Origin of the sequence: Hansschlegelia quercus (genome assembly GCF_004310425.1) — a bacterium.
GTDB lineage: Bacteria > Pseudomonadota > Alphaproteobacteria > Rhizobiales > Methylopilaceae > Methylopila > Methylopila quercus.
On sequence record NZ_SIUB01000006.1, the window covers coordinates 1 to 57,162 of the forward strand.

The following is a 57,162-nucleotide window of genomic DNA, read 5'->3' on the forward strand; positions in this document are numbered from 1 at the left end:
CCGCATGTCCGCGCCGCGATCTTGGGGGAGGCGCCGGAGGCCCGCGTCGTCGAGGGCGACATCTTCGGCGCCGTTGGCGCAGGGCTCACCATAGAAGCGGCACGGCGTTACGGCTAAGGCATTCGCGGCGACCTGCGCCGCACGGATTCTGTTCATCCAATGGGCCATGCCCCAGCTTCGGGCAGCCGCCTCAACCATAGCGCCTGCGTGCATTTTGAGCCTGCCACCAATCGACCGTTGCGTTTCAAGGTCGGCTGCTGGTCCATGCACTGAAGTCCGCTCTTGGCGCTAAGCGGCGGAACTGCTGGCAGCAGTTGGCGCTAAGCGGCAGTGAGTGCACGTCGAGAGCTGCCCTCCTTCCGACTGGTCCGTCTACTGTGGGTACTGTGGGGCTGCGTATGCTGCCTGTATCTTTTTAGCCGCGCAAGGACGCCCCGACGGTCCATGAGGTCCGTGCACGGCGGCACGAAGGCCAGATTGAATGTCTACGATCATTCCATTCCTCACGCGCATGCAGGCGGACATCGCAGCCGATTGGGTCGAGGCGCTGGCTGCGGCGATGCCGTCGTGTCGGTTTGTCCCGTTTCGCGATCTCTCGAGCGAAGATCGTCGACAGGCGCGCGTGGCCGTCGTCGCGGATCCCGAGCCTTCTGAACTGCTCGAACTCCCTTCGCTCCGCTGGGTGCAGAGCCTCTGGGCTGGGGTCGAGCGATTGATGAAAGAGGCTCCCAGCGACTTGCACGTCGTGCGTATGATCGATCCTATGCTGGCGCAAAGCATGGCGAACGCCGTCCTTGCGTGGACGCTGTACCTCTATCGCGACATGCCGCGCTACCGCGCGCAACAGGCCGCAAGGGTCTGGCGACAACACGCGCTGCCCGAGCAGAGCGACACGCCGGTCGGCATCCTCGGCCTTGGAGCGCTCGGCTCCGTAGCGGCTCAGTCGCTCGCCGCGCAAGGCTTCCCGGTTCTTGGCTGGTCTCGCAGGCTCGCGACGATCGAGGGCGTGACGTGCCTCAGCGGAAGCGACGGGTTGGAGCACCTCCTTCGAACCGCTCGCATTATCGTCGTCTTGCTGCCGCTGACCGATGATACGCGCGGCATGCTCGGCCGCGACGAACTGGCGCTTGCCCAGCGCGGGGCGGCGTTGATCAACTTCGGTCGCGGCTCTGTCGTGGACAGCGAGGCGTTGTTGGCGGCGCTCGATGCAGGACAGCTTTCACACGCGGTGCTGGACGTGTTCGACGAGGAGCCGTTGCCGGATGCAAGCCCGCTATGGGGCCACGAGCGCGTTACGATACTCCCTCACATCTCTGCGCCGACCAACATGCGGACCGCGTCGAAGGTCGTCGCGGCCAATGTCGGTGGTTTTTTGACCTCAGGAACCCTTCCTGCTGGCGTCGATCGCACACAAGGCTATTGAACCAAGCGCGTGTCATGGCGGGCGCGGCTGATACTCGACCTTGCCGAGACGGCTGCCGCCACGGCGCGCCTCCCTGCTGTTTCGCCGGACGGGCAGCCCTATTTCTGAAGAGGCCGCGCTGCCGTTGAGGATCTGGAGATCGGCGACGGTCGCTGAGCTCAGAACTCCTTGATCGTGTCACGCAGGTGCTCCTGCGTGTAGACCGTGCGCGTCAAGCCGCGCCGCTGCAGGGCGGGCACCAAGCCGTCGGTGACTTCGACGATGTAGCGGCGGCTCATCCTGAGCGATGGCGACGTGATCAGGAAGCCGTCGCCTCCGACCTCCTCCATGACTGCGCCCATCTTCTCTGCGACCTGGTCGGGCGTTCCGATCAGCTCGACCGAGGAGACCAGTCCGCCTGAAGCCTCGATCACCAACTGGCGCAAGGTCTTGCCGCTGCCCCACTGCGCGAACTTGTCGAGTGAGCCCTGCTCGCCGTTGGTGGTGAGGTGCGGCAGCGGCTCGTCGAGAGAGAACGTCGAGAAATCGATGTCGGTGACGCCGGCGATGAAAGCGAGGCTCTGCTCGATGAAGCGATCGGAGTTGATCATCCGCTCGTGCTTGTCGCGCGCCTCCTGCTCGGTCTCGCCGAGCGTGGGCGTGATGCAGAACACGATCTTGACGTCGTCCGGATCGCGGCCCGCTTTCTCGGCGCGGCCGCGGAGCTCCTCGCGGTACTTCTTCATGCCCTCGACGCCGTTGCCGACGGCGACCACGACGTCGGCGTTCTTCGCTGCGAAATCGCGGCCGCGCGGCGATCCGCCCGCCTGGAAAAAGGCGGGGCGCCCCTGCGGCGAGCGCACCGTGTTCATCGGCCCGCGCGAGCTGAAGTATTTCCCCTTGAAGTCGATCTGGTGGACCTTGCTGGCGTCGGCGTAGATCCCCTTCTCGCGGTCCATGACGACGGCGTCGGGCTCCCAGGTCTCGAACAGCTGGCGCACGAGCTCGACGTATTCGTCGGCCATCTCGTAGCGAACCTCGCGCGGCGGCAGCACGTCCATGCCGAAGTTCTGCGCCGATTGGTTCTCGCCGGTGGTCACGATGTTCCAGCCGAAGCGGCCGCGCGAGATGTGGTCCAGCGTCGAGCACAGCCGCGCAAGGTGGAACGGCGCGTAGGACATGGTCGACATCGTGATGACGACGCCGAGATGGCGCGTCGCGGCGGTCATGAGGGCCGCGAGCGGCGCCGGGTCGTGCTTCGGCGCCATCAGCGCGTGCTTGAGATAGACGTCGCGCGAATGGCCGTAGGCTTCGGACACCATCAGCGTGTCCTCGACCATCATGAAGTCGAAGCAGGCGCGCTCGAGCGCCTTCGCCATCTCGACGTAGAACTCGCCGTCCCACGGCGAGCCGCCATTGGCGAAGGGCTCGTTCCACTCGTCGGGCGAGAAGCCGAGAAACCAGCCGAGATGGAATTTCTTGGTCATGACGACAGCCTCGTGCGGCGGGACAAACGAACCGGATCCGGCTAGCCGCGATAGCGCGTGACGTTGAGCCCGAGCGCGGTGATCGCGACCGAGACGGCGATGATGATCGAGCCGACGACGTTGATGCTGGGATTGAGGGTCGTGCGCATCATCCCCCAGATCAGGGTCGAGAGCGTGTTGCTGCCGGTCACAAAGAACGCGATCACGAAGTCGTCGAGCGACAGCGCCATGGCGATCAGCATGCAGCCGACAAGCGACGGGCCAATTGCCGGCAGCGTGACGGTGGCGAAGGCGCGTAGCGGCGACGCGCCGAGATCGCGCGCGGCTTCGACCGCCGACCCGTCCATGGTGGCAAGTCGCGCATAGAGCACGGAGGCCACGATCGGCAGCGTGAACAGCAGATGGCCAAGAATAGTCGCCGCGACGCCGAGCTTCAGCCCGATCATGTTGAAGAAGGTCAGCAGCGACAGGCCGAGCACCAGCGGCGGCAGCATCAGCGGCAGGCACAGCACGAGCAGGACCGCCACCGCCGCGCGTCGTTCAAGTCTGTCGAGGCCAAGCGCCGTGACGAGACCGACCAGCGTCGCCGCCGCCCCACAGCCGACAGTGATCTCGGCCGTGGTCCACGCGGCCGCCTGGAACTGCGGGTTGCCGGCGACGCGCGCGTACCAGTCGAAGCCGAAGGCAGGGATCGGGAAAGCGGCGCTGTTTGACGTCGTGAAGGAGAACAGGACGCACAGCGCGAGCGGCACCGCGAGGAAGACGAGCATCGCAAAGGCGTAAGCCCGCGGCAGAAGCCGGTCCCCGGTCATCGCGGCTGTAGTCCCTTGCGAAGACCGGCGCCGATCAGCGTCAGCAGGACAAGCGAGGTCCCGATCAGCGTGAACGACATCGCGGCGCCGGAGGGCGTGTTCATGCGCAGCCCGAACTGCGACTGGATGAAGTTGCCGAACATCGCGTTGCCGGGACTGCCCACCATGGCGGGCGTGACGTAGTCGCCAGCCGCCAGCAGGAAACACACGGAGAAGCTCGCCATAAGCGCGGGGCGCACCTGTGGGAGGACGATGTCCAGCATGACCCGGGAGCGGCTCGCGCCCATGTCGCGGGCGGCCGCGAGCTCGGTCTCGTCGACGTCGCGCAGCGCCCCGTAGAGCGGCAAGATCGCGAGCGGCAGGAGATAGTGCGTCAGGGTCACGACCACGGCGCCGAGATTGAAGAGCAGGAAGGACAGCGGCCGATCGATGAGCCCGAGGTTGATCAGCGCGGAGTTGATGATGCCGTCGGAGCCCAGAATGGTGCGCCAGGCGTAGATCTTGACGAGATAGCCGCCGAACAGCGTCGTCAGCGCAATCGCCAACATGAGATCGCCCAGCCTGCCGAGCGCAAACCGCACGGCGTAGGCGAAGAAGAAGGCAAGCGTCGTCGTGAGGCTGGCGACCAGTACGCCCACGCCGAGCGTGTAAAGCAGGACTTCGCCGTAGTTCGTGACGACGTCGAGATAATTGCCGGGCCGGAAGTCCGGCGTGACCTTGAAGGTGGACGCCTTCCAGAAGCTTTGGACGAAGAAGAACGCCAGCGAGCCGACGAACAGACCGAGAAAGATCGCCGCGGCCGGGAGCAGCATCAGAGCGGTCACGATTTGGCTCGAACCGATCTTCCGCGCCGTCATCAGGACGCGTCCAGAACAAGCTGGTCATCCGCTTTCCAGCCGAGCCGGATGCGCGCGCCCGGCCGGTGGGCCGCGGCGACGTGGCGACTTTCGACATGAACGAGCAGCGCGTCGCCGTTCGCGAGCGTGCAGTGCAGATGGGTGAATGGACCGAGGAAGATCAGGTCAGTCACCTCGGCCTCGAGGCTCACCCTCGCCGGTTCGATGGGCTCGAGCTCGAGCTGCTCCGGTCGCAGGACCACGCTGACCGCGCCGTCGCGGCCCGCATGCGCCAGGCTCGCCCCGCCGGCGAGCTCGATGCGACCATCACGCCGAGAGCCGCGAAGCGTGTTCGCCTCGCCGATGAAGCCGGACACGAAGACGTTGGCGGGCCGCATGTAGATGTCGCGCGGCGAGCCCTCCTGGACCACGGCGCCATGCTCCATCACCGCGACTCTGTTCGCGAGCGTCATCACCTCGCTCTGGTCATGGGAGACCAGGATGAAGGTGCCGCCGATCGCCTGGTGAAGCGCGCGCAACTCGCGGTGCATCGTCTTGCGGAGCTTGAGGTCGAGGGCCGCCAGCGGCTCGTCGAGCAGCAGGACCTTCGGCTTCAGGATCAGCGCGCGGGCGAGCGCCACGCGTTGGCGCTGGCCGCCGGAGAGCTCCGGCGCAGCACGCTCTGCGAGATGGTCGAGATGAACGAGCGCCATCATCTCGTCGACGGCGGCGTCCATGCGCGCCTTGGGCTCGCGACGTAGCTTGAGTCCGTAGGCGATGTTCTGGCGCACGGTCATGTGCTGGAACAGGCCGTAGTTCTGGAACACCATTCCCGTCGGGCGACGCTCAGGTCCCAGCCGCGTGACGTCCGCGCCGCCGATCTGGACGGTTCCGCCCGAGGGCTGGACGAAGCCGCCGATCATGCGCAGCAACGTCGTCTTGCCGCAGCCCGATGGCCCGAGGATGGCGAAGAAATCCCGAGGCTGAATGGACAGGCTCGTCGGCGCGACCGCGACATGGTCGCCATAGCGCTTCGTTAGTCCGTCCAGTTTTAGCAGCGGGACTTCGGCGGGCATCCGCAGATCCGGATCAGGCTTTCAGGAAGCGCTCATAGGCGTCGATCACCTCGTCGTAGGTCACATGCTTGCCGTCGCTCTCCATCGCGAACAGGCGCGGGTAAATGCGGGCATGCTGAAAGTAGGCGTCAAGGTTGTCGAAGTCGTAGAGCGCCTTCACCTCGTCGCTCAGCCCCTTCACCGCGTCGGCGTTGACGACTCCAAGCAGATTGCTGTTGCCGAAGGCGGTCTGGGCTTCGATGGCGATGGCCTGATCGACGAACTTGTAGTCGAGGCCGAGGTTCGGCGCGTTCTTGGCGATGTTGAAGGTGTCGACGAACGCCCAGGTGCCCTCGACTGGCTTGGCGATCCTCACCTCGACGTTCTTGGCCTTGCACCAGGAGACCATCGGCTCCCAGCCCATGATGATGTCGGCCTCGCCGCGGGTCAGCAGCTCGGCGCCGTCGCCGAGGCTCGCCGGCATCGCGCGCACGTGATCCTTCTTGAGCGCGATCAGCATCTTGATCGTCTCGTCGAGCTCGACCTTCGTCATCTGCGTCGGGTCTTTAATTCCCGTCGCGACCGGCGCCCAGACCAGGATGTTGGTCAGCATGTCGCTGAACAGCGCGACCTTGCCCTTGTACTGCGGCTTCATGAAGTCCTTCCAAGAGGTCGGCGCCTCCGGGACAGTCTTCGGATTGTAGAGCATCGCGCAGGAGCTGAAGGTGAAGGGCACACCATAGGACGTGCCGTCCGCCTCGCTCGACGCCATCTTCTTGAACTGCGGAAGCAGCTTGTCGAAGTTGCCCAGCCGCTTGGTGTCGAGCGCGGTCAGCAGCCCGGCCTCGCCCATGAGCGGGGCGTACATGTGGTTGTACGTCGTGAGGTCGACCGTTCCGAGTCCGCCGGAGCGGAGCTTAGTCGTCATGTCCTCGGATGTGTTGATGTAGGTCGTATCGAGGGCGGCGTTGTTGTCGGCGAGGAACGAGCCGACATGAAAGCCGGAATCGTAGCCCTCCCAGCCCACGAACGACACGCGCGTCGGATCGGCGGCGAACGCCTTCGAGCACGGTGCGCCGGCAAAGGCCGCGGCCGCGCCTGCCGCCGCGACGCCCTTCAGCACGCCGCGGCGAGAGAGCGGGAAGCTCCGGGACCATGGGGACTGCATGCTGCGCCTCCTTCGTTCAGACGGGCCAAAACGCGCGGTGGACGGCCCCTGTAGGCGGGGGACGGCATGGAGCGCTGCGTCGACGAGATCAGCTTCCCCCTCGATGCGTCAAGATTTTTGGTCGCCTGATCATAATCGTCAAGGAAAATCTGAGACGGAAAAGCATGTGGGCCCAGTCCTTGCTACCTTATGACAACAATTTGAGCAGTATTCTCGACCTCCTGGCCATCAAAGCGTCAAACGACGCTTCAAAGCGCGCTGACAGTTTTCGGTCGGCTGACCAACGATGCCTTAGGCTACGATCAAGCCGAGCGACCGGGCGAGCGCCTGCATGGAGTCGATCAGACCGCGCACCGCCATGCGCGACCGAGCCACGTCGGGATCGGCGAGTTCCTGCAGGATCACGCCGTCGATGCCGGCCATGACCAACTGGGAGAGGCGCTCGACATTTTCAGCCGCGCTCCGTCCGCTCGGCGCGTGGACGCCGAAGATGTCGACATGGGCGCGCACGTAGTCGCGGTACTGCCGTCGCGCCATCCATGGCGCGCCTTCGGTCCTCAAGGCATAGAGCGTGAGTTCGTACTGTACGATCTGGATCGCCATGTTGTCCTCGGCGAAGGCCCAGTCCGTAAGCAGCGCGCGCTCGATGCATTCGTCGAGGTCCCGTGATCCCGCGACGCCGCGTCGCAGGGTCTGCGCGAGCCGCGCGCCAAGCGCGTCAAGCACCGCGAGCAGCAGGGCGTCTTTGGTCTCGAAGTGATAGTGCAGCGTTCCCAAGCGGACGTCCGCCTTGTCCGCGATCTTGCGGGTCGTCGCGCCGATCACTCCATCCTCGCACAGTGCGAGCAGCGCGCCTTCGATCAGACGTTCGCGGGTTTCGCGCGCCTTCCGACCGGCGCGGCGGCCGGTGACGCCCCCGGCGGCCGGCGCCGGAGCGCGCGCCTCCGGTTCGCTGACGAGACTGTCTCTCTTGCCGGCCAAGCCTCGGCCCCCTGTCGACCGCGAACGGCCCCTCCGCTTCTATAGATCGATCGCGCCGCCGGCGCGACCGGAACGGCGCGCTCTGGGACACATATCTGGTCGCTTGACCAAAAGTTTGAAATCCGCTCTCCTCTGCGAGGCCCGAGAGACTGGCCGTTCACCTTCAAGGTCCCTCCAGGAGTCTTGCGATGCGCAGAATTGGCGTCGACACCGGCGGCACGTTTACGGATTGCGTGCTCGTCGATGACGAGGCCGGACTGCTGATGGTGGAGAAGGTGCCGTCGCAACCTGCGAGCCCCGACGCCGCGATCCTCACCGGCATGATGCGGCTGATCGAGCGTGCGGGGCTGAAGCCCGCCGACGTCGACGCCGTAATGCACGGCACGACGATCGCGACCAATGTGGTGATCCAGGAGACCTATGCGCCGGCCGGCGTACTCGCGACGTCCGGCTGCCGCGACGTCATCGAGATCGGCACGCAGCAACGACCGCAGCCCTACAACCTGCTGCACCCGCCGAAACCCGTGCTCGCGCCGCGCAACCGGCGCGTCGAGGTGCGGGGCCGCATCGCCGCCGACGGCGCCGAAGTCGAGCCGCTCGACGAGGACGCCGCGCGCGTAGCGATCCGGGAGCTTATCGCGCAAGGCGCCGCCTCCATCGCCGTCACCGGGCTGTTCTCCTTCGTGAACCCCGCGCATGAGCGTCGTTTGGCCGAACTGGTGCGCGAAGAGACCAACGACGCCTATTGCATCGCGTCATCCGACGTCTCCCGCGAACCGCGCGAGTATCCCCGCTTCGCCGCGACGGTCGTCAACGCCGCGCTCGCGCCCTTGCTCGACCCCTATGTCCGCCGCCTTCAGCAGCGGCTCGCCGATAGCGGTTTCAGCGCGGAGCTCTACATCATCCAGAGCAGCGGCGGCCTCGCGACGGCGCTTCGTTCAATGGGCGAGCGCGCGCACAACCTCGTGCTCTCCGGTCCCGCCGCCGGAATCGTAGGCGGCGTCGTGACCGCGGCGGCGTCGGGCTTGCGCAACCTCGTGACGCTCGACGTCGGCGGCACCAGCGCCGACATCGGCCTGGTGGCTGACGGCGAGCCGCGCCTCCGCTTCGACATGGCGCTTCCCAACGGCCTGCCGCTCCATGTGGCGAACCTCGAGATCGAGACCATTGGCGCCGGCGGCGGGAGCATCGCCTGGGTCGACGCCGGCGGCGCGCTGCGCGTCGGTCCGCAAAGCGCGGGCGCGCGGCCGGGGCCGGTCTGCTTCGGCCTCGGCGGCGCGGAACCGACGGTGACCGACGCCCAGGTCGTGCTGCGGAGGCTCAATCCCGCGGGGTTGCTCGGCGGCGGCCTGAAGCTCGACCGCGACAAGGCGTGCGAAGCGGTGGGCGTCCTGGCGCAACGGCTCGGTCTTGGATTGGAGCAGGCGGCGCTCGGCATCGTCGCCGTAATGGAGGCCAACATGGCGGGCGCGATCCTGCGCTCCGCCGCCCGGCACGGCGACAATCTGCGGGAGTTCACGCTCGTCGGCGCGGGCGGCGCAGGCGGCCTGAGCGCTGTAGCCCTCGCCGCGACGCTGCAGATCCCGCGTGTTCTGATCCCACCGCATCCAGGTCTTTTCAGCGCCGCGGGCCTGCTTTCGGCGGAACTGCGCCACGACCTCTCGTCGCCCCTCATGATCGATCCCGACGATCCGGACGTCGCGGCGATCACCAGCGTCCAGAGCGAGCTCGAAGACCGTGCGCTGCGTGACCTCGCGACCGACCGCATCCCGGCCGAGCGCCGCCGCTGCGACCACGCGTTGGACCTGCGCTATTTCGGCCAGGAATACGCCGTCACGGTTCCAACCGCGCCGGGCGAGCGGTTCGCCGAGGTGGTCCGGCGCTTCCACGAAATCCACGAGAAGACCTACGGCCACAGCGCGCCGGGAACGCGCGCCGAAATCACCGCCGCGAGGATCGTCGGCCGCAGCGTCGCAGACGGGCGTGCGCTGCCGCGCGCGACGCAGACGGACTCGGGTTCCGAAGGGCGTCGATCGGTGTGGTTCGAGGAGACGGGCGGCTATGCGGACACGCCCGTCGTTAAGCGCTTCAGCCTGCGCCCCGGCGACAGCGTCGCCGGCCCTGCGATCATCGAGCAGATCGACACCACCACGGTGGTGCCGCCCGGCTGGGCGGCTGTCGTCGACGAACGCGACTGCATGATCATCGAGGAGGTCCGGCCATGATCGATCCCGTCACGGTGGCGGTCATCGGCAGCGCGCTGAAAGCCTTGATCGGCGAGAGCGGAGACTCGCTCAGGCGCAGCTCGCACTCGCCGATCATCCGGGAGATGCTCGACTACTCCTGCGCTCTGTTCAACGCCAAGGGCGAAGCGGTCGCCGAGGACGCCAATATCCCGGCGCTGCTCGGCTCGATGACCTACGCCATGCCGCATCTATTGCGCGAAAACCCGCCGGAGACGATCGAGCCCGGCGACGTCTTCATCGGCAACGATCCCTATCGCGGCTGCACCCACACGCTCGACATCCACATCTTCGCTCCCGTCTTCGCCGAGGGCCGGGTGGTCGCGTGGGTCGGCAACCTCGCGCATCACAACGACATCGGCGGCACCAATCCGGGCACCGAAGGCTTTGCCAACCGTTCCATCTACGAGGAGGGCCTGCGCTTTCCCTGGGTGAAGCTCATCGAGGCCGGCCGCGAGAGCCTAGCGCTGCTCCGCTATTTCGAGAACAACACGCGCGACCCGATCGCGAGCCTCGGCGACCTCAGGGCGCAGATTGCGGCCGCCAAGCTCGGCGTGCGGCGGATGGATGACGTCATCGCTAAATACGGCGTCGCGACTCTTGAGGCCGCGATGGCCGAGCGCCTCGACCAGGGCGAACGCCGCCTTCGGAAGGTGTTCAGCGATACGCCTGACGGCGGCGGGTCGGCGGAAGGCTTCCTCGACAATGACGGCACGGGCGACGCGCCGGTGAGGATCGCGGTGTCGGTCGAGGTGAAAGGCGACGAACTGATCGTCGATTTCGCCGGCACGGACCCTCAGATGGCAGGCGGCATGAACTGCTCCCGAACCGCGACGCTCGCGGCGGTGATCTTCGCCGTCAAAGCGGCCTTCGATCCGGCGTCGGACCAGACCGCGGGAAGCCTGCGGCCCATCAAAATCGTGCTGCCGGAGCGCACGGCGGTGAACCCGGCCTTTCCGGCCGCGGTCAGCCTGCGCCACCTCGCGGCGCAGCGCATCACCGACACGATCATCCGCGCAGTGACGCAGTTCAAGCCGGACCTCGCAGTAGCCGGATCCTTCGTCGGCTTCTCGAGCCTCGCTGCAGAATGCCGTCATCCTCGCACCGGACTGCCGGTGGTGATGGCGGACGACCTCGGCGGCGGCATGGGCGGCAACGCGCTTCACGATGGGCTGAACGCCGTCGATCCCTATCTCGGCAATGTCGGCCTGCTCCCGATGGAGATCTGCGAGCGGCAATACCCGATCCGCATCGCGACGACCGAACTTGTCCCCGATTCCGGCGGCGCCGGCGAACGGCAGGGGGGGCTCGGCATCCGCCGGGTCTACGAGTTCCTCGACCGCTGCGACGTCGTCTTCTACACCGAGCAGACGAAGGGCGAGTTCGCGCCCTGGGGGGCGGCGGGCGGCGCGGCCGGGACGCCGGCGCGGCTGGTGCTGGAGCGCGCGAATGGCGAGCATGTGCCGATCACTAAGAACCGGCTGCTCGTCGACGCCGGCGACCGGCTGGTGACGATCACCGCCGGCGGTGGCGGCTGGGGCGCGCCCTTGGCGCGGTCCTTAGAGCGGGTCGCGCAGGACGTGCTCGAAGGCAAGATCAGCCCCGCCAGGGCGCGCGAGGCTTATGGGTTCGAAGGCGCCTCCTGATCATGAACAACGCGTCCGACCTTGGCGCTCTGCTGGAGGCGCGCCCGGAGATTGGCGAGATCGACGCCGTGTTCGTCGACCTCAACGGTCAGCTGCGCGGCAAGCGTCTCCCGCGCGCTGGCGCCGCTGAGGCGCTCGCCGCGGGGATTATGGTCCCGCAGGCTGTGATGGCGCTGACAACAGCCGGCGAGTGCCTCGACGCAGGCGGCCGCGGCCTGTCCGATGGCGATCCCGATGGCATGGGCCTCCCCGTCGCGGGCTCGGCGACGCTGCTGCCGTGGTCGCCGCGGACAGCGCAGGTGCTGCTGCGTATGCACACCTTCGACGGCGCGCCGTTCGGCTGCGACCCCCGCAATGTGCTCGACCGCGTCGTCAAGGGTCTGTCAGGCGCAGGCTTGCGCCCTGTGATGGCCTTTGAGCTCGAGTTCTACGTCATCGACCGCGAGCGGGGCCCCGACGGCGCGCCCCGCCTTCCGCTGCAGCTCTCCGCGATGCCGGCGGCCGCGCGCTCGCATGGCACGGCGGTCCTCGACGCGCTTGGGCCCTTGTTCGATACGGCGCGCGCCTACGCCGAGACCATGGGCGTGCGGTTGGGAGCGATTGGCGCCGAATCCGGCGTCGGCCAGTTCGAGATCAACCTGCATCACGGCGCCGACGCGGGCCACACGGCCGACGAGGTCATTCTGCTGCGGCAGATCCTGAAGGCCGCGGCGCAGGCGAACGGCCTCGACGTCACCTTCATGGCCAAGCCGTTCGCCGACCAGCCCGGTAACGGACTGCATCTCCACGTCAGCTTGCTCGATATGGACGGCCGCAACGTTTTCGCAGAGGACGCGACGCGGCTTGGTCACGCGATCGGCGGGATCGCGGCGCTTGCGCCGGCGGCTATGGCGATCCAGGCGCCGAACCTGAACTCATACCGCCGCTTCGTGCCCGGGACCTTTGTGCCGGTGAACCGCAGCTGGGGACGCGACAACCGTTCAGTCGCCTTTCGCGTGCCGATGAGCGCGCCGGCCGCGCGCCGAGTCGAGCATCGCATGGCCGGCGGCGACGCCAATCCGTTTCTGGTGGCGGCGACCGTGCTCGCCAGCATCGCGCACGGGATGGAGCGCCGCATCGATCCTGGGGCGGCCGCGACCGGAAACGCCAATCTGCTCGAGGATCCGGAGCTCCCGATGGATCTTCCGGCGGCTCTTGCCCGGTTTGTCACAAGCGCCGAGATGCGCCGCGCCCTCGGCGACGAGTACGTCGACCTTTACGCCGACGTTCGACGCAAGGAGCTGCGCGCGCTGCTCGGCTTTCACCTCCCGAAAGAATTCGAGTGGTATCTCTGACGCCGCCGGCCGCACCGGAGACCGCCTATCAGGCGACCTGCGACGCGCCGTCCCCGCAGCCCGCCCTGATGTCCAATGTGAAGGCTGACGTCTGCGTCATCGGCGCCGGCTTCACCGGGCTGTCCGCAGCGATGCACCTCGCCCGGGCCGGCCGCAGCGTGGTCGTGCTCGAGCGCGGACGGATCGCCGACGGCGCCTCCGGCCGCAATGGCGGCCAAGCGAGCGTCGGCATGCGGCTGAAGCAGGATGCTCTCGAGAAGATGGTCGGCGCGGAGGACGCCCGCCGCCTGTGGGACGTCGCGCTCGACGCGTGGCATCACCTACATGGTCTGATCGCCGAAGGCCTCGACTGCGAGTTTGCGCCCGGCGTGTTCCGCCTGGAGCACCGGCTGGATGCGGTCCCCGCCGCGCATCGCCACGCCGCGATGCTGCGCGCGCGCTACGGCTTCGACGCCCTGGAGCCGCTTGGTCCTGACGACGTCCGCCGGCTGATCGCGACCGACGCCTATCAAGGCGGCGTCTACGACCGCGTCTCGGGGCACCTGCACCCGCTCAAGCTTGCATTTGGTCTCGCAAGACTAGCGCGCGACGCCGGCGCGCAGCTCTTCGAGAATTCAGCCGCCACATCCGTCGATGAGACGGGCGGCGTTAGCATGGTCCGCACCCCCGCGGCGTCAGTTGAAGCGAAACGTGTGATCTACGCCGGCAATGGCATGATGACGGGCCTGGACGGCGGCATAGACGGCCACGTCATGCCCATCCGCAACTACGTTCTCGCCACCGAGCAACTCGCGCCGGAAGTCGCAGAAGGGCTTATTGCGCGCGGCGCTGCCGTCAGCGACACGCGGTTCGTGGTCTACTATTTCCGTGTCTCGCGCGATCGGCGACTGATCTTCGGAGGCGGCGAGACCTACAGTTACCGCGACCCGCGAGACGTGAAGACCTTTGTTCGCAGCCACATGCTCCGTGTGTTTCCTCAGGTCGCCAAGGCGCGCATTGACTACGCTTGGGGCGGCACTCTCGGCATCACGCGATCGCGAATGCCGTTCGTCCGGCGCGTTGGCGACCGCGGACTGGCCGCCGCCGGCTTCTCTGGCCGCGGCGTCGTGCTGGCGCCCTATTTTGGCAAGGTGCTCGCGGACGCCGTACGGGACCGCATGGAGACTTTCGATCTTCTTGCACGTCTGCCGATGAGCCGTTTTCCCGGCGGCGTGCCCCTGCGCGCTCCGATGCTCCTCGCCGGCATGAGCGCCTATAAGATCCGTGACCGGCTTGGTATCTGACCGAGCTGAATGTCCGGAATCGAGCGCAGCCCCCAAGGTCCGCTTCTGGCGCCAAACGGCTGTAGGTCAGGGGTCTCAGGCTGACCCATTGCTGACGCTAGTAATACCCGGTTGCAGGCGCATGTCCTCGAGGAAGGCCGCTGGCGACTTGCTGTCGCGAGTCCTCTCTTGCGGTCGTACACGATGCGCATCGACGTCGGCCTCGGTTCGCCAACTCGCCGGACAACAGGATCTTCATCTCGATCTCAGGATGCAGACCCGGGAGACGCCGGCCGACTCAACGCCGCCTTCGCGGCCGCGCGCAAAGGCTTCCGGCGGTCGCAAGCGGCGCTGAAAACAGGCGCACTGCCGGTTGCTGAAGTCGCAACCGGCAGTGATTGGGTCAACCGTGAGGTTTTAGAACGACTTTCGTGCAGCCGTCCTGCTTGTCGCGGAACGTCTTGTAGAGTTCCGGTCCGTCTTCGAGCGATGTCGAGCGGTGACTGATGATGAAGGAGGGATCGATCTCGCCGTTCTCGATGCGCTCAAGCAGCGGCTTCATATACCGCAGCATGTGGGTCTGGCCGGTCTTCAGCGTCAGCCCCTTGTTCATGAATACCCCGAGTGCGACCGGCCCCGCCTGACCGGCGTAGACACCCGGCATCGAGACAATTCCGCCCGGACGGCATGCCAGAATTGCCTGGTTCAGTGCGAAGGGCCGCTCCATGCTGACCGTCGCCGCCATCACTGCGGATGACACTTTCTGCGCCATGGTGTCGGCGCCGTGCGCCTCCATGCCGACCGCCTCGATGACTGCGTCCGGGCCTTTGCCGCCGGTCATCTCCATAAGCTGCTCTTGAACGCTGTCGTCGCCAAAATCGATTGTTTCAGCCCCTGCCTGCCGCGCGAGCGCCAGCCGCTCCGGAACCGTGTCGATCGAGATGACCCGCTCCGCGCCGAGCATTAGACAGCATTTCACGGCGAGCACGCCGACCGGGCCCGCGCCCCAGATCGCGACCGTCTCGCCGCCCTTGAGCCCGCAATTTTCGGCCGCTTGATAAGCGGTCGGGAAAATGTCGGACAGAAACAGCACCTGCTCGTCGCTTAGGCCCTCGGGGACGACCAGGGGTCCCACGTCGGCGAATGGAACCCTGAGATATTCGGCCTGACCGCCAGCATATCCGCCCGTAATGTGGGAAAATCCGAACAGGCCCGCCAAAGGATAGCCGAACTGCTCCGCCTGCATCTTCCCGTTTGGGTTTGTGCGCTCGCAGCAACTCCAATTGCCCCACTTGCACTGCCTGCATTCGCCGCAGGACATTGTGAAGGGCACGACGATCCGGTCACCGACCTTGAGGCGAGTGGCGGCGCGGCCGACCTCCATGACCTCACCCATGGTCTCATGACCAAGGATGTCGCCACTCTCCATCGTCGGCATGAAACCGCCCATGAGATGAAGGTCCGAACCGCAGATCGCGCAGGCCGTAACCTTGATCACGACATCGCGGTCATCCTCGATCTTAGGATCTGGGACGCTGTCGCAACGGATGTCGCCCTTGCCGTGCCAGGTAAGCGCTTTCATTCGGGTATCTCCATGGCTGCCCGAGCCGGAAAGGGTAGTTGAGCCGAACGGAAGGGCGTCAGGGCAATCTCCCAGTCAGCTGTTTTGTTCCCACTCTCATGCTCGAACGGGATCGCTTTAGAACAGGAGCCATGTCCAACCGGCGGGGCCGTCTGGCCCGCCGGCCGGATCGCCTACGCCTGTTACCGACCAGCGCCTGTGGTGGGCTGGTGGTGATCGCTTGTCTGCGGCGTGGGGGCGCCAGCGACGCCTTCGACTGGCGGCTTACCGCTCTTCATTTCCATGGAGCCGGAAGAGCCCTGCGTCATCTCTTCCTGCATTCCCGGCGTTCCCTTCTTTTCGGCGCCAGAGGCGGGACCCGATCCTGCCTCGGATCCTGTTGTCGCGTTATTCTCCGTCCCGGTCGCTTGGGCCATCGCGAAGCTGGTCGTGGCCGCAATAAGTGCAGCGGTAAGACCCGCAACCAAATTGTTTCTGCAGATCATCATCCGTCTCTCCCTGTGGTTTTCAGCGAGACAGCACTGAAAAAATGTGCGCGAACGCAAAGCTGTCTCGATCCATCAGTCCAGAAGACGCTCAAAAGCAGATATTGTTGCAATCGCCAGCGCTAAAATATTTCTCGATCGGAGGTGATCCAATCGCGATTGAACACCTAATGCTGTCGCTGCATTGGCCGGCTGAATCAAGACTAAGAACTTCGTCGGCAGATGAACGACTGCCCGAACTTAGACATCAAGCGCAAATGTTGGTCTGCCGGCTGCGAGCACGCGAATGCGTTTGCAGCACGTGCGCCCCGTCCTACAGCCGCCGCGTCATCTTCTACGCGCTCGCGAGGAGGCGAAGCTGCCTTTGGCGTCCGCCTCGAAATGCGGGGATGGGGCGCGGATCGGCCGGTCCTCTATCGTGCAACCAACGAGGTGGAGGCTAAGCGTTGGTACGCCGAGAGAGACGCCGCCCCCGTCCCCGGGAGCTGTCTGGAACTCAGGGACGGGGACGACGCGGGCGGTTTGGGAGGACTCGCCCAGCCGATTACGCGATGGCGGCGGGGTGGTTCCTAGCGATCGCCTGACAATGATGGAGCGTCCGCCCTAGCCCGACCAATCCGTTCGAGTCAGCTGGATGTGCAACCTCCACAGCCTCACTTAACGCCAGGCAGCGATCCGCGCGCTGACCCGCGCCCTTGTCGACCGCACCGGCAACCTCCCCCATGACGAACAGCCGCCGCGGCGCGGATGCTCTCCGTCGCGAGATTGCTGACGGCGCTCTCCTCGGCCTCTCCCATGAAGCGTTTTACGATGCGCTCGCCGGCGTGCCGCGCCCTTGGGCGGTCTGGTACGAAGGTTCAGGCGGCCTCGGCCCGGCCAGATCTGGCGAACACAAGGAAGACCAGCGCAAGCGCCGTGATCGCTGCGATCATCGCCCAGGCCTCATTGATCGCCTGGGCGAGCGCCGCCTTCTCCACCATCGGTCGCATCATCGAAATGCTTCTTGGCGTGTGCTCTGCCCCCAGCTGCATCTCGAAGAGAGGACGGGGAATCCCGACAAAGCGGGCGGCGTCGAAATCTCCGGCTTGCAGGCGCTGTCTGAGATCTTCGCCGATCGCGGGCGCCCGGCCATAGATCACGGTGTCGATCAGCGCGAGGCCGATCGCTCCGCCGAGATTGCGCATGAGGTTGAACAGCCCGCTCGCATCGGGAACGCGGGCCGGGTCGAGATGGCCGAGCGCGAGGCGCGTCGGCGGCAGCAGGCAGAACATGATCGCGACCCCCCGCACGATCTGGGGCGCGAACATCTCGGCGAAGTCGGTCTTTGGCGTCTGGACGGCGCTCAAGGCCAGACCGACCGCGAAAAGCGCAAATCCGGCCGATGTCAGCAGACGCGCGTTGGCGCGCTGCTCGAGCGCGACCGCAATCGGCGCGACCAGAAGCTGGGCGACGCCGGTGACCAGCATGACCGAGCCGATCGCCAGCGCGTCGTGGCCGCGCACGAAGGCGAGGAACACCGGCATGAGGTAGACCGAGCCAAACAACCCGACGCCGAGCACGAAGCTGAGGCAACAGCCGAGCGCAAACCGCCGATCGGCCAGGCAGGCGAGGTCGACCAGCGGAACGGCTTGGGCGAGCGTGCGGCGCGCGAAGGCGATGCCGCTCGCAAGGGTCAAGACGAACAGGCCGAGCGTCAGTCCGCTGGTCCAGCCGCGTTGCGGCGATTCCTTCAGGCCGATCTCAAGCGCGCAGAGCATGGTCGCGAGCAGCACGAGGGAGATGACGTCGAGCGTCTTGGCGTGACGCCATTGGGCCGCCTCGCGCGGCAGACGAATGAGGCCGACGATAATGGCGACCGCGCCGGGCGCGAGATTGATGAGAAACAACCAACGCCACGATTGGGTCTCCGTGATCCACCCGCCAACAATTGGACCGACGGTGGGCGCGAGGACCGCAAGAACGCCGGCGAGCGTGGTCGCCGCGCCCTGCCGTTCTTTCGGGAAGAGCACGAAAACCGCCGAAAACACCGCGGGAATCAGCGTGCCTCCCGAAAGACCCTGCAGAACGCGCCACGCGATGAGATCGCCGAAGCCGGAGCTGAAGGCGCAACCGGCGGAGGCGAGCGTGAAGATCGCGAGCGACCAGGCGAACAGGCGACGGACGCCGAGCATGCGGGTCAGCACGCCCGTCAGTGGGATGGCGATCACTTCCGCAATGAGATAAGCGGTCTGCACCCAGCTCATCTGATCCGGCGCGATTTCAAGCGCGCGCTGGATCGTCGGAAGAGACGTGGCGACGATCTGGACGTCGAGCACCGCCATGAACATGCCGGCGCACATGGCGCCGAAGCCGGTCCAGGTTGCGGTCATCGGCGGGGGGCGCCCCGTCTCAGCCGCTTGGGACATGAGCCCAGCGATCGAGCGCTCGACGCTCGGCCCGAATCCGGATGGTCAGCACGACGGCGTTGGCGATCGAGAAAACGAGCGCATACCAGGTCAGGCCGAAAGCGAGCGGCAGGACCGCGATCTCCCCGACGACAACGCAATAATTGGGATGTGAAAGCAGACGGTATGGACCGCGGGCGACGAGAGGCGCGTTCGGAAGCACAATGATGCGGGTCGTCCAGCGCCGGCCGAGCGTCGCGAGAACCCAGATCCGCAGCGCCTGAAGCGCGAAGAACACGATGAGCCAGAGGGTCTGCAGTTCGGCGTTCCAGCCTAACCCCCAGAGCCCCGCCAGCCATGCGGCGTGGAGCAGGACGATCGCCGGGTAGTGCCTCGGCGCGAATTCGATAGCGCCCTGCGCCATGAGCGCCGCCGTGTTCCGGCGCGCCAGCCATAGTTCGGCGAGCCGCTCGGCGGTGACGAACGCGAGAAGGACCGCGCCGGCCGTCACACAAACCTCGTCAGCGAGACGCAGCTCGCTGTGAAGCCGGGGCCCATGGCCGTCAGGAGGGTGCGCGGCGGCAGGCCTTTCGCGATCAGGCGCTCCAGAACGAACAGGGCGGTGGGTGAGGACATGTTGCCGTAGTCCGCGAGGATTTCGCGCTCGACGTCGAGCGCATTGTGCGCCAGGGACAACGCCTTCTCCAGCGCTTCGATAACTTTTGCTCCGCCAGGATGGCACGCGAACCGATCGACGTCGCCGCGCGCCAGTCCGCCGCGCTCGATGATGAGGTCGATGGCGGCGGCGATCTTGGCTTCTGCGAAGAGCGGGATCGAGCGGTCGAAGATCACCCCGAGGCCCTCGGCGTCGACGTCCCAGCCCATGATCGCGAGCGTGTTCGGCCAGGTGTGCTGGCCGCTTGCCTCGATCGCGGCGATCCCGGTTTCGCCGGTCCGCACGAGGCACGCCGCGGCGCCGTCGCCGAACAAGGCGGTCGCGACGATGTTGGCGTTGGTCAGCTTGTCGAGACGGAAAGACAGCGTGCAGAGCTCGACCGCGACGAGCAGCACGAGGCTGCCAGGGCGCCCGGCGGCGACGCGCGACGCGATCGACAGACCCGAGACGCCGCCCGCGCAGCCCAAGCCGAACACCGGAACGCGCTCGATGTCGGCGCGAAAGCCGATCCTGTCGATCACGCGCGCTTCGAGGCTCGGCGTTGCGACGCCGGTGGACGACACGGTCACGACCGCGTCGACGTCTCCGGCGGTCAGGCCCGCATTGCTGAGGGCCTTCTGCGCAGCGGCGACGAACAGGTCGCCGCCAACGTCGAGATAGGCTTCGGTTCGCTTCGCCCATCCAAGCGGGTCGAGAAACCATTCCGCAGGGCGCGCCGCAAAGCGCTCGCGGATGCCGGCGTTCTCGAACACCGTCGCGATTCGCTCGAAGTCTTTGAACCGGCCGGCGAAGCTGCGCCGCGCAAGGTCCGCCGCCTCATCCTGCGTGATTCGAAACGGAGGAACGGCGGTTGCGACCGCGAGCAGGCTGACTGGGGCGCTATGAGGCATGCTGCGGCCTAAATGGCATCGGTCGAAGGCCTCCGCGACGACCTGTCAGGGGTAGGCCGCTCGCCGCGAGACGTCACCGGAATACGCAGAAAGCGCGCGGGCGGACGCCTCCGATGGCGGATAGGATGTCAATGAGGCGGATGCAGAGTCTGCGTTCGGACGTCACCGCGTTGCGATCCGGTAGCGCAAGCTCAGGAACACGTAGGCACCAACCCACTAGCTGCCTCGATGAGGCCGCCGCTCTTGGCGTAGCGGCTGACGTGGAGTCCGCAGGGCCCTAGCGGTGCGCGCAGACAGCGCGGATTCAATGCCGCGTCGCTAAAGAGATAGGGAGTAGGTTGGGCCGGAGGGGCTACATCTGGGAGGTAGCTATCCGCCAGCCCCAACTTGTTCCGCTTGCCAAGCGCCTTTGAAGCCAGAGCACATATTGGCGATCCGGCAGAAACGGAAGATCAACGGTCAGATCCGTGACTGGCGATGTTCAACTGCGCTTTGGACGCCGGGCCGCACCGCAAGGACTGTTACGCCCGCACGGTCGCCGTCGTTTTCCTGCGGGTTAGAGGCCGACCTTTATCTTTCCGCGACCGAGGAGGGCTGGAGATTTGATCTCTCGATAGTCGAAGCGGCCTCCCCGACCAGATATTTGTTCAGCGTAGATCTCGATCATCTGCGGCTTGCCCAGAAGGTACCCCTGAATCTCCGCGCAACCCTCAGCTCTGAGAAAATCGAGCTCCTCCTCGGTCTCCACGCCTTCGGCTATTACCGGCATGCCGAGCGCCGCCCCCAATGTCAGGATGCTTCTTACGATAGCCGCGGATTGTCCGTTGCCCGCAACTCCGCTGACAAAGCTCCTGTCGATCTTGATCTTGTCGAACGGAAACGACTGCAACGACGCAAGCGAAGCGTAGCCTGTTCCGAAGTCGTCCATCGCGATTTTGACGCCTAGGGACTTTAGACGCCTCAGGATTGTCAGTGCGGTCTGGGCATCTCGAATAAGCACGCCTTCCGTGATCTCCAGTTCAAGCCGGCCCGGCGCGAGCCCGGTGTCGAAGAGGATCGAATGAACGAGGCTCGCCAAGTCTCCGAACCTGAATTGAACCGGCGAAAGATTGACGGCGATCTGCAGCGGAGAAGGCCACGACGCCGCCTCGCGACAAGCCTCGCGCAAGGTCCATTCGCCGATCTCCACGATCGAACCGTCCTGCTCGGCAAGCGGGATGAAGGTGGCCGGCGACACCAGCCCGCGCTTGGGATGGCGCCATCTGGCTAGCGCCTCGAAACCGCAGATCGTCCCGTCGATCCGCGCTTGGGGCTGGTAATGCAGTAGCAGTTCCTGGTGCGCCACAGCTGTTCGCAGGTCGTGCTGCAGCGCGTACCGCTCTCTTGTCTGCCGGTCCATCTCGGGATCGAACACCTGCAGCATCCGTCTACCGTCGGCTTTTGCGCGGTAGAGCGCGGCGTCGGAGTTCGCCATCAGCGAGGCCACATCGCTCCCGTCCCTTGGGTAAAGCGCGGCCCCAACGCTGACGCTGATCGAGATCTGCTGTCCGCGTACGGAAATGTCGCCGGATACCGCCTTAAAGACGCGGTCCGCCAACTCCTTCGCCTTCAGTTCCGAGTCGCCGCCCTCCGACAGGATTATGAACTCGTCGCCGCCGACACGCGCGATGAACGAGCCGTCCGTCGCGAGTTTCAGGCGGTCCGCGATCGCGCAGAGCAGTTCGTCTCCGGCAGCGTGGCCGAAGACGTCGTTTGCTTCCTTGAAGTGGTCGAGATCGACGCTCAGAACGGCGAACGACCCGCCATCCGCCGCGGCTCGTTCGATCGCGCTCTCGAACCGAAGCGACAGAGCCGTTCGGTTCGGAAGATCGGTCAGCGCGTCGTGATGAGCGAGATGGGCGATCTCATGGTGGCGGGCCATGAGTTCTGTTCGCGCCGCTCGAAGGCTCTCTCGCGCCCTGTCGAGGCCGTAGGCCGCGTCCTGAACCTTGTCCTGGAGAATGTTGAAGCTGTGCCCCATTTCGCCCAGTTCGTCCCTGGACGTGATCCTCACCGGAGCGATGTCGACCGAAGCGTGGGCCGCGTCGAGGTCGCCGCGGCCGAGCGCAGCCATCGCGTGCGAGAAATCTGTCAGCGTTCCGGAAGCCAGGCGCCGCGCCGCTTCGCTCACCTGCTCCGCGGAATGGGTGATCATCCCCGGCAGGACGAGCCCGACGCTGATCGTCAGGAGGGCGACGACAACGAAGATGTCCTCGAGCACGGTCGCCAGCGTGCTCTGTGCGTGAGGCACGCTTTCCACCGCAAGCAGATAGCCCGCGCCGTCCAGTACGAGGACAAAAAGCATGGCGCCGGTCAGCTTGAGATGAAGGGTTTGCGGGATGAGCGGCAGCCCCTGGAGCCGCCGATCCTCCATCATTCGCCATGCGTAAAGGGCGGCCCCCGAATAGGCGAGCGCCAGTCCGCATAGCACCGTAGGCAGCCCGAACTGCTGAAAGCCAAGCACGGCCGTCAGCAGCCAAAACCCCGCTGAGGCCACGCCGAGCATGATCGTTCCGCGCGGCGCGCGATAGGGCCGCTCCGCCTCAGGCTGGTCACGGCGCAGCAGCCAGGCTGCGACGTTTGGCATGCAGATGCTGATCAGGTACGTGAAGTTCGCGGCGGCGATGAACCAGAGCGGATAGCCGCTCAAGATGAAGAGCGTAGCGGAGCCGCCAGTCAGCAGCGTGGCGGCCCAGGGACAGTCCGTCGAGGTCCGCTTGGCGAGAAAGCGCGGCAGAAGTCCGTCTTCGCTGAGTTGCGACAGCGTTCGCGCTGCGCCGGCCAACGGCTGGAGCGTGCCGTGAAACATGTTCATCATCATGAACCAGATCGCGGCGGACTTACCGAGGCCGCCGAGCAACGGCGCGAATGTTGGCCCAAGCACGAGCGCGAGCTGCATTCCCAAGGGACCGGGGCCGACGACGCCGAGCCATACGACGGGAAGAACGAAGAAATACATTCCCGCCATCGCGCCGCTGGCGAACATCGCTCGCGGGAGATTGCGATCGGGGTCGATCGTCTCGCCTACATGACACGCAGCGGCCTCGAAGGCTGGCGCCGCAAAGCCGATCAGATACAGTCCCGCCATGATCGACGTGACATCGCCGAACAGGCCCTCGAAGGGGCTGTTCAGTGAGAAATCGGTGGCTTGACGCCAGTCGACGGAGCCGCTGAAGACGGAGCCGATCGAGGATATCAGCGCGAGGCCGGCTGACGCCGTCGCGACCGGCACGGCGAGGCGCACGACCCACTTTATTCCGCAGAGATTGACGACTGTGAAGAAGGCGACCAGCGCGCACGCCACCAGTTCGACCGGCAGGCCGGGCAAGTACCATTGTTGGATCGCCGCGGCTGACAGAACCGCGGTCAGACCGCACGTCGGAACCCAGCCCCACCAGTAGCATGACCCTGTCAGCGCGGAGAGCACGGGGCTATAAGGCTTGAAGGCTTCCGCACATGCCGCTGAGATGCCGCCCACCCGGTTGGGCCACATCAGCACCAACTCGGTCCAAGCCGGCGCTGCGGCCCAGCTTACGATGAGGCCGACAATCAGCAGCGGGACCGCGGCGCTACCTTGACCAGGAATACTCCCCTGGCCTGCAAAAAGCGCCGCCATAAGAAAGAGACTTTGATTGCTGCCGCCCATGGCGAGGGCGGTCGTTCCGATCCATCCAAGCGTTCTCGGATGCGGCGTTGGCTGAACTCGGTCCGATGCAGGCAAGCTCATCATCCGCACGGCTCAAACCGATGGAGTAATCACCGATGGTGACGCCCACGATTTCGTGAGCGTCCTATAATTGAGCTTTCCCGATTAACACTTTGCTCGATCTGCCCGCCGCCCTTTACCGACCAAGAGCTAATCCAGCGCGCCGCCCTGCGCCTAGCCCTTCTTTCCAGGGCGGCCGCGCGCTTCTTCGTGGCATCGAAGATGCCGCGACTGGAAGCCGGCATGCCCCAACGGGCCATGATGGCTCCCCACCCCGCAACTGCTTTCGTCAGCCCAGAGACGGCGCCCACGCGGATGCGAAACGTGTGGTTAGGCATAGCTGCACTTAGCGACGTGGAATGGAGCTGCCAGACGCCCCTAGGCCGTTACCTCTTTAGCCTACGCGTCGGATGTTCCCAGGTGGCGAGATCAAAGCCTTGAAGCACCAGATTAAGGACTTGTTGCATTCGTCACGGCTGTGGGTGGCGCTCGCTGTTCTCGCGCCGATCGGCATGCTGATGGCCTCCGGCGCCATGCTCATCGAGCTTCGGCAGGACGCATGGAGCGAAGCCCAACAAACCGCCAGCAACCTGCTGCAAGTCATTGCGCGTGATGTCGACCGGAACATCGAGGTTATCGACCTGTCGCTGCAGGGCGCCGTCGAGAACCTTCACGCTCCAAAGAGCGCAGAGGCCACGCCGGAACTTCGTCAGCGCATTCTGTTCGATAGAGCTGCGACTGCACGAGACATCGGCGTCATGCTGATCCTCGACGAGAACGGCGACGCCGTTTTCGACGCGAACGGCGTTCCGCCGCGGACCGTGAACAATTCGGATCGAGACTACTTCCAGTGGCACAAAAAATGGCCGGATCTCGGGCTGCACATCAGCCGGCCCGTCATCTCGCGCCTGACGGGGGTGCCGATCACGGTGCTCAGCCGTCGAATCAATAAGCCCGACGGATCGTTCGGCGGGATTGTCCTTGCAAGCCTGCGGCTTTCCTACTTCGTCCGGCTCTGCGAAAATCTCGGTCTGGGATCCAACGGTGGCATCAACCTCTATCTGCGGGACGGCACGCGCCTCGTGCGGTACCCCTATTCCGACGCCGACGTTGGCGTGAACATCGCCGGAACGCCGAACTTCGATCGCTTCGTTGCGGAAGGCAGCGGTTCGTTCGTCGGCAAGTCGACCCGAGACGGCGTCGAGCGCCTTTATACTTTCACACAGATCGGCGAGCTTCCCCTCGTGCTGAACGTGGGTCTCGCGACGGCCGACATCGAAGGAAAATGGCGCAGCAAGGCAGCGGTGATCGCTGCCGTGATGGTCGTCCTCTGTGGCCTTGCGGGCGGGCTGGCGCTTCTCTTCGGCCGAGAGCTACGCCGCCGCACCGCGATACAAGCTGAACTCGCCCGTCTTTCGAGCACCGACGCTCTGACTGGCTTGTTCAACCGCCGCCACTTCGATTACGAGCTTGAGCGCGCCTTAGGCGACGCCCGCCGAAACAGAAAGTCGCTGTCTCTGCTCATCGTCGACGCCGACCACTTCAAGAGCGTCAACGACCGCCACGGCCATATCGTAGGGGACGAAGTGCTCAAGGGCTTGGCGCGTGGTCTTTCGGCCAGCGTGCATCGGCCAGGCGATCTGGTCTGCCGGCTTGGCGGCGAGGAGTTCGCGATCATCCTGCAGAGTACGGATCGCGACGGCGCCCTGATTGTCTCACAGAAAGTGCACTCCGAGATCCGCCAGGTCGCGGTCGAGAAAGCCGGCATCTCTGCGGGCTCGGTCACTGTCAGCATCGGCCTCGCCGTAGCCGGCCAGAGTGAGACGATGTCGGTCGAAACGCTTTATCAACGAGCGGACGGCGCGCTTTACGAAGCCAAAGCCAATGGCCGCAACCAAACGCGGTGCGCGGTTGAACCGGCAGAAAATGATCAGCAGCCACATCTGCTCCGCTTGGTAAAGCGAAGTTAGCTCTGCGCTCGAACACTATCCCGCATCTCGTTACGCACCACGACTGTCAGCGCTTATCCGGCAACGGCCGCTGCAATGCCTTCGGCAGCTTAAGCGTCACTCTACGTCTTGGCTTTGTGTGAGCTTCGCATACCAACCTGCATAAGGCGTGTTTTGCGCCATCTTGCGATTCATGTCCGGCGCGCCGTCCGTCCACCAGACTGGTCCACGCTCGCCAAGGGCAACCTTTGCTGCGTCGACGCGAGCCCGGGCCGCCTGCAACGCGGCCTCGTCGCCTCTAGCACCTCGCACGGTTCTGCGCGCCGACATTAGGTCCGAGATAAGGAGCTCGCGCTCGGTTGCCGGCAGAGAGGGTTTGCTAAGCCGCCAGAGCCGACCGTTGACGACGAAATACCTGCCGTCCGGCGTTCGGGGATGCTTAGGGTCGCACTCCATTGCTCGCCTTTCAGTCCACAAGGTCGCTGATAATCCGCTGAACGACCGCGACGCAGGCGGAGGCGGGCAGAAGACCGATCGCAGCGGCCGTCCAAACGCCGCCAAGGGGCGCGACCTTCAGGAGCTCCAGCTTCAGGTTGACGGTCGGGGTGGTAGTGCGCGCGCTTTAATTTGACACGGCCGACGAGCTCCGCGAGCTCGGCTCGAGCCCGCAGGCAGATAGCCCTGATCGCCTCCCTGCATTCAAGACGGTTCGTAGCGGTGCGGACCCGCGGGCGGCTCACGGCGCGATTTTGAGGCGGCTGCAGACCCCGCACGTAGCCGAGACGGCACAGCTGACGGATTGAGCTGCTCCTCGTCACCCTCCGCGCTCTCCACGCCGTTCTCGAGCAGAAGCGCGTCAATCTCCGGAATTTTGATGCCGGTGACGACAGGGCCTCGCCCAGATATCAACTCGGAAACTCGATCTTGAGGGCCTCCGCGTCCCACGAGCCGGTTTCCCCAAACGGTTAAGCGCGATCGCCAGCGAACGCAGCTCGTGGGCCGAAAGGTGCGTGACGCGGCAAGAGTCGGCGGGTCTGCGAAAATGCGGCCTCACGGCCGCCGGAACGATCTCGCCAGTTCCGGAATTGCATCCGCGACAGCGGAGCGCGCGGTCAGGACGCAATGAGGCGAGGAGGATGGGGGCGTGAACGCTCCGAGCGACGAGCCACAGCCTTCCGCCCAGTTCGGCCTTCCGCTTACGACCGCGCCTATGGAGGCGCGCGCAGCCGACATCCTCCCGGAAGAGGACGGCTGGCAGTTTGAACCGAAATGGGACGGCTTCCGCTGCCTCGCCTTCCGCGAAGGCGAGCACGTCGAACTCCGCGCCAAATCAGGCAAGCCGCTCGGACGATACTTCCCCGAAGTTGTCGAACGACTGCGGACGCTACAGGCGGAGCGTTTCGTAATCGACGGCGAGCTCGTGATCGAGATCGACGGGAAACTGTCCTTCGAGGCGCTGCAGATGCGGCTTCATCCCGCTGAGACGCGCATCCGCAAGCTCGCAGCGGAAACTCCGGCCCGGCTGATCCTGTTCGACATGCTGATGTCGACCGAGGACGGCGACGTGATGAGCCGCCCTCTTTTGGAGCGGCGGGATGCGATCATCCGCTTCGGAAAAGCAGCCGCCGCGTCCCGCCGGCTGACGGTGTCGCCTTGCACGCGTGACCGCGCCCAGGCGGAACGATGGCTGAGCGACGCCGGCCACGGCGCCACTGACGGCGTGGTCGCGAAGCGCCTCGAGCAGCCATATCAGGCGGGCGAGCGGGCAATGATCAAAGTCAAACGCCTGCGCACGGCGGACTGCGTCATCGGCGGCTTCCGCTATGAGAGCAAGAGCCGCGAGGTCGGATCGCTTCTGCTCGGCCTCTACGATGACGACGGCAAGCTGCACCATGTCGGCTACACGTCGACGATCATTCACGAGGAGCGATCAGCCCTGACCCGTCGGTTTGAGGAGCTGCGCGGCGGTCCGGGCTTCACAGGAAAGGCGCCCGGCGGGCCGAGCCGGTGGAGCACGGAGCGGAGCGGCGAATGGGAGCCGTTAAGGCCCGAGCTGGTGGTCGAGGTGCGCTACGATCACGTCACCGGCGACCGGTTCCGGCACGGGACGAAGCTGATGCGCTGGCGTCCGGACAAAGCGCCGAGCCAGTGTGGCTTCGACCAGATCACGGCGCCGCTTGTTCCTTTCGGTTTGTAATCACAGTGCTCAGCGTTTGAACCGAAAGCGGGACATGATGAAACGCTGGCTCGGTGGCCTCGGCGGAGTGGAGGTCATCTCAAAGGATCGCGATACGCTCAGAGACGCGATCGAGCGGCGCATCGGCGCGGTCGCCGGCGTGCAGTCGATGGAGATCTTTCCAGGTTTCTCGCTGTTCTACCAGAAAGCGCGCTTCCTTTCGGGCCCAAGCGAAGAAGGCGGCGTGCGCACCGTCCCGCTGCAGGATGTCGATAAGCAGATCGCCCTCGCGCTCAGCGGCGACGGGAGACTTCCGTTCCGGGCGGTGGCCGAGACCGTAGGCGTATCGGAGACGCAGGTGCGCGCCCGCGTCACCGCCATGCTTGAATCACGGCAGATGAGCATCCTGGCGATCATGAACCCGCTCGCCTTTCGGGAGCGAAGCGTGGCCTGGCTCGGGCTGAAGATCGCCGCGGGCTCGCGAAGCTATGAGGTCGCCGATCGGCTCGCCAATGAGGAGCACGTCTCCTACGTCTTCATGTGCGGCGGTCGCTTCGACATCTTCGCCGAGCTGATCTGCGACAGCGACGAGCATCTGCAAGACGTCGTCGAAACCCGTATTCGCTCGATCGAGCACCTGATGTCTTTTGAACTCTTCCTTTACATCGACCTGCATTACAAACTGCTCGGGAGCTGACACAGCCTCATCATGATGATCTGAAAAACAGGTTGTCGGATTATCGAATGGGAAGTGTCCGTTCCAAGTACGCCGAATGCGCTCAAGATGTCGTCTGGCCACAAAAAGGCGACCGCTCAGAGGCCGGTAGAGCGGCTCAGCGTCAAGTTCACCAGCCCGTCGCCTTGAGAGAGCAATCGATCAGCAAAAGTGCGTCAGAGCCGCAGTCTCGCGCGAACAACCCGGTTGCGCCCGGCGGCGGCGTTCGACGCCGCCGGGCGCCGGATGTCACGCACTCGCGCTGAACAGACTCGAGACCGCGTCGTTGAGATACGAAGTCACCGAGCTTGACGAATAGCTGTTCTGAGCCGCGAGATACTCAGAGAGCTGGCCAGCGAGCGTCGTTGACGTACCGGTGTCATCGTCGTCATCGTCATCGTCGCTCGACGCAGTCATGCCCGGACCGCCTGCTCCGCCCGGCGGAGGCGGGGGCGGAGCGCCGGCGGCTGCTTGCGACGACCGGAACGCCTCGTCCTCGGTCTGGCTCAATTCGCCGTCGCCATCGGTATCGATCGAGGAGAACAACTCCTCGGCCTTCTCGGTTGAGGCCGACTTCGGTCCGGCGGCGGTGAACTCGTCAAGCGAAACTGAGCCGGATCCATCGGAGTCCGCCTGGGTGAAGAAGCTCTGTTCGTCCTGGCCACCGGGAGGGGGCGGCGGCGGACCGCCAGCTTCCTGCTCGCCGAGCAACGCCGTGGCGCTCTCCTGCGAGAATTTTGCGAGACCGGTCGCGATCTCGCTTTCTGTTAGCGAGCCGTCACTGTCGGCGTCGAGGGAGGAGAAAGCGCTCGAAAGCGCTTCATCACTCTGGTCGATGCTGCCGCTCGGCAAACTTTGCCCAACAGATTTGAACTCCTCGAGCGAGGCTGCCCCGCTCGAGTCCTTGTCAAGCGACTTCATGAGCAGGCTCGAAATAACAGAGCTGCTACCTGAACTTAGTCCACTTATGCTCATGCTGACATCCCCGCGGCGCGATCTCAAAAGATCAGCGACAAAGCCTCGGCCGGAATTGGCCGACGCGTAAAGTTCGCAAGTAACGTGCCTTGGCGGCGTCAGTGAAGAGTAACAGACGGGCGTTTTTGACAAAACATTACTGTCAGAAACATTCGTTCACAAAGCTCCAGCCTTGAGAAGCGTCATTGTCGGTAAGACCAAGCATCATTTGATCGGGCCTGGCGAGGCCAGTGGCAGCGAGACAGTCTGCATCAGACCGCCAGAGCCGCGATTAGCGATCGATAACGTCCCTCCGTTCCGAACGACGATCTCGCGGGCGATGGCGAGGCCAAGACCTGCGCCAGGAACAGTCGCTTTCCGGCCCGGATCGATACGAAAGAACGGTTCAAACGCTCGTTCCAAGAGTTTCGGAGGTATGCCGGGCCCTTCATCTGCAATGGTCAGAACAGCGTGTCCCCAAGCCTCCTCGACCGATAAAGCAGCCCCTAAGCCGTGCGTTGCGGCGTTGACCGTGAGGTTCCGCAGCGCGCGCTTCATCGCCAAAGGACGGACATTAGCTCTCGCCGGTTGAAGACGATCCAGCGTAACGGGGAGTCCGATCTCCTTGAGCTCCGTCGCCACGTCCTGCGCGAGATGATCAAGCCGGACGATGGCTAACGCATCAGAATCAACTTCTTCGCGAACCAGCCGAATCGCGCTGTCAGCGATGCGGTCGAGCTCCTCGAGATCGGTCAGCCAGCTCGAGCGATCGTCCTCGGGCAGGAACTCGGCGCGAAGGCGCATGCGGGTGAGCGGCGTTCTCAGATCATGACCTGCCGCCGCGACGAGCCGCATCCGGCTCTCCATGGCGCTTCTGAGCCGACCCGAAAGCAGGTTGATCGCGCGAGCTGTCGCCCGGACCTCGCTTGGGCCTTTCTCAGGCAGATCTACGAAGTCGCCGTCAGGGCCGACGGCCTCGATCGCCCGTTCGAGTAGAACAAGCGGCCGCGTAGCGCGCATGACGGCGAAGATCGCGAGGCCGGCGACGCAGAGCGTCACCAGTCCCATCCAGAATGCAAAGATCGGCCACTCCCAAGGGGGCGGGCCCATGCCAGGATCCACGGACAACCATCGCCCGTCCGCCAGCTGGAGGGCGGCGACAGGCGGGCCGCGGTCTCGGTGAACAAGGCGCGCGGCGCCGTGAACATCCAGCCGCTGGAGCGCCCTTTCAAGGCTCCGAGAGCCCTCCGGCCACTGTTCTCCCGCGGGCTGCTCGGACGACAGTCGAATCGGGCCTGTTCCAATAAATTTTTCACGCTCCTCTGCCGGCACGCGGTCGAGCGCCCGAGAGACCAACGCGAGCGAGGCGGCTGCGCGCTGTTCGCCCGGACCTCCCGGACCCGGAGGTCCGACGAGGCGCAGCGCGAGAGCGGCGGCGACGGTCGCAAGCACGAGAATGGCCAGAACCAGGAGCGCCGCTATCCTCGGACCGAGCCTGTTCATAGCTCGTCCGTCTCGACGCGAACCGTTAGTTGATAGCCGCCGTTGCGCAGCGTCTTGAGGATCTGGAAAGCGCCGGCGTCGCCGAGCTTACGCCGCACTCTGCTGACCAGGACGTCGATCGAACGGTCGTAGGGCCCAAGAGCGCGACCTTGCGTGATCTCGAGCAGTTGCTCCCGCGAAAGCACACGGCCGGGCCGCTCAAGGAAGGCCACCAACAGGTCGAATTCAGCAGCCGTAAATGGCACGTCCACGCCCTCTTGCCCAACGATCTGACGTGTCTCGCAGTCGCAGTGAAAACCCGCGAAGCGGTACGTCCTGGCGCTCTGTGGTTCGATCGCGGAGGTCTTGCTGGCGCGCCGAAGCACGGCGCGGATCCGCGCGACCAGCTCACGCGGGTTGAACGGCTTGCCCACATAATCATCGGCTCCGATCTCAAGCCCGATGATGCGGTCGACGTCTTCCTTGAGCGCGGTCAGCAGGATGACGGGGATCGTCGAAGACACCCGGATGTCGCGGCACAGGTCCACGCCCGAACCGTCCGGCAACATGACGTCGAGCACGATGAGATCGGGCCGCTGACCGGCTCGCGATCTCGCCAACCGATCCTTCAGCTCGCGACCGCTCGCCGCTGTCGACACGCGATAGCCTTGCGACCGCAGGTAGCGACTGAGCAGTTTGCGGATTTCCTCGTCGTCATCGACCACAAGGATGTGGGGCTCGCTCAAGTCGGCTCCGTGTCTCGCTTGGTGGAAGCTGTAATCCGACTAGCTGATGTCAGTCTTTCGCGCGACCTATGTTGTAACGAACTGTTTCCGCCGCTTGCGCCCGGCGAAGTTCAAGCCACGTATATCGGCGACCAGCCGCGAAGCCTTGGCTTTCTGGCGCGTGTGAAATTGGCGGACGTTCAATGCGAGAGCGTCGCTGCGCCTATATGGCCGGATCGAACGCTCTTCCGCTTCCTGACGGAGCTCTTCGTTGAAAATTCCCGAGTTGACCCGCCGCCAGACCTTCGGCGCGCTTGCGGGAGGCGCCGCGTTGTCGACGGTCTCCACGCCCGCTTTAGCAACGTCGGCTTTAGAAACGGGCGCAGCGCGGCCCGCCTGCGTTCTTCCCGTACAGGCGGAGGAAGGACCCTTCTATTTCGATCCGAAGCTTCTGCGTTCCGACATCACCGAGGGGCGGCCAGGCGTCCCGTTGACGCTTGAACTCACCTTCATCGACGCGGCGACGTGCCAGGGGCTCGGTGGCGTACGTGTCGACATTTGGCACGCCGACGCTGCCGGGCGTTACTCCGGTTTTGAGCCGTCGAACGCTCCTGGCGCGGTCGCGCCTGCTGTGCGCGAGACCTTTTTGCGAGGCACGCAGATCGCCGACGATCGGGGGGCGGCGACGTTTCGGACGATCTATCCTGGCTGGTACCGGGGACGCACCGCGCACATACATCTCAAGGCTTTTATCGACGGGCGAAACACGCTGACAACCCAAGTGTACTTCCCCGATGCGCTGAGCGAGTACATCTACGAGAAGGTCGGCTCCTATTCCGCCCGCGACGCGAAACGCGACACGACGAACGGAACCGATGGCGTTCTCGGCCACACCGAGAATAGCCGAGCGACCTTTCTCAACATCCGCGAAGGCGTGGACGCTTACATAGCGGAGCTGACGATCGCTGTGGATCGCAACGGCTCCCCGCCGGAGCGACGCGGACCGCCTCCGCCGCCTCCGGGAGATTTGCGAGGCCCGGACGATCGTCGCGGTCCCCCGCCCGGCGAAGGCATGGCGCCACGACCAAGGCCCGTCGGTCCATTAGTGCCGGGCGCAAAGGCCTGACGCCTCTGGTGCCGCCATCGAGGTCGATCCGATATTTCTTGGCGTAGACGAACCGCGGCCTCCTAAGAGGCGCGGCTCGACGATATGCGCAGCGCCAGCGCCGATCGCGCGACGGAAGAAGGCCTCGATGGAACGCTCCGTTCGCTTCCCTGGTCTCCTTTACCGTTATAGTTTGACGGATAGAACGCAGCGGCATCACGCCTTGTGAGTTCAAGCGGTTTCGATGACTGAACGGATTATCGCTCTCCAGGGCGCGGCGAGTTTCGTCGTGCAGACGCGGCTCGCCTCGTTCGCGCGGGCGCGCGCAGCGGAAGGGCTGCGGGTCGTCGGCGTCCTTGAGGAATTCGGCGGATCGATCGCAACTGGCTGCGCAGGACGCGCGCTGCGCGACCTGAAGACAGAGCGTCGTCATATGATCGGCCAGGATCTTGGGAAGGGCTCCCTCGCCTGTCATCTCGACGCCTCGGCTGTCGCCGAGGCGTGCCAAGACGTTCTGAACGCTATCGAAGCTGGCCCTGATGTCGTGGTGCTGGCGAAATTCGGAAAGCTTGAGAGCGCTCGGAGCGGCCTGATCGACGCCTTCGCTGCCGCGGCCGCCCGAAATCTGCCGGTCGTAACGTCCGTAGCTCCTGTCTTTGCGGAAACATGGCAGCGCTACTCAGCGCCCCTGGCGCGCTTCGTCCAGCCTACCGACGCAGCTCTTGAGACTTGGTGGCGGGCCTTAACAGAAGAACGCGGACCCGCCCGGCGCTTCTATTCCGTCGGATAACTACCAGACGCAACTTTCGACTGCGCTTAGCGCCTGCGCTCAACGCTGCGGCGACGGCGGACAGTCGCGCTGCTGAGCTCGTGCGGAGCGAGGCTGGCGACCTTCTGAGAGGTCGGTAGGGGCCTTCGGCGTGGCGATCTGCGCCGTCATTTGTTAGGCTGACGCTCCGCCAACCCGGCGGGGCGGACGCTCCATGGCCTCTCTCAGCATCAGGATCGATCTCGACCCGGAAGGCCGCATCGGTCCAGGCAAGATCGAACTTCTCGAAGCCATTCGTCGCGAGGGTTCGATCTCGGCCGCCGGCCGCGCGATGGATATGTCCTATCGTCGCGCATGGGACCTCGTCGATGAGACGGCCAGGATCTGCGGCCAGTCGGTCGTGGCATCACAGGCGGGCGGAAAGCATGGCGGCGGAGCTCGGCTGACCGAGTACGGCGAAGAGCTGATCGCTCGCTATCGGGCTATCGAAAAAGCCGCACAGAAGGCTGCGCGCACGGAGTTGCAGGCCCTCGAATCCGGAAGGCGTCGACCCGCCTCCGCGACCGACGTCAAGGTCCGAGCCAAAGGCGCGGCTTGAACGGATTCTTCCGCGGACAAACGACCGCCGCCTGCCCTGCTCGCCAACGCCGACGTCAGTTTTTGAGGATGGCGACGGGCATATTCGCCGGCGCGTCCGAGAGCGACTGAGCGAGATCGTCCGCTCCGGACCTGTTGAGCGCATAGGAAGCTTCGAAGCCGTCGGGCGTGCTGATCGTCAGGATCATCGTGTCGCGATCTGTGCTGGCTTCGATCGTCCAGCCTCCGACCGGAAACACCATCCTCAGGCTGTCGTCGCGGTGGCGCAGACGCAGCGCGGTGCGCACTGCGCGCGGGAGAGACATCGCGAGCTGCCCGGCGCATTCGCCGGGCAGGAAGAGGTTCGCGTCCTGCCCGTCGGCTCCGCGGAAACAGACCCGGATCGCCGCGCCGTCCTCAGAGACGTCGATCGCGTCCAAGGCCTCGGCAGTTATCGTCTGGTCCGCCATTCGGTCGATCATCGCTATATTCATACAGATATAACGTTCGACGTCCACATGAGGTCCGAGGTCGCAGACGGCAGGCGGCGAACCGCGCCTGCCGTCACCAAGGCGATCAGTTCGCCTTGCGGAAGCCCGGCGTAGTGTCGACGTCCTTGGTCGAGTCGCCGCTCGCGTAGGAGCGGGCGCCGACGCCGGCAAGCTTGCCGCCCTGGACGATCAGATACTCGTCGCGGATCGGACGACCCTCGAAGTAGCACTCCAGGATCTCGCGCGTGCCCGCGGCGTAGCGGGCCTGGGCCGACAAAGAGGTGCCGGAGATATGCGGCGTCATGCCGTGATGCGGCATGGTCCGCCACGGATGGTCCTTCGGCGCCGGCTGCGGGAACCAGACGTCGCCGGCGTAGCCCGCGAGCTGGCCGCTTTCGCAAGCCCGCACGATCGCGTCGCGGTCGACGATCTTGCCGCGCGCGGTGTTGATGATGTAGGCGCCGCGCTTCATCTTCGAGATCATCTTCTCGTCGAAGAGGTTCAGCGTCTCGGAATGCAGCGGGGCGTTGATCGTCACGACGTCGCAGACCTTGACCATGTCCTCGACGCTATCGTGCCAGGTCAGGTTCAACTCCTTCTCGACGGCCTCCGGCAGGCGGTGGCGATCGAAATAGTGAAGGTGGACGTCCCACGGCTTCAGCCGGCGCAGCACCGCGAGCCCGATACGGCCGGCGGCGACAGTGCCGATGTGCATGCCTTCGACATCGTAGGAACGAGCGACGCAGTCGGCGATATTCCAGCCGCCCTTGTTCACCCAGTCATAGGACGGCAGATAGTTGCGGACCTGGCTGACGATCATCATCACCACGTGCTCCGCGACGCTGATCGAGTTGCAGAAGGTGACTTCCGCGACCGTGATCCCGTGCTCGACCGCTGCGTCGAGATTGACGTGGTCCGAGCCGATGCCGGCGGTGAGCGCGAGCTTCAGCTTGGGCGCCTTGGCGATGCGCTCGGCCGTCAGATAGGCCGGCCAGAACGGCTGCGAGATGACGACCTCGGCATCATGGAGATGCTTCTCGAGCTCGGAGTCCGGGCCGTCTTTCGACGAGGTGACGATCAGCTCGTGGCCGTTCGCCTCGAGATATTTGCGCAGGCCCAGTTCTCCGGAGACCGAGCCCAGCAGTTCGCCCGGGTTGAAGTCGATGCCCTTGGGGGTCGGCAGCTTCTGTCCGTCCGCGTAATGCGTGATCTTCGGAAGATCATCGCGGGCATAGGATTTCGGCATTCCATCGATGGGATCGTCGTAGAGAACACAGACGACTTTAGCCATTTCCTCTAATCCTTTTAAATTGAGAGAAGAGGAGACGCCGGCAAGGGCGCGCTTCGCCTATCCCCGCAGCCATTGAGGCCGCCGAGTGAAGCTCGCCAGACAGTCCATGCGCTACCCGTATTTGCCGAGCGCTTCCCCAGATCTTGCCCGTACCGACATTCTTCAGCGTCGGCTTCATGTCGGGCGAGACGATGCTCGCCGCTCTGGTCGCGGAGCGCCAATGAAAGTCTTGGAAGACCTGATAGGCGTCGACTATCAGCCGGACGCCGCATGCGCAGTCGCGGGCCCAGCTTCAATGTCGACGGTGAGCGCTGAGGCGAGCAGCGCGTCCGCCATCGGCGATCGCGGCTCCCGGTCTGAAAGGACAAGCCCCACCGCCTGGCTGTGGACGGGATCGACGAGGTCGATCGCGACGAGATCGGGCTCGGCGTGAAACACATAGAAGAACGTGTGCGGGACGATCCCCGCCCATCCGCCGTGGCGAAGATGCGAACAAACGCCCAGGAAGGAGTTGCTGACCACCTGCGGCCTGATCTCAACTCCGATCGCCGCGGCGACGGAATTGACGATGCGGCGGTTCTGCATGTCTTCGCTCAGAAGACAAAGCCGCTCCTCCGCCGCCTCTCTCCAAGTTACGCTCCGGCGGCTCGCGAACCGATGATCGCGCCGGGCGACGAAGACGTAGCGCTCGCGGTAAAGCGGCAGCCGACGAACGCGTTCGAGCGGCTCGTTCTCGAGATATGTCATCCCGCCGTCGAGTTCGAAGGCGTCGAGGCCGTCTTGAATGGCGCGGGACGTTAGCGATCGCACTTCGACGCTCGCCATCGGGTTTGCCGCGCTGAACCTCGCGGTGACGAAGGAGATCGCCGGCATCGCCGCGGGGATCACCCCGAGTTTGAGCACGCCGGTCAGCCCCTCCCGCGCGCCTGAGAGATCGTCTTTCAGGCTGTTGTAGTCCGTGAGGATCTGGCGACCCCAGGCCAGGACCTTCTCTCCCTCGGCCGTCAGCCCGACGAAGCGTTGTCCACGCACGACAAGCCGCGCGTCCAGATCCTCTTCGAGCTTGCGGATCGCGGCGGAGAGCGTCGGCTGCGCGACGTTGCAAGCGTCCGCCGCTTTCGCGAAATGCTTTTCACGAGCGAGCGTGACAAAATAGGAGAGATGACGAACGAGCATGCGAGACCCCGGCCGCGTCGGCGGCGTTGATCGTTATTCCTTGATGGATATAACGAACAGAAAGTCACCGCCATTTTGTGGCGTTGCGCTGATCGGAGGTCAACGATGACGAAACCAGGTCGACGCGCCGTCGCGATTCGTCACGTGGCGTTCGAGGATCTCGGCCTTCTGGCGCGCGTCCTCGACGCCGGAGGCTGGGAGACGGCGTATTGCGAAGCGGCGACGGAGGATCTCCGTCATCGGTCGATCGTCGACGCTGACCTGATCACCATGCTCGGCGGCCCCATCGGCGTCGGGGACGAAGCCGGCTACCCTTTCCTGACGCACGAAAAGAAGCTCATCGAACGGCGCTTGAGGCGCGGTCTTCCGACGCTTGGGATCTGCTTGGGAGCGCAGCTCATGGCGGCGGCCCTCGGAGCCCGCGTCTATCGCGGAGCCGGGAAGGAAATCGGATGGGGCCCGATCTCGTTGACCGAGGACGGAGCCCGGTCCGCCCTTGCCCCGCTCGGCAGGGCCGAGGCGCATGTGCTGCACTGGCATGGCCATACGTTCGACCTGCCGAAGGACGCGACCCGCCTCGCATTCAACGAGAACTACGAAAACCAGGCGTTCTCCTATGGCCGAGACGCCCTGGGGCTGCAGTTCCATCTTGAGGCCGGCCCCCTCGAACTCGAGGAATGGTATGTGGGCCACGCCGAGGAGCTCGCACGCTCCGGACTATCCGTTCGTTCGCTACGGGAAAAAGGACGCGGCCGCAGCGAGACCGCGGGAACCGCCGCGAGGGACGTTTTCTCCGGGTGGCTCAGCAGGATAGCCGCTGACGGCGCTCGCCAGGCGCTTGCCGTCGTGTGAGCGGACGCGGGTTCCGGTTTGCTGCGCCGCATTCGATCTCGCAATGCGCCGCTATATATTACGCCTCTGCCGCCGGCGCTTTCTTGATTGCGGGCTCGCATCCGGATGGCTGAAGAGAAGGACGATCCCATGTTCGCTTGCACCGGATACGCCACAGAATCCGCCGACCAGCCGCTCGGCCCCTACGGCTTCGAGCGCCGCGATGTCGGGCCGACGGACGTTCGCATCGAGATCGCCTATTGCGGCGTCTGCCATTCCGATCTCCACACCGCCCGCAACGAGTGGAAGAACACAGTCTATCCGTGCCTGCCCGGCCACGAGATCGTCGGGAAGATCTCGGAGGTCGGCCCCGAGGTGACCAAGTTCAAGGTCGGCCAAGTCGCGGGCGTCGGCTGCATGGTCGAAAGCTGCCGGGAGTGTGCGAGCTGTAAGGAAGGCCTTGAGCAATATTGCGAAAACGGCTTCGTCGGGACTTATAACGGCGTCGAGAAGCAGACCGGCAGGAACACCTTCGGCGGCTATTCCAAGGCAATCGTGGTCGATCAGGACTTCGTGCTGCGCATCCCCGAGAACCTCGAGCTCGCCGCCGTCGCCCCTCTGCTCTGCGCCGGCATCACGACCTATTCGCCGCTCCGGCACTGGAAGGTCGGGCCGGGCATGAAAGTCGGCATCGTGGGCCTCGGCGGGCTTGGCCACATGGGCGTGAAGCTCGCTCACGCGATGGGCGCGCATGTCGTGCTGTTCACGACATCCCCCGGCAAGGTCGAGGACGGCAAGCGCCTCGGCGCCGACGAGGTGGTGATCTCGAAGAACCCGGACGAGATGGCGGCGCACGCCGGAAGCTTTGACTTCATTCTCGACGCGGTCGCGGCCGCCCACGACATCAACGAATATCTCAATCTGCTGAAGCGCGACGCCACGCTATGCCAGGTCGGAGCGCCGGAGGATCCGCTGGCGGTCGCGGTCTTCAGCCTGATCTTCAAGCGCCGCAACTTCGCGGGCTCGCTGATCGGCGGCATCGCCGAGACTCAGGAGATGCTCGACTTTTGCGGCGAGCACGGCATCACCTCGGACATCGAGATCATCGAGATGGCCGAGATCGAGAACGCCTATGCCCGCATGCTGAAGAGCGATGTGAAGTACCGCTTCGTCATCGATATGGCGACGCTTGAAGCCGCCTGACCCACCGACGCCATCAAGTCGCTGGCGGCGGTCAGTCGCCGGCGGCGGAGGCCACCAGGACGGGCTTGGCGCGATAGAGGTCCGGCATAAGCCGTTTCAGCGCCGCAACCTTCGGCAGGTCGTTGGTCGCGATGTACGGATAGGTCGGGTTCTGCGTCAGGAAGTCCTGGTGGTAGGCCTCGGCGGGGTAGAACGCCCTGCCCTGCTCGATCGTCGTCACGATCGCCGCGTCGAAGGCGCGCGCCGCGCTGAGCTGCGCCACATAAGCCTTCGCGACCTTCGCCTGCTCGGGCGTCGTCGGGAAAATCGCCGAGCGGTACTGCGTTCCGTGATCGGGCCCTTGGCGATTGAGCTCGGTCGGGTCATGCGCCACCGAGAAGTACACCTGCAGGATATGGCCGAGCGAAACCTTCTTCGGATCGAAGGTGACGCGCACGGATTCCGCGTGGCCGGTGTCGCCACCGCTGACCTGCTGATACGACGCGGTCCGCTGCTCCCCGCCCTCATAACCGGAGACGGCCGCGGCTACGCCCGCGACGTGCTGGAACACGCCCTGCACGCCCCAGAAGCAGCCGCCGGCAAGCGTGATGGTCTCGAGCCCCGCGCCTGCGGGCTCGTCGAGCGTGGGCGCTGGGATCGCGCGACCCTCCTCCGCCGAGGAATACGTCGCCGTCAGCGCGGCGCCGAGCGCGAGCGCTGCGGCGAGGCCGAGCTCCTTAATCGATGAAGCGGTCATCGGTCTTCCCTCTCAGCCAAACATAGATGCGAAGCTTAAACGCCGAGCGGGAACTCGATCTCGCATACTCGGTCGGTAACTCGCCCGACAAGCGCTTGTAGAGCCGTTACGCGGGTGTCCGATTACCGTGGCCAGCGTTCACGCATAACCTTCCTTCGTCTCGGCGCCATCGAACGTTACGCGTGCCCCACGCCGGCGGCGTTTCATCATCGCCACACCAGGCGGAGGTCACGCTCCTCAGGCGGTTGCCGGCTTGAACGTCATGGCGACGCCGTTCATGCAGTAGCGCAGGCCGGTCGGCTTCGGGCCATCGTCGAAGACGTGGCCGAGATGCCCGCCGCAGCGGGCGCAGTGCACCTCCTCGCGCGTCATGCCCCAGGTGCTGTCGCTGCCCTGGCCGAGCGCGCCCTTGATCGGCGCCCAAAAACTTGGCCAGCCCGTACCGCTGTCGAATTTGGTCTCGGAAGCGAAAAGGTCCCTGTCGCAGCCGGCGCAGGCGAAGCGGCCGCGCCGGTGCTCGTCGTTGAGGGGGCTCGTGAAGGGCCGCTCGGTGCCGGCGTTGCGTAGGACCGTGAATTGGCCCGGCGTCAGCCGCGCCTTCCACTCGGCCTCGGCGTACGCCACCTCGAACTTGCCCGACGCCGCCGTCGCCGGTCGGCGGAAGAACGCCAATCCCATCGCCGTCAGTCCGGCTGTGGCTGCAAGCGCGCCGCGTCTTGTCGTGGCCATGTCGATCCCTTCCTCAAAGCTATCGTTTCGAGGAGTACGAACTCACGCGTCGGTATTCTTACAGGAACAAGGCAGGGTCACGGGTTCGTGATCGACAGCTATTCGGATGCGACGGCGGATCGTCGAAGCGGAGTGAGCACTCACGCAAATTGGACAGCGCGATCGTAATCCATTCCCCACGAAATCATCCGCGGATCGATCCGGATCGAGGTCGGCTCGCAAGAGGAACATAGGTCGTCGCTCATCGTTGGCGGTTCGAGAAGGTCGTCCCTGACGGCCAGCCGCTATACCCGAGGAGAGCCGCCGATGTTCCTGGCGTCGCCGCAGATGTCGAGCTTCATCACCGGCGAGGCGCTTCCTGTGATCGGCGGATACACCGACCGCTGACCTCGTCCAAGGAACGAGCTGCCGTCGCTTATCCCTTTTGATGTCCGATCGCCCAGACATAGGTCGCCAACGCGTCGACCTGGTCTTCGGAAAGATCCGCGCCGCCCATCGGCGGCATCGCGCCGGGATGCTGTTTGGGTTCGGACACGCCGGTCACGATGGTCTTCTTCAGCCCTTCGAGACTCCCATCGCTCCACTCCCATGCGCCTGACGTCAGCGACGGCCCGATCGGGCCGCCACCAGCGTCGCCGCCGTGGCATCCGGCGCACGTTCCGCCGGCTTCTTCGCCGCGGAAGATGCGGCCGCCGAGCGCGACCTTCTCTGGCGTGGCGCCCGAGGGCGTCGGGAGCTTCACGCCCGCGTTGGGATCGATGCCTTCAGGCGGCGCCGCCTGGGCCGACGCGCTAGCCGCTGGAGCCGCGGGAGCGGCTTCGATTGCAGCGGACGGGTTCCCCTTGTACGTCACGCGCCAGATGCGGCCGGCCTGATCGTCGGAAATATAGAGGGAGCCGTCAGGGCCGACCGCGACGCCGGCTGGACGATGAGCCGCTCGCCCTGGCTCCTTGATCTTCCCGGCAAAGCCGTCTGCGAAGATCACGTAGTCGCCGTTCGCCTTGCCATCCTTCAGCGGCTGGAACACGACGTTGAATCCGTCCTGTGGAGAAGGCGCCCGGTTCCACGAGCCGTGGAACGCCACGAAGGCGCCGCCCTTGTAGGCGCTTGGGAACTGGTCCCCGAGATAGATCTCCATGTCGTTCGGCGCCCAGTGCGCGGGAAAGGCGGCGACCGGCGGACGCTTGTCCGCGCATGGGCCGACCTTCTTGCCGCCGTCGCCGCCATATTCCGGCGCAAGCACGAGCTTCTTCTGGGTCGGATCGTAGTAGCAATAGGGCCATCCGAAATCGGCTTCCTTATCGACCAGGACGACCTCCTCCGATGGCAGTTCTGCGCCCTGTCTGGGCGTGTAGAGCTTGCCCCAGCTCTCTGCGAGCTGGTCTCGACCGTGCTGCGTCGCGAACAGCCGCCCTTCGGCGTCGAAGGCGAGGCCCTCGCCGTTCCGGAGCCCGGTGGCGTATCGCTCCCTGGGAGAAAACGTCTGGCCCGTTTTATTCGCGTCGTAGCGCCAGACGCCGGCCCGGGTCTCCAGCTCGACGCAGGGATCGGCGCCTTTGATCCCGGTCATCCGGTTCTTCGGCTGGCAGCTGTTGGTGGCGGAGCCGACCCCAATGAACAGCTCGCCATCCTTCGAGATCGCAAAGGGATGCATCGGATGATCGCCTACGTTCGGGATGCCCGAAACCACGACGTCGGGCTCGCCCCTCGGCGCGACGCCGTCTGCTGGAAGAGCGAAGCGGACGATCTTGTCATCCATCTCCGCGTAGAGCTTGCCATCGTGGATTGCGAGGCCGGTGCCGCCGGCGGACCCCTTCGCGGCGGTTCCTCCGAACCGCTCGACGGTTTCCGCATTGCCGTCGCCGTCCTTGTCCTGCAGGGCGACGAGGAAGCCGGCGTTCGGCTCGGGCTTATCCTTGTAATAGACGCCGCTCCAATTGTTGACGTAGACGACCCCGTTAGGCGCGACCGCAAGATGACGCGCGTGGCCGATCCCGTCGGCGAACACGCTGACGCTGAAGCCCGGGGGAAGAGTGACCGCGTCCTTTGCGCCCTCCTGTGCGAACGCCGACGAACATGCGGCGAGCCCGACGGCGCACGCCGCCAGCACAGCCGCGCCTCCCTCGAGTTTCGGACGAGATGTCATGACCGGTCTCCAGGAGGCTTTGCGCCTCTGTTGGTCGGGACGCTCGACGCAGGATCAGGCGTCGGAGGCTTCAACGATCAAAAACGTCAGTTCTTCGGCAGCGGCATCGAACGCAGGCGGAAGGCGTCCGGCGTCTTCCCCTTCTTGTCGGGGTCGCTGAGAGAGGCGAGCTGGCCTTCGGCCACCCAGATTGTGTCGCCCGCGACTGCAACCCCCGTCGGCCCGGCGAATTTCTGGAGAGTCTCGACCTTTGCCTCGTCGCCGGCGACCGTGACGCGGTCCAGCGTGCCGCCGCCCTCCACCATCAGGAAGCCGCCCGGTATCGGCTTCAAGCCATCAGGATGGGTGAGAGGACGCGAGGTCTTGAGCTTCGTGATCTTGCCGGGGGCGCCCATCTTGACGTCGATCCGGAACATCTCGCCCGACTGGTAGGTGTTGACGTAAAGAGCGCCATCGTCGCCGAAAGCGATCCCGTCGAGACCGCCCTTCAGCGCGTCGTCTTGGACGAATACCTCGAGATCTTTGGCGTCCGGCTTCAGCCGCAGGATCTGAGGCGCGGCGGTGTTGGTCACGTAAAGCGAGCCGTCCTCGCCGAGCGCAAAGTCGTTCGCGATTGCGGGTCCGCCGGGCAGCCGGGCGCTCACCTTCGGCGTGCCGCTCTTCAGATCGAAACCCTTGACCCAGGCGCCCTCGACCGCGCTCGGCCCCTTCAGCCCGATTGCGGATGCGTCGTTCGAAGCGACCCACAGCGTGCCGGTCTTCTCGTCCGCCAGCACGCCGAAGGTGGAGCGCGTGTCGTGCTCGCCGGGCTTGAAGAACGGGACCGGCGTGGAGCCGACCGGAGCCACGCGCAACACGCCGCCATCGGTGATGCTGCTGACGAACAGGGTCCCGTCCGCGAGCGAGGCTACGCTTTCCGGGAAGGGCGAGCCCGCCGGCAGCGTGACATCGCTATCCGCCGCCGCAGCGGTCGCCAGCCCGATTGCTATCGCCGCAGAGGCGACAATGCGCCATGTCGCTCGTCCTGACGCAAAAGGACCGCTGCACAACGTCATCGCTGCCTCCTCGAACTGTTTTCGTTATAATTTCCTGAACATAGCGTCCGCTTCCGGGCAGCCCAGCTAATCGGACGGGCGTCATCGCAATCAGGGTTTGCGCGCGGGCGGACGCGGTCGAGGGGCATTCCGGAGGCCCGCTGGCTTACGCCAGCGGGCCTTTCTTCATCGCTGCCCCTGCAGGGGCAGCCAAGGTCTGATCAGGCGATGTCGAAGCGGTCGAGGTTCGTCACCTTGGTCCAGACGCCGACGAAGTCCTTGACGAACTTCTCCTTGGCGTCGGCGGCGGCATAGACCTCGGCGAGCGCGCGCAGCACCGAATTCGAGCCGAAGACGAGGTCGGCGCGGCTGGCCGTCCATTTCTTCTCGCCAGTCTTCCGGTCCGTCCCCTCGAACGACGTCTTGGCCTCGTCGGTCGCCCTCCACTTCGTGTCCATCGAGAGCAGGTTGACCAAAACGTCGTTGGTGAGGTGGCCCGGGCGATCGGTCAGAACGCCCTTGGTCGACCCGCCGACATTGATGTTGATCGCGCGCAAGCCGCCGAACAGCACCGTCAGCTCGGGCGCGGTGAGGGTCAGCAACTGCGCCTTGTCGATCAAGGCCACCTCGGCGCGTTTCGTGTTCGACGCTTCGTAGTTGCGGAAGCCGTCGAGTTCGGGCTCCAGCCACTGGAAGCTGTCGACGTCGGTGTCTTCCTGCTTGGCGTCAGCGCGGCCGGGCGAGAACGGCACGGTCACGGAATGGCCGGCGGCCTTCGCGGCCTTCTCGACGCCGGCGTTTCCGGCCAGTACGATCAGGTCGGCGATCGAGACCTTCTTGCCGCCACTCGCGTAAGAGTCGAACTCGCTCTTGATACCCTCCAGCACGCCGAGAACGCGGGCGAGCTGTTCCGGCTGGTTGGCCTCCCAGTCCTTCTGGGGCGCGAGGCGAATGCGGGCGCCGTTGGCCCCGCCGCGCTTGTCGCCGCCGCGGAACGTCGAGGCCGAGGCCCACGCAGTTCCGACCAGCTCGGAGACGGTGAGCCCGGATTCCAGGATCTTCGCCTTGAGCTGCGCCGCGTCCGCCTCGTCGATCAGCGGATGGTCGACGGCGGGGATCGGGTCCTGCCAGATCAGCACTTCCTTCGGCGCCTCGGGGCCGAGATAGCGCGACCGCGGGCCGAGGTCGCGATGGGTCAGCTTGAACCAGGCGCGGGCGAAAGCCTCCGCGAAGGCCTGCGGATCCTCAAGAAAGCGGCGCGAGATCTTCTCGTAGATCGGGTCGAAGCGCAGCGACAGGTCGGTCGTCAGCATCGTCGGTTTGATCTTCCTCGACGAGTCGTGCGCCATCGGAATGATCTCGGGGGCGTCCTTGGCCTCCCACTGGATCGCGCCGGCCGGGCTGCGCGTCTGAACCCACTCGAACTTGAAGAGGTTTTCGAAGAAGAAGTTAGACCACTGCGCCGGCGTCTGGGTCCAGGTGACTTCTAGGCCCGAGCCGATCTGATCGCCGCCATGGCCTGCGCCGAAGCTGGACGACCAGCCGAGGCCCTGGTCCTCGATGTCGGCGGCTTCCGGATCCGGGCCCTTGTAGGATTCGGCCGCGGCGCCGTGGGTCTTGCCGAAGGTGTGGCCGCCGGCGATCAGCGCGACGGTCTCTTCGTCGTTCATCGCCATGCGCCCGAAGGTCTCGCGGATGAACTCGGCCGCCGAGATCGGATCGCCGTTGCCGTCAGGCCCCTGGGGATTGACGTAGATCAGGCCCATCTCGGTGGCGCCGAGGCCCTTTTCGAACCCGTCGAGCTTGCGATGGGTGAGCCACTCGGTCTCGTTGCCCCAGTTGACGTCGCGATCCGGCTCCCAGGTGTCCGCCCGGCCGCCGGCGAAGCCGAAGGTGCGGAAGCCCATGGTCTCGAGCGCCACGTTGCCGGTGAGGATCAGCAGGTCGGCCCAGGAAATCGCCTGACCGTATTTCTGCTTGATCGGCCACAGCAGGCGGCGGGACTTGTCGATGTTGACGTTGTCGGGCCATGCGTTGAGCGGGGCGAAGCGCTGCTGGCCGCGACCGCCGCCGCCGCGGCCGTCCGCCAAGCGGTACGTGCCGGCGGCATGCCACGACATGCGGACGAACTGCGGGCCGTAATGCCCGAAGTCCGCCGGCCACCAGTCCTGCGAGTCCGTCATCAGCTTGCGCAGGTCGTTCTTCAGCGCGGCGTAGTCCAGCTTCTTGAACGCTTCGCGATAATTGAACGCCGGGTCCAATGGATCGGACTTCGCGGAGTGCTGGTTCAGTAAATCGACGGGCAGCGTGTTCGGCCACCAGTCGGGAATCTGCCTCGGTCCGCTATGAGCGACAGGGCATTTACCAATGGCGTCCTCGGTTTTCGCGTCCATCTTTTTCTCCAACTGTCATCAGGCTAGGCGCAGGAGTTCGCCGGGCGCGCAAACTCCGTTGCGAATGGCCCCTCTCAATCCCTTGGGCACGTCTTAGCAGCCGCCTCTCATTATTTTAATTCTGATTTCCTGATCGATGCGATAAGCTGAGCTTATGTCGAATCTGACGCTGAAGCAGTTTCGCTATTTCGAGGCCCTGACCCAGCATGGCCATTTCGGCCGCGCTTCAGAGGCCTGCGCGATCACCCAGCCCGCCCTGTCGATGCAGATCAAGGCGATGGAGGAGGAATTGGGAGCTGCGCTCTTCGAGAGGAACAGCCGCGAAATTCGGCTGACGAGTTTCGGCGCGGAGGTCGCGCTGCGAACGCGGAGCATCCTGCAGGCGCTCGATGATCTGGACGGCTATGCGCGCGCGTCCCGCGGCGGTTCGACTTGGAGATTGCGCATCGGCGTCATCCCGACGGTCGCTCCCTACTTGCTGCCGAGCCTCGTCTCAGACTTGACCCGGCTTCATGAAGGTCTCGACCTCCATGTTCGCGAGACGCTGACGCCGAAGCTCGTTCAGGAGCTGAACGAGGGACGCCTCGACATGGCGATCGTGGCCTTGCCGGTTTCGGAGCCGACCCTCACCGAGATGGTCCTGTTCACCGAGGATTTCGTGTTTGTTCGGCCTCGCAAGGATGAAGGGAAGCCCGTCCCCAGCCGCGAGGCCCTCCGTGAGATGCGCTTACTTCTCCTGGAGGAAGGTCATTGCTTCCGCGAGCAGGCGTTGGCGTTTTGCAACAAGAACGTAAACGCCGCGAAGCCTCGTGATCTGTTGGACGCAAGCTCGCTGTCTACGCTTGTCCAGATGGTCGAGGCTGGTCTCGGCGTCACCCTGATCCCGGAGTTGGCCATTCCTCTTGAGACGCGCTCCGCCGCTGTCTCAATCGCCCAGTTCGCCGAGCCGAGACCAACCCGAACCATCGGCATGGTCTGGCGCAAGAGCAGCCCGCTGGCGGCGCGATTTACGGAGATTGCCGACTTTGTCGGTAAATCAGTCGCGGCGCTGTAGGCGCAACAACAGAAGGCGTTCCGCTGGATGTCGCGTCGTCGGGTATCTAAGCGCTCGTAACATCCGCGTGATGATGGAATGGACGAGCCATCGTCCATAGGCGACGGCCTTATCGCTTGACGACGAATTCGAGGATCAGGCGGGTTGACCTCGCGGCGAATTCGCGAGACCGCCTGCGCGAGCAGGGGGAGTCGTCTTTTAGATGGCCAAAAACGGATCTTCGTCTCGCCGTCTGTGGTTCGTGGCTCACAGCTGGATCGGGCTGCCGATCTGGGCGTTCCTCTTCTTCGTCTGCTTGACGGGCACGATCGCCACGGTGAGCCAGGAGATCATGTGGCTCGCCGACCCCGCGACGCGCGCCAATCCGCCCTCCGATGACGCTCGGCCGCTCGGCTATGACGACGTTATGGCGGCGGTCGAACAGCAACGCCCGGGGGCGCGGCTTCGCGAGCTGACGCAGCCTGTGAAGCCGCAATTCGCGCTGATCGTGGAAGCGGTCACGCCGGATGGCGAACAGCAGACCTACTATGTGAACCCCTATGACGGGACCATCCAGGGCGAGCAGAGCTGGTTCGATTTCCGCCAGTTCATCCGGGCGTTGCACGGCTGGCTTTTGACGCCGTTCAACGGCGGATACGCGATCGGCTGGTACGCCGTCTCGGCGCTGTCCATTCCGCTGATGGGCTCGCTCGTCACCGGAATCGTCATCCACAAGAAGTTCTGGCGGCTCTACCGCAACCCAAGATTGCGGATTTCGAAAGGCGCACGGGTCTTCTGGGGGGACCTGCACCGCCTCGTCGCCGTCTGGTCGCTACCGTTCATCGCGATCATTTCGGTGACCGCGATGTGGTTCCTGGCGGAGGCGATCCTCTACGCGAACAACGTCACGGTGGCGGCGACCCCGCCGCCCGCGGTCCTGGCCCGTGACGCCGTCCCGACGGTCGAGAGAGGAGAGGCGCCCCCGGAGGTCAGCATCGACGCCGCCATCGCCGCAATCAAGGAGAAGCATCCGGACTTCTCGCCTGGTTTTATTAAGGTGCCGGAGACGGCCTATGGCCATGTCACCGTCTATGGCCGCGGCGCCTATCCGTTGATCTACGAGGAGGCGAAGGTCGACCCCTATTCCAACGAGGTCGCGCGGTCGCGGATGGTGTCCGACCGCACGGCGCTCGAATTCGTCACCGAGAGCATGCGCCCGCTGCATGTCGGCGATTTCGCCGGTCTCTGGCTGAAGCTTGTCTACTTCCTGTTCGGTCTGATGCTCACCGGTATGGTGCTATCCGGGATGTTGATCTGGATGAAGCGCACGGCGTCCGCCACCCGCGCGGTGATCCGCGACGTCACTGTTCCACGGCCATTCCCCGAGCCCGCGGAATGAGCGCGCTCGCAGCGCGCTGGCGGCGCTGGCGCTTCCACCTCAGCGCGCTCGCCTTGATCGTGCCGCTCGGCTTCGCGCCCGGTTATTTCAGGCAGCTCAGCCTCGAGGACGGCTCGGTCGGCCTGGGCGAACGGACGATCGGCGTGCAGCGGCTTGGGCGATGGAAGGCGACGCTCGCCGAGTTCGCCGTCGGACCTCCGGTCGTTGAGGGGCCGGCAGGGCCGATCAAGACGTTCTCGCTGGCGCTCGAAAGCGTCGCCGTCGACGACGTCAAGGCAGCTTATCTCAAGATCGGCAGACCGCGGTCGATCCGTTCGGCGGGGGCGCTGTTTGAAGGCGCGCCCTACAGGCAGACCGCCGGCGTTGCGGTTCCGGCCGACGCGAACGGCGATAGCGAGGTCTGGCTGACGCTTGAGGGATGGGACGGCTCAATCGAGCAGGCGTCGCTGCCGCTCTCGGAGGCGTCTCCCTCGACCGCGGCGTGGCTTGCAGCGAGGGCGAAATGAAGCGCCGTTCGGTTCTTGCCGCTCTCGCGGGAGTCGTGCTGGCGACGACGCCCGCTGTCGCGGACTACCCGTTCTGCGCCTGCCGCAGGCAGGCGGACGCCGTGTTCTGCCGCGCCGGCTTCTCGGACGGCGAGAGCGCGGAAGGAGCGCTGCTCGAAGTGATCGCCGACGATGGGTCGAGGCTTCAGCGCCTGACCTTCGGACCGGATTCAACGCTGACGTTCACCCCGCCGTCATCGGGCTACTACGTGCTGTTCGACGCCGGCCCCGGTCTCACGGTCGAAGTCGAGCCGCGGGACATCCGCTAAAGCCGCTCGTTCTAGGCGAGCCTCGCTTCGTGCGATGACTGCGTATCCTTTCCACGCCTGCGTTCGTTCAGCGGATCGCCAGAAACCGACGTTCGCTCCCTACTGAAAAGCGCGCATTCGACTGCTCTCGGAATTTGGTGAGCCGAGTCGCGGCGCTACGAACGCAGCCGCACGGAAGCGGCCTTCGGCGTGATCGAAGACGGTCCGGGCGGAGCGCTCGATCAATCGGCGGGCGCGGTCCTGCGCAAGCCAAGGCTTCTGCGCCGCATCGTCGAAATCACGGACATGATGAAGGAGCACCAGCCTCCCTCCCGGCGCCAATGCGCGCCTTAGCGCCGACATGGCCGCCGCGGCATGGCGCTCCGGGAGGTAATAGAGGATTTCGGACACGACGATGAGATCGAAAGGCCCGGGCGGGATGTTGTCGGGCAATCGGACCAACTGCAGCGTTACGTTTGGCAGGTCGGCCGTACGGCGCGCCGCCTCCCGCAGCGCCGTCGGCGAGGCGTCCACCGCCACGACGCGCGAGCAAATTTTCGCCAATTCCACGGTGGTGACGCCAATAGCGCAGCCAATCTCCAACGCCCTTCCAAAATGGCGAGTCCCACACGCTCTCAAGAGCACGCGACGTTTGTGAGCCTCGAACAGGGAGCCGACATAGTTCCAGGGATCAGGGTCGCTGCGAAATTTCTCATCGAACCCGTCGGCGTCGATCACTTTGCGCATGGCCGCCAGTATCGCTCGAGGTCGCCGGTCAGTCGGGCCACAGTCTCCTGCGTCAGCCGGAACGCTGTCGGATCGTCTGTGATCAACTCTCCGAGTTGAGAGACGTGAGCGGTGACCGCCGCTCGTTTCTGCGCAAGCGTTGCGGAGACGTCGATGTCCACGCGCTCCGCTTCCCCGCTGCGGGGCTGATCCTCTTCGCTCCCGAGCTCGTCAAGCCAGATCGCGTATTCGAGAATCGTCGGATAAGCCGACGCGGCTTCGAGCGCATCCATCGCGAGCGCCCAGGAATCACGGTGATCGCAATGCGGATCCCTGCGCCAAGGCAGCAGCGCAAGGCTTGGACGAAGGTCATTGACGACCTCGGCAAGGACGCCGAGGGCGCGCTCGTGTTCGGCGCTTCCCGACGCCGGCATGGCCGCATCGGGCAAGCGCAAGAAGACCGCATCCTCTTCGCCAAGGCCGAGCCGCCGAAGCGCCTCCTTCGCCTCCTCCTCCCGACAGGCGGCGAGACGTTCGCGGCTCCACGTCGGAGACGCCGGATGAGATGCGCCGCCGTCGGTCACGAACGCGACACGGACCCTTCCGCCTCGCGTCGCGAGCGCAGCGATCAGCCCGCCGCAGCCGAGCGCCTCGTCATCCGGATGCGGCGCGATAACAAGAGTCGGCGGCGGATCGGCGAGGAGAGAAGCGATCGAGATCATCCTGCCGCTCCATGACGAGCGTTCGGGATCCAGCGGCCATCCGCGATCGCCGCCCCGAAAGCGGTCGCGGCGCCATCGGGATTGGGCTGCCTCAAATAGGTCCGCATGTCGCGGATAAGCCGCTCGAGAGAGTGCGGCGCGATCATGCCGGCGGCGCCGACGCCGCGCTCGGCGTCTTCGAGCAAGGCGAGAGCCGCTGCTTCTACGGCGACGCGCGCCCCGTTCGCGGTCGCCATGAGATGAGTGCCGGCGGCGTCCTTCGCGACGACCGCCTGATCCCAGGCCTCGGCGGCTTTCCGCAGCCAGAGATAGCCCGTCTCGAGCCCGACGCCGAGGCGCGCGAGACGATGAGCCTGATGGGGATCTTTCGCGCGGTCGGTCTGCCGCAGATGGGCGACCGCGGCGTCGAATACGGCATGCATTCCCCCGACCTGTACCGCGAGGAACCGGATCGCGCCTCCCGAGAACCAGGGCTGCGCGACATAATCGTCGGCGCCGCCTAGCATCCAGCCCGGCTCCACGGTCACGCCGTTCAGATCGACGACATGGCTGCCGGAGGCGCGCATGCCGAGCGGCCGCCACCACGATCGATCCACCGGCCGACCGGCGACGGGCGTCACGATCATGCGACGGGCGCCGTTCTGGGTGACCGTGACGATCGCATGCGACAGGCCGTCGACGCCGGACGCGAAGTTCTTCTTTCCAAGCAGGTTCCCGTCCGGGTCGAGGCGCAGCGGATCGTCGGGCGCGTCCGTGTTCCACACGCCGAAAACGGCGCCGCCGGCGGCTAGTCCACGGTAGCGTTCGCGCTGCTTTGGATCGCCATAGGTCTGGATCAGCAGAAGCGCGTTCACATGGCCCTCGTAGATCCGGCCGACGCTGAGGTCGCCCCGTCCGACCGCCGCGAGCAGACGCAGCAGACGCAACGCCTCGCCCGAGCCGATCGGAGGCGCCGCTAACAGCCCTGCATCGTTCAATTGGGCGAAAGCGTTACGCGGGAAGCCGCCATCGGCGTCTCGTGCGGAGGCGTCGGCGGCGATCGCCGCCGTCAGCGCGGCGAGCCGTTTCGTTTCGCCGTCGTCAGGCAGCATCAAATTCACCGCGTAGATAGGCGATCCGATCGATCAGAGTTGCGATCGCATCGGAGACAAGCACCGTTTGGGGCGCCTCCGGATCGTCGGCGGCGTGCCGCTCGATCAACGCCGCAGGATGGGCGTCGCCGTCAAGATCGCTGGATAGCCCGAGTCTATCGAGCGTAGCGGAAACGAGCGCGAGCGGGGCGCCGTCCAACGCGCGCAACGCGGCCCGGCGCCTGAGGCGCTGCTCGATTGCCGCCGGGTCCTCGACAAATGTCGGCAGGCCTTGGGCCTCGGCCGCGCACCACGCTTTCAGACAATCAGCCATGCCGTTACGCGCGCGGCCATCGAGACGCGCCGATATGCTGACATGGAGATCCGGCGGATGCCGCAGGCGGTATCCCCCCGCCCTCGCCTTCGCGACGAACGCCAAATCTTCGCGAAACGGCAGCGGCTCCAGTCCCCCGAGCGCGCGATAGACGTCCGCCCTCACGGCGAGGCTTGCGCCCGTATGGTCGTGGTGGCGCGGCCAGGGATCGAACGGCAGGGGGTCGAGCAACGCGGCGAGTTCATCGCAGAGATCTTGGTAGCGGCACACGGAACGAGCCCTGCGGAGGAAGTCCGGGCCAAGCGCCGCCTCTTCGTCCGGATCGCCCACAAGCCGTCCGCCGACGAGGTCCGCGCCAGCGGCGAAAGCCGCCAGCGTCTGGCTTATCCAGTTCGGCGGCGGCGTCGCGTCCGCGTCCGTGGTGAGTATGACGCCGCCGTGTCCGGCGATGATGGCGGCCTCATCCATTGCGATGCGGCGAGCCTCTCCGACATGCGCCCGCTCCGGCGGAAGCTTGATGTTCCTTACAGTGAGCGCAAGGCGCGGATTGCGCCGCGCGGCTTGCTCCGCCACTTCCGCCGAGCGGTCTTGGCAGTTGTTCAGCACGACGACGACGTTCACCCCGGACGATCCCAGCCCCGCTTGGCCGGCAAGCGCGTCAAGCAAGATGGGAAGCCGCAATTCCTCATCTCGGGCTGGCACAGCGACGACAGCACGGGGAACGCTAACCAACGGAACCTCGAACACCGCTGCTTCAAACCTTTGTATAAGGCCGCACGTGGCGCGCAAACGTACGCGGCGGCGAGAGAGGCGGTTCAAACGCCGACCTAGTCAAGTTCACGGCGCCGCGGAGTCTCTAATGCCGGCAGTATCCTCAATCTGCTCGCCGAGCCATCGCTCCGCCTCCTGGAGATCTGCGAACAGTGGAGGTTCGACGCTGTCGACCCCGTTGAATCCTGCCTCAAGGCTCCACTGGCCAAGCGAGGTTCCGTGGCTTGGATCATCGAGGCGCACGAGAACCGCGATCAGCTTGCCGTGATGGAGAGCAAGCCGACCCTCCTCGTCAGCCGAACCAGTCGCAAGTCGGATCGGCTGAAACTCCATCAGACGCATCCTCCGTCTTCGCGGGCTTGCCTGAAGTGCAGATAACGCGGGTCGAACTGGGCAGCTCTTTTGAGGGCCGCGACGTCGGGTATCGTGATTTCGCGGCTCGTCTGGCGGATGAGACCGGCGCCTCGGAGCCGCTGCAGCGCCCGATTCACCGAAACGGTCGTCAATCCCACGGTGTCGGCCAACTCCGCCTGTGAGAGCTCAAGCTTGAAGCCGTGGGCGCTTGCATGGCCGACGACTTGCAGCCGGACCAGAAGCTCGCAAAGCAAATGTGCGACGCGCGCGCTCGGCGTGCGTCGCCCCATGTTGACGAGCCATTCCCGTAAGATCGCGGCGTTTACCAGCTCAGACCACCACAGCGCTCGGGCAAGCGCTGGTCGAGCGGTAAGCATCAAAATGTGCTCCTCCGTCAGCTCCGCGACTTGGCAGACGGTGCGCGCAGCCATCCCGTGGTCCATCTTATCGAGCAGAAAACTGTAGAGGTCGCAGAAATCGCCCGGCACCAAGTAGCCGATAATCTGACGTTTTCCGTCGGGAAGGGTCTTGTAGCGGTAGCCTTGGCCCTCGAGCATGACATGCACGATGTCCGTGTGGTCGCCCTCTCTGACGATGTGTTCGCCCACCTTGAGCGTGCGTCCTCGTCCGACTACGGCATGAAGTAGACGCTTGTCGTCCTCCGGCAGGGGATGCAAAGCCTCAAGCTTGCCGATGATCGAGGACGACATTCGGCCAAGCTCCAACAAAACGTCTTCAGAACAGTCGTTCTGATCTAGTGCCGCTTGACTTTAAAGGGGGGCGAGAGCGACTCGGCGGGGACCAAGATCTTGCTTCTGCAACTACTCGCGCGTGAACGAGAGCAGTGCAAGGCGGCAATCAAGGCTCCTGCAGATGCCGGCCGCTATATGTCCATCCAGCTGCATGTCCTCGAAGGCGACTTTGAGCCTCAGCAAAGCGGCATGCGCGTCTTCCTTGGCGGCCGCGAGATAATCCTCGATCTGGCGCTCTACGTTTTCGACGCTACTTTCGCTCCACGCTCCAGCCGCGACTGCGAAAGAAGTCAGACACCCCTGAAGGTCGCTCATTTCACAATTATAGATGGTGCAATAATGGGGCGCTATATACTCGTATAATAGGTTGTAGATAATTCGAATGTCCGGAGCCATTGGCCTTCTGGACGTTCACGCCGTGCGACGCTCTTCAGCGAAAAGCCGCCTGCGTCGATCGACGAGGCTTTATACCGCTTTAACGCATTTGGACCTTTCAGCCGCATTTCGCCAACGTCCTGGCGGTTTTAGGTCGGCCATACGGAACGTCCGCCCTTTCTGCGCTCTCTGCTCACGACGGCGATGAGCTTTTCCTTTTCGCGTCGCCGTCCAGGAGAGCACTCATGTTCATGCGAATTGATCGGCTTCAGGCCGAGCTTCCGAAGCCGAAGAAGGCCGACCCCAATGCAGCGGCGGCTTTGCAAGAACTGCTTGGCGGAAAATTCGGCGAGATGTCCACGCTGAACAACTACATGTTTCAGAGCTTCAATTTCCGTAACAAGTCCAAGACAAAACCTTTTTACAGCCTCGTCGCCAGCATCACCGCCGAGGAGCTCGGCCATGTTGAGCTGGTCTCGAACGGGATCACCATGCTGGCCAATGGTCCGACTCCGGAAAGCGATCACGACGACGATGTCTCGAAGGCGCCCTTCGAAGACATGAAAGACATCCGCTCCGCCGCCTCCTTCCTGCACGCCGGCGGCGGCGCGATGCCGGTTGATTCAAACGGCCTGCCCTGGAACGGGACCTTCGTGTTCTCGACCGGCAATCTGGTGCTCGACCTGCTGCACAACTTCTTCCTCGAGTGCGGCGCTCGGATGCACAAGCTACGCGTCTACGAGACGCTTTCGGATCCCACCGGCCGCGAGGTCTGCGGCTATCTGCTGGTGCGCGGCTCGGTGCATGCGCACTCCTACGCGCTCGCGCTCAAGAACCTGACGGGCGTCGAGATGGAGAAGATGCTGCCGACGCCGAACATCGACCTGTCGAAGATTCCAGAGTCCCAGAAATATCTTGACGAAGGCAGTCATCGCCGTCTCTACACCTGGGGCGAAGAGACTTACCGCGATATGGCGGCGATCTGGGGCAATGGCGAGCAGGCGCTCCCCGGCGATCCGCCCGGCGAGCTGGAAGTCGTCTCCGGCCATCCCGATGGCGGCAAGATCGATGAGCTGAAGGGCGCGTCTGCCGCGTTCACGACCGACTACGAGCCGGAAGAGATCTTCGATATCGCGAAGAAGTTGGCGAAGCTCGTTTGAGTTAGCGGGCTCCGCCAACGCGCTCGGGGCGGCTGACGCCTCATCAAAACCATGGTGCCGGTTCTCTCGCCTCGGCCTTACCGAGGCGGGAGAGCTGAGTTGATCGTGGACGGCGTCGTTCAGGCCTTTGAGATCAAGCAGCCGTCCTTCGTGTCGTGGCGAGGTTATGTGAGCTCAACAGGCCGATTTCGGCTGAGTCCAAGGGACGCAAGGGTGCACACTGCTCCCGAAAGCAGATAGACGCCCACCGACGTAAGCCCGAAGTTGCTCGCGAGCAGCAGAGCCACCAGCGGCGCAAAGCCCGCGCCGATGAACCATGCCGCCGTCGCCGTCGTGCCGGCGCCGGTGTAGCGGTGTTTGGGCGAAAAGCTGGCGTTCAGTGCGCCGGACGACTGGCCAAAGGCGATGCCTAGGAGCGCGAAGCCGACCAGGACATAGGTCCATTCGCCGGCGGGACCCCTCGCCAGCAATTGCGGCGCGACCAGGCTGTAGACCCCGATCAACACGGCGGAGACGCCGAGCACCATACGGCGGCTCACGCGGTTGGCGATCACGCCTGACAAGGCGACGGCCGCGAGGCCGACGGCTGCTCCCACCAGTTCGATGGTGAGAAAGCGCAGGGGCGGTTCGTTTGACTTGAGGACCGCCCAAGAGAGCGGGAACACCGTCACGAGATGGAAGAGGGCAAAGCTCGCCAGCGGCGCGAACGCGCCGAGGATGACGGTCCGCCCCTCCTCGCGAAGCAGCTCCAACACCCGCGACGGCTGCAGCTCGCGGTTCTCGAAGAGGCGCTGGAAATCGGGCGTGGAGATCAGCCGAAGCCTGGCGAACAAGGCCACGACGTTGATGACGAAGGCGACGAAGAACGGATAGCGCCAGCCCCAGTCGAAGAAATCCTCGGGCTTCAGGGTCGCGAGCAGGAAGGCGAACAGGGCGCTCGCCACGAACATCCCGATCGGCGCGCCGAGTTGCGGAACCATTGCGAACCAGCCGCGGCGCCTCGGGGGCGCGTTGAGGGAGAGTAGCGCCGGCAGCCCGTCCCAGGTCCCGCCCTGAGCGAAACCCTGTCCGATCCTCAAGAGCGCGAGGATGACCACTGCGACATCGCCGACCTGCGCATAGCCCGGCAGGAAGGCGATCGCGGCCGTCGATCCCCCGAGCAGGAAGAGTGCGGTGGTCAGCTTGACGCCGCGCCCGTGCCTGC

Annotated in this window: 49 protein-coding genes (1 of these 49 only partly in view); 18 read left to right on the forward strand and 31 right to left on the reverse strand. The window is 65.0% G+C overall.

Going from position 1 to position 57,162, the window contains the following annotated elements:
* The first annotated feature begins 511 nt into the window (after positions 1-511).
* Positions 512-1,423 (forward strand): 2-hydroxyacid dehydrogenase, encoded by a 912-nt coding sequence (locus EYR15_RS12375; RefSeq protein WP_245498290.1) that lies wholly within the window; start codon positions 512-514, stop codon positions 1,421-1,423.
* Between the two features lie 158 nt (positions 1,424-1,581).
* On the opposite strand, the gene EYR15_RS12380 is transcribed toward EYR15_RS12375, so the two are convergent.
* The 6 genes from EYR15_RS12380 to EYR15_RS12405 form a co-directional block, all read right to left on the reverse strand.
* Entirely contained in the window at positions 1,582-2,889 is a 1,308-nt protein-coding gene (locus EYR15_RS12380; protein WP_131003873.1) for an NtaA/DmoA family FMN-dependent monooxygenase, read from the reverse strand.
* A gap of 41 nt (positions 2,890-2,930) precedes the next feature.
* Positions 2,931-3,701: an ABC transporter permease gene (locus tag EYR15_RS12385; protein ID WP_131003874.1), complete on the reverse strand. Its 771-nt coding sequence runs from the start codon at positions 3,699-3,701 to the stop codon at positions 2,931-2,933.
* On the reverse strand, positions 3,698-4,558 hold the full coding sequence (locus EYR15_RS12390) for an ABC transporter permease (protein WP_131003875.1): 861 nt from the start codon (positions 4,556-4,558) through the stop codon (positions 3,698-3,700). The genes EYR15_RS12385 and EYR15_RS12390 overlap by 4 nt, the downstream gene beginning before the upstream one ends.
* Positions 4,558-5,613: an ABC transporter ATP-binding protein gene (locus EYR15_RS12395; RefSeq protein ID WP_131003876.1), complete on the reverse strand. Its 1,056-nt coding sequence runs from the start codon at positions 5,611-5,613 to the stop codon at positions 4,558-4,560. The genes EYR15_RS12390 and EYR15_RS12395 overlap by 1 nt, the downstream gene beginning before the upstream one ends.
* A 13-nt stretch (positions 5,614-5,626) precedes the next feature.
* Positions 5,627-6,760, reverse strand: coding sequence for an ABC transporter substrate-binding protein (locus tag EYR15_RS12400; RefSeq protein ID WP_131003877.1), 1,134 nt, complete (start codon positions 6,758-6,760; stop codon positions 5,627-5,629).
* 291 nt (positions 6,761-7,051) lie between these two features.
* Positions 7,052-7,741 (reverse strand): TetR/AcrR family transcriptional regulator, encoded by a 690-nt coding sequence (locus EYR15_RS12405; RefSeq protein WP_131003878.1) that lies wholly within the window; start codon positions 7,739-7,741, stop codon positions 7,052-7,054.
* Between the two features lie 188 nt (positions 7,742-7,929).
* Here EYR15_RS12405 and EYR15_RS12410 point away from each other — a divergent pair, with 188 nt between their 5' ends.
* The 4 genes from EYR15_RS12410 to EYR15_RS12425 are packed head-to-tail and all read left to right on the forward strand — an operon-like array spanning position 7,930 to position 14,247.
* Positions 7,930-9,966: a hydantoinase/oxoprolinase family protein gene (locus tag EYR15_RS12410; RefSeq protein ID WP_131003879.1), complete on the forward strand. Its 2,037-nt coding sequence runs from the start codon at positions 7,930-7,932 to the stop codon at positions 9,964-9,966.
* Entirely contained in the window at positions 9,963-11,630 is a 1,668-nt protein-coding gene (locus EYR15_RS12415; RefSeq protein ID WP_131003880.1) for a hydantoinase B/oxoprolinase family protein, read from the forward strand. The genes EYR15_RS12410 and EYR15_RS12415 overlap by 4 nt, the downstream gene beginning before the upstream one ends.
* A gap of 2 nt (positions 11,631-11,632) precedes the next feature.
* The gene (locus EYR15_RS12420; RefSeq protein WP_131003881.1) at positions 11,633-12,964 is read left to right on the forward strand and encodes a glutamine synthetase family protein; all 1,332 of its coding nucleotides are present in this window, start codon (positions 11,633-11,635) and stop codon (positions 12,962-12,964) included.
* The gene (locus tag EYR15_RS12425; RefSeq protein WP_245498291.1) at positions 12,952-14,247 is read left to right on the forward strand and encodes an NAD(P)/FAD-dependent oxidoreductase; all 1,296 of its coding nucleotides are present in this window, start codon (positions 12,952-12,954) and stop codon (positions 14,245-14,247) included. The genes EYR15_RS12420 and EYR15_RS12425 overlap by 13 nt, the downstream gene beginning before the upstream one ends.
* A 382-nt stretch (positions 14,248-14,629) precedes the next feature.
* Here the strand turns inward: EYR15_RS12425 and EYR15_RS12430 are convergent, their stop codons facing one another.
* From EYR15_RS12430 to EYR15_RS12450, 5 genes are all read right to left on the reverse strand, one after another.
* Positions 14,630-15,808: a zinc-dependent alcohol dehydrogenase gene (locus EYR15_RS12430; protein ID WP_131003882.1), complete on the reverse strand. Its 1,179-nt coding sequence runs from the start codon at positions 15,806-15,808 to the stop codon at positions 14,630-14,632.
* Between the two features lie 1,342 nt (positions 15,809-17,150).
* Positions 17,151-18,698 carry a DHA2 family efflux MFS transporter permease subunit gene (locus EYR15_RS12435; RefSeq protein WP_131003883.1) on the reverse strand — a complete coding sequence of 516 codons (1,548 nt, stop codon included), beginning with the start codon at positions 18,696-18,698 and terminating at the stop codon, positions 17,151-17,153.
* Positions 18,682-19,188, reverse strand: a complete 507-nt coding sequence (locus EYR15_RS12440; protein ID WP_131003884.1) for an isoprenylcysteine carboxyl methyltransferase family protein — start codon at positions 19,186-19,188, stop codon at positions 18,682-18,684. Before EYR15_RS12440 ends, EYR15_RS12435 begins: the two co-directional genes overlap by 17 nt.
* Positions 19,185-20,243, reverse strand: coding sequence for a type III polyketide synthase (locus tag EYR15_RS12445; RefSeq protein WP_131003885.1), 1,059 nt, complete (start codon positions 20,241-20,243; stop codon positions 19,185-19,187). The genes EYR15_RS12440 and EYR15_RS12445 overlap by 4 nt, the downstream gene beginning before the upstream one ends.
* Before the next feature lie 556 nt (positions 20,244-20,799).
* Complete coding sequence (locus tag EYR15_RS12450) at positions 20,800-24,012, reverse strand: amino acid permease (RefSeq protein ID WP_342635545.1); 3,213 nt, start codon at positions 24,010-24,012, stop codon at positions 20,800-20,802.
* Positions 24,013-24,425: 413 nt separating this feature from the next.
* Here EYR15_RS12450 and EYR15_RS12455 point away from each other — a divergent pair, with 413 nt between their 5' ends.
* Positions 24,426-25,958, forward strand: a complete 1,533-nt coding sequence (locus tag EYR15_RS12455; protein WP_417448556.1) for a sensor domain-containing diguanylate cyclase — start codon at positions 24,426-24,428, stop codon at positions 25,956-25,958.
* A 96-nt stretch (positions 25,959-26,054) separates the two neighbouring features.
* Here the strand turns inward: EYR15_RS12455 and EYR15_RS17195 are convergent, their stop codons facing one another.
* Positions 26,055-26,393, reverse strand: a complete 339-nt coding sequence (locus EYR15_RS17195; protein ID WP_131003888.1) for a hypothetical protein — start codon at positions 26,391-26,393, stop codon at positions 26,055-26,057.
* A gap of 754 nt (positions 26,394-27,147) precedes the next feature.
* Here EYR15_RS17195 and EYR15_RS12465 point away from each other — a divergent pair.
* Both EYR15_RS12465 and EYR15_RS12470 read left to right on the forward strand, forming a co-directional pair.
* Positions 27,148-28,134 (forward strand): ATP-dependent DNA ligase, encoded by a 987-nt coding sequence (locus tag EYR15_RS12465; protein ID WP_131004042.1) that lies wholly within the window; start codon positions 27,148-27,150, stop codon positions 28,132-28,134.
* A gap of 34 nt (positions 28,135-28,168) precedes the next feature.
* Positions 28,169-28,810 (forward strand): Lrp/AsnC family transcriptional regulator, encoded by a 642-nt coding sequence (locus EYR15_RS12470; RefSeq protein ID WP_131003889.1) that lies wholly within the window; start codon positions 28,169-28,171, stop codon positions 28,808-28,810.
* 267 nt (positions 28,811-29,077) lie between these two features.
* On the opposite strand, the gene EYR15_RS12475 is transcribed toward EYR15_RS12470, so the two are convergent.
* From EYR15_RS12475 to EYR15_RS12485, 3 genes are all read right to left on the reverse strand, one after another.
* On the reverse strand, positions 29,078-29,803 hold the full coding sequence (locus EYR15_RS12475) for an EF-hand domain-containing protein (protein ID WP_165455494.1): 726 nt from the start codon (positions 29,801-29,803) through the stop codon (positions 29,078-29,080).
* A gap of 204 nt (positions 29,804-30,007) precedes the next feature.
* Positions 30,008-31,114: an ATP-binding protein gene (locus EYR15_RS12480; protein ID WP_245498293.1), complete on the reverse strand. Its 1,107-nt coding sequence runs from the start codon at positions 31,112-31,114 to the stop codon at positions 30,008-30,010.
* A gap of 167 nt (positions 31,115-31,281) precedes the next feature.
* Positions 31,282-32,010: a response regulator transcription factor gene (locus tag EYR15_RS12485; protein WP_245498294.1), complete on the reverse strand. Its 729-nt coding sequence runs from the start codon at positions 32,008-32,010 to the stop codon at positions 31,282-31,284.
* 250 nt (positions 32,011-32,260) lie between these two features.
* Between EYR15_RS12485 and EYR15_RS12490 the strand changes: the two genes are divergently transcribed.
* The 3 genes from EYR15_RS12490 to EYR15_RS12500 all read left to right on the forward strand — a co-directional run bounded on the left by EYR15_RS12490 (position 32,261) and on the right by EYR15_RS12500 (position 34,461).
* On the forward strand, positions 32,261-33,115 hold the full coding sequence (locus EYR15_RS12490; RefSeq protein WP_131003892.1) for an intradiol ring-cleavage dioxygenase: 855 nt from the start codon (positions 32,261-32,263) through the stop codon (positions 33,113-33,115).
* Between the two features lie 223 nt (positions 33,116-33,338).
* On the forward strand, positions 33,339-33,884 hold the full coding sequence (locus tag EYR15_RS12495) for a DUF2478 domain-containing protein (RefSeq protein WP_131003893.1): 546 nt from the start codon (positions 33,339-33,341) through the stop codon (positions 33,882-33,884).
* A 193-nt stretch (positions 33,885-34,077) separates the two neighbouring features.
* Complete coding sequence (locus tag EYR15_RS12500; RefSeq protein ID WP_131003894.1) at positions 34,078-34,461, forward strand: winged helix-turn-helix domain-containing protein; 384 nt, start codon at positions 34,078-34,080, stop codon at positions 34,459-34,461.
* A 55-nt stretch (positions 34,462-34,516) separates the two neighbouring features.
* Here EYR15_RS12500 and EYR15_RS12505 read toward each other — a convergent pair whose 3' ends face one another.
* The 3 genes from EYR15_RS12505 to EYR15_RS12515 form a co-directional block, all read right to left on the reverse strand.
* The gene (locus tag EYR15_RS12505; protein WP_131003895.1) at positions 34,517-34,921 is read right to left on the reverse strand and encodes a hypothetical protein; all 405 of its coding nucleotides are present in this window, start codon (positions 34,919-34,921) and stop codon (positions 34,517-34,519) included.
* A 94-nt stretch (positions 34,922-35,015) separates the two neighbouring features.
* The gene (locus tag EYR15_RS12510) at positions 35,016-36,221 is read right to left on the reverse strand and encodes an NAD-dependent formate dehydrogenase (RefSeq protein ID WP_131003896.1); all 1,206 of its coding nucleotides are present in this window, start codon (positions 36,219-36,221) and stop codon (positions 35,016-35,018) included.
* A 255-nt stretch (positions 36,222-36,476) separates the two neighbouring features.
* Positions 36,477-37,397 carry a LysR family transcriptional regulator gene (locus tag EYR15_RS12515; protein WP_131003897.1) on the reverse strand — a complete coding sequence of 307 codons (921 nt, stop codon included), beginning with the start codon at positions 37,395-37,397 and terminating at the stop codon, positions 36,477-36,479.
* A 105-nt stretch (positions 37,398-37,502) separates the two neighbouring features.
* Here EYR15_RS12515 and EYR15_RS12520 point away from each other — a divergent pair, with 105 nt between their 5' ends.
* On the forward strand, positions 37,503-38,249 hold the full coding sequence (locus EYR15_RS12520) for a glutamine amidotransferase (protein WP_131003898.1): 747 nt from the start codon (positions 37,503-37,505) through the stop codon (positions 38,247-38,249).
* A 129-nt stretch (positions 38,250-38,378) separates the two neighbouring features.
* Positions 38,379-39,431 carry an NAD(P)-dependent alcohol dehydrogenase gene (locus EYR15_RS12525; RefSeq protein ID WP_131003899.1) on the forward strand — a complete coding sequence of 351 codons (1,053 nt, stop codon included), beginning with the start codon at positions 38,379-38,381 and terminating at the stop codon, positions 39,429-39,431.
* 31 nt (positions 39,432-39,462) lie between these two features.
* Here EYR15_RS12525 and msrA read toward each other — a convergent pair whose 3' ends face one another.
* From msrA to katG, 5 genes are all read right to left on the reverse strand, one after another.
* Entirely contained in the window at positions 39,463-40,167 is a 705-nt protein-coding gene (gene msrA, locus EYR15_RS12530; protein WP_131003900.1) for a peptide-methionine (S)-S-oxide reductase MsrA, read from the reverse strand.
* Positions 40,168-40,404: 237 nt separating this feature from the next.
* The gene (gene msrB, locus EYR15_RS12535; protein ID WP_131003901.1) at positions 40,405-40,896 is read right to left on the reverse strand and encodes a peptide-methionine (R)-S-oxide reductase MsrB; all 492 of its coding nucleotides are present in this window, start codon (positions 40,894-40,896) and stop codon (positions 40,405-40,407) included.
* 415 nt (positions 40,897-41,311) lie between these two features.
* A complete protein-coding gene (locus tag EYR15_RS12540; protein WP_131003902.1) occupies positions 41,312-43,042 on the reverse strand; it encodes a PQQ-dependent sugar dehydrogenase in 1,731 nt (576 codons plus the stop codon).
* An 86-nt stretch (positions 43,043-43,128) separates the two neighbouring features.
* The gene (locus tag EYR15_RS12545) at positions 43,129-44,097 is read right to left on the reverse strand and encodes an NHL repeat-containing protein (protein ID WP_245498295.1); all 969 of its coding nucleotides are present in this window, start codon (positions 44,095-44,097) and stop codon (positions 43,129-43,131) included.
* 200 nt (positions 44,098-44,297) lie between these two features.
* Positions 44,298-46,469 carry a catalase/peroxidase HPI gene (katG, locus tag EYR15_RS12550; RefSeq protein ID WP_131003903.1) on the reverse strand — a complete coding sequence of 724 codons (2,172 nt, stop codon included), beginning with the start codon at positions 46,467-46,469 and terminating at the stop codon, positions 44,298-44,300.
* Between the two features lie 154 nt (positions 46,470-46,623).
* Here katG and EYR15_RS12555 point away from each other — a divergent pair, with 154 nt between their 5' ends.
* From EYR15_RS12555 to EYR15_RS12570, 4 genes are all read left to right on the forward strand, one after another.
* Positions 46,624-47,523: a hydrogen peroxide-inducible genes activator gene (locus EYR15_RS12555; protein WP_131003904.1), complete on the forward strand. Its 900-nt coding sequence runs from the start codon at positions 46,624-46,626 to the stop codon at positions 47,521-47,523.
* Between the two features lie 202 nt (positions 47,524-47,725).
* Positions 47,726-48,901, forward strand: a complete 1,176-nt coding sequence (locus EYR15_RS12560) for a PepSY-associated TM helix domain-containing protein (protein ID WP_131003905.1) — start codon at positions 47,726-47,728, stop codon at positions 48,899-48,901.
* Entirely contained in the window at positions 48,898-49,407 is a 510-nt protein-coding gene (locus EYR15_RS12565; RefSeq protein WP_131003906.1) for a thiamine pyrophosphate-binding protein, read from the forward strand. The genes EYR15_RS12560 and EYR15_RS12565 overlap by 4 nt, the downstream gene beginning before the upstream one ends.
* The gene (locus EYR15_RS12570) at positions 49,404-49,715 is read left to right on the forward strand and encodes a hypothetical protein (protein WP_131003907.1); all 312 of its coding nucleotides are present in this window, start codon (positions 49,404-49,406) and stop codon (positions 49,713-49,715) included. Before EYR15_RS12565 ends, EYR15_RS12570 begins: the two co-directional genes overlap by 4 nt.
* Before the next feature lie 99 nt (positions 49,716-49,814).
* Here EYR15_RS12570 and EYR15_RS12575 read toward each other — a convergent pair whose 3' ends face one another.
* The 7 genes from EYR15_RS12575 to EYR15_RS12605 form a co-directional block, all read right to left on the reverse strand.
* Positions 49,815-50,441 (reverse strand): class I SAM-dependent methyltransferase, encoded by a 627-nt coding sequence (locus EYR15_RS12575; RefSeq protein ID WP_131003908.1) that lies wholly within the window; start codon positions 50,439-50,441, stop codon positions 49,815-49,817.
* Positions 50,429-51,142 (reverse strand): PIG-L deacetylase family protein, encoded by a 714-nt coding sequence (locus EYR15_RS12580; RefSeq protein ID WP_131003909.1) that lies wholly within the window; start codon positions 51,140-51,142, stop codon positions 50,429-50,431. The genes EYR15_RS12575 and EYR15_RS12580 overlap by 13 nt, the downstream gene beginning before the upstream one ends.
* Positions 51,139-52,233 (reverse strand): acyl-CoA dehydrogenase family protein, encoded by a 1,095-nt coding sequence (locus EYR15_RS12585; RefSeq protein WP_131003910.1) that lies wholly within the window; start codon positions 52,231-52,233, stop codon positions 51,139-51,141. Before EYR15_RS12585 ends, EYR15_RS12580 begins: the two co-directional genes overlap by 4 nt.
* On the reverse strand, positions 52,223-53,293 hold the full coding sequence (locus tag EYR15_RS12590; protein ID WP_280987318.1) for a glycosyltransferase family 2 protein: 1,071 nt from the start codon (positions 53,291-53,293) through the stop codon (positions 52,223-52,225). The genes EYR15_RS12585 and EYR15_RS12590 overlap by 11 nt, the downstream gene beginning before the upstream one ends.
* 90 nt (positions 53,294-53,383) lie before the next feature.
* Complete coding sequence (locus EYR15_RS12595) at positions 53,384-53,650, reverse strand: hypothetical protein (RefSeq protein WP_131003912.1); 267 nt, start codon at positions 53,648-53,650, stop codon at positions 53,384-53,386.
* A complete protein-coding gene (locus tag EYR15_RS12600; protein ID WP_131003913.1) occupies positions 53,650-54,381 on the reverse strand; it encodes a Crp/Fnr family transcriptional regulator in 732 nt (243 codons plus the stop codon). Before EYR15_RS12600 ends, EYR15_RS12595 begins: the two co-directional genes overlap by 1 nt.
* Positions 54,382-54,492: 111 nt before the next feature.
* On the reverse strand, positions 54,493-54,738 hold the full coding sequence (locus EYR15_RS12605; RefSeq protein ID WP_131003914.1) for a hypothetical protein: 246 nt from the start codon (positions 54,736-54,738) through the stop codon (positions 54,493-54,495).
* Between the two features lie 305 nt (positions 54,739-55,043).
* On the opposite strand from EYR15_RS12605, the gene EYR15_RS12610 reads away from it, so the two are divergent.
* A complete protein-coding gene (locus EYR15_RS12610; RefSeq protein WP_131003915.1) occupies positions 55,044-55,958 on the forward strand; it encodes a manganese catalase family protein in 915 nt (304 codons plus the stop codon).
* Between the two features lie 164 nt (positions 55,959-56,122).
* On the opposite strand, the gene EYR15_RS12615 is transcribed toward EYR15_RS12610, so the two are convergent.
* Positions 56,123-57,162 carry the 3' portion of an MFS transporter gene (locus EYR15_RS12615; protein WP_131003916.1) on the reverse strand. It continues 295 nt past the right edge of the window, so only the last 1,040 of its 1,335 coding nucleotides appear in the window; its start codon lies beyond the right edge, outside the window; it ends in the stop codon at positions 56,123-56,125.

Bases quoted from the DNA above. Each gene is read 5' to 3' on its own strand.
- EYR15_RS12375 (WP_245498290.1), top strand. From the start codon at position 512: ATGCAGGCGGACATCGCAGCCGATTGGGTCGAGGCGCTGGCTGCGGCG.
- EYR15_RS12380 (WP_131003873.1), bottom strand. From the start codon at position 2,889: ATGACCAAGAAATTCCATCTCGGCTGGTTTCTCGGCTTCTCGCCCGAC.
- EYR15_RS12385 (WP_131003874.1), bottom strand. From the start codon at position 3,701: ATGACCGGGGACCGGCTTCTGCCGCGGGCTTACGCCTTTGCGATGCTC.
- EYR15_RS12390 (WP_131003875.1), bottom strand. From the start codon at position 4,558: ATGACGGCGCGGAAGATCGGTTCGAGCCAAATCGTGACCGCTCTGATG.
- EYR15_RS12395 (WP_131003876.1), bottom strand. From the start codon at position 5,613: ATGCCCGCCGAAGTCCCGCTGCTAAAACTGGACGGACTAACGAAGCGC.
- EYR15_RS12400 (WP_131003877.1), bottom strand. From the start codon at position 6,760: ATGCAGTCCCCATGGTCCCGGAGCTTCCCGCTCTCTCGCCGCGGCGTG.
- EYR15_RS12410 (WP_131003879.1), top strand. From the start codon at position 7,930: ATGCGCAGAATTGGCGTCGACACCGGCGGCACGTTTACGGATTGCGTG.
- EYR15_RS12415 (WP_131003880.1), top strand. From the start codon at position 9,963: ATGATCGATCCCGTCACGGTGGCGGTCATCGGCAGCGCGCTGAAAGCC.
- EYR15_RS12420 (WP_131003881.1), top strand. From the start codon at position 11,633: ATGAACAACGCGTCCGACCTTGGCGCTCTGCTGGAGGCGCGCCCGGAG.
- EYR15_RS12430 (WP_131003882.1), bottom strand. From the start codon at position 15,808: ATGAAAGCGCTTACCTGGCACGGCAAGGGCGACATCCGTTGCGACAGC.
- EYR15_RS12435 (WP_131003883.1), bottom strand. From the start codon at position 18,698: ATGTCCCAAGCGGCTGAGACGGGGCGCCCCCCGCCGATGACCGCAACC.
- EYR15_RS12445 (WP_131003885.1), bottom strand. From the start codon at position 20,243: ATGCCTCATAGCGCCCCAGTCAGCCTGCTCGCGGTCGCAACCGCCGTT.
- EYR15_RS12450 (WP_342635545.1), bottom strand. From the start codon at position 24,012: ATGATGAGCTTGCCTGCATCGGACCGAGTTCAGCCAACGCCGCATCCG.
- EYR15_RS17195 (WP_131003888.1), bottom strand. From the start codon at position 26,393: ATGGAGTGCGACCCTAAGCATCCCCGAACGCCGGACGGCAGGTATTTC.
- EYR15_RS12465 (WP_131004042.1), top strand. From the start codon at position 27,148: ATGGAGGCGCGCGCAGCCGACATCCTCCCGGAAGAGGACGGCTGGCAG.
- EYR15_RS12470 (WP_131003889.1), top strand. From the start codon at position 28,169: ATGATGAAACGCTGGCTCGGTGGCCTCGGCGGAGTGGAGGTCATCTCA.
- EYR15_RS12475 (WP_165455494.1), bottom strand. From the start codon at position 29,803: ATGAGCATAAGTGGACTAAGTTCAGGTAGCAGCTCTGTTATTTCGAGC.
- EYR15_RS12495 (WP_131003893.1), top strand. From the start codon at position 33,339: ATGACTGAACGGATTATCGCTCTCCAGGGCGCGGCGAGTTTCGTCGTG.
- EYR15_RS12500 (WP_131003894.1), top strand. From the start codon at position 34,078: ATGGCCTCTCTCAGCATCAGGATCGATCTCGACCCGGAAGGCCGCATC.
- EYR15_RS12505 (WP_131003895.1), bottom strand. From the start codon at position 34,921: ATGATCGACCGAATGGCGGACCAGACGATAACTGCCGAGGCCTTGGAC.
- EYR15_RS12510 (WP_131003896.1), bottom strand. From the start codon at position 36,221: ATGGCTAAAGTCGTCTGTGTTCTCTACGACGATCCCATCGATGGAATG.
- EYR15_RS12515 (WP_131003897.1), bottom strand. From the start codon at position 37,397: ATGCTCGTTCGTCATCTCTCCTATTTTGTCACGCTCGCTCGTGAAAAG.
- EYR15_RS12520 (WP_131003898.1), top strand. From the start codon at position 37,503: ATGACGAAACCAGGTCGACGCGCCGTCGCGATTCGTCACGTGGCGTTC.
- EYR15_RS12525 (WP_131003899.1), top strand. From the start codon at position 38,379: ATGTTCGCTTGCACCGGATACGCCACAGAATCCGCCGACCAGCCGCTC.
- msrA (WP_131003900.1), bottom strand. From the start codon at position 40,167: ATGACCGCTTCATCGATTAAGGAGCTCGGCCTCGCCGCAGCGCTCGCG.
- msrB (WP_131003901.1), bottom strand. From the start codon at position 40,896: ATGGCCACGACAAGACGCGGCGCGCTTGCAGCCACAGCCGGACTGACG.
- EYR15_RS12540 (WP_131003902.1), bottom strand. From the start codon at position 43,042: ATGACATCTCGTCCGAAACTCGAGGGAGGCGCGGCTGTGCTGGCGGCG.
- EYR15_RS12545 (WP_245498295.1), bottom strand. From the start codon at position 44,097: ATGACGTTGTGCAGCGGTCCTTTTGCGTCAGGACGAGCGACATGGCGC.
- katG (WP_131003903.1), bottom strand. From the start codon at position 46,469: ATGGACGCGAAAACCGAGGACGCCATTGGTAAATGCCCTGTCGCTCAT.
- EYR15_RS12555 (WP_131003904.1), top strand. From the start codon at position 46,624: ATGTCGAATCTGACGCTGAAGCAGTTTCGCTATTTCGAGGCCCTGACC.
- EYR15_RS12560 (WP_131003905.1), top strand. From the start codon at position 47,726: ATGGCCAAAAACGGATCTTCGTCTCGCCGTCTGTGGTTCGTGGCTCAC.
- EYR15_RS12565 (WP_131003906.1), top strand. From the start codon at position 48,898: ATGAGCGCGCTCGCAGCGCGCTGGCGGCGCTGGCGCTTCCACCTCAGC.
- EYR15_RS12570 (WP_131003907.1), top strand. From the start codon at position 49,404: ATGAAGCGCCGTTCGGTTCTTGCCGCTCTCGCGGGAGTCGTGCTGGCG.
- EYR15_RS12575 (WP_131003908.1), bottom strand. From the start codon at position 50,441: ATGCGCAAAGTGATCGACGCCGACGGGTTCGATGAGAAATTTCGCAGC.
- EYR15_RS12580 (WP_131003909.1), bottom strand. From the start codon at position 51,142: ATGATCTCGATCGCTTCTCTCCTCGCCGATCCGCCGCCGACTCTTGTT.
- EYR15_RS12585 (WP_131003910.1), bottom strand. From the start codon at position 52,233: ATGCTGCCTGACGACGGCGAAACGAAACGGCTCGCCGCGCTGACGGCG.
- EYR15_RS12595 (WP_131003912.1), bottom strand. From the start codon at position 53,650: ATGGAGTTTCAGCCGATCCGACTTGCGACTGGTTCGGCTGACGAGGAG.
- EYR15_RS12600 (WP_131003913.1), bottom strand. From the start codon at position 54,381: ATGTCGTCCTCGATCATCGGCAAGCTTGAGGCTTTGCATCCCCTGCCG.
- EYR15_RS12605 (WP_131003914.1), bottom strand. From the start codon at position 54,738: ATGAGCGACCTTCAGGGGTGTCTGACTTCTTTCGCAGTCGCGGCTGGA.
- EYR15_RS12610 (WP_131003915.1), top strand. From the start codon at position 55,044: ATGTTCATGCGAATTGATCGGCTTCAGGCCGAGCTTCCGAAGCCGAAG.